Origin of the sequence: Achromobacter ruhlandii, assembly GCF_902859695.1 — a bacterium.
GTDB lineage: Bacteria > Pseudomonadota > Gammaproteobacteria > Burkholderiales > Burkholderiaceae_B > Achromobacter > Achromobacter ruhlandii.
Window position 1 is genome coordinate 1 of record NZ_CADIJL010000018.1, and the last position, 56,895, is coordinate 56,895.

General features: G+C 68.1%; 49 protein-coding genes and 1 tRNA gene (1 of these 50 only partly in view). 23 read left to right on the top strand and 27 right to left on the bottom strand.

The window, feature by feature from the left end; all coding sequences use genetic code 11:
- Positions 1-232: 232 nt before the first annotated feature.
- From rsmD to HV742_RS20235, 4 genes are all read left to right on the top strand, one after another.
- Complete coding sequence (gene rsmD / locus HV742_RS20220) at positions 233-799, top strand: 16S rRNA (guanine(966)-N(2))-methyltransferase RsmD (RefSeq protein WP_049076134.1); 567 nt, start codon at positions 233-235, stop codon at positions 797-799.
- A 58-nt stretch (positions 800-857) separates the two neighbouring features.
- Positions 858-1,361 carry a pantetheine-phosphate adenylyltransferase gene (coaD, locus tag HV742_RS20225; RefSeq protein WP_006385942.1) on the top strand — a complete coding sequence of 168 codons (504 nt, stop codon included), beginning with the start codon at positions 858-860 and terminating at the stop codon, positions 1,359-1,361.
- Positions 1,362-1,536: 175 nt separating this feature from the next.
- Positions 1,537-1,788 (top strand): YfhL family 4Fe-4S dicluster ferredoxin, encoded by a 252-nt coding sequence (locus tag HV742_RS20230; RefSeq protein ID WP_049076136.1) that lies wholly within the window; start codon positions 1,537-1,539, stop codon positions 1,786-1,788.
- Positions 1,785-3,005, top strand: a complete 1,221-nt coding sequence (locus HV742_RS20235) for a benzoate/H(+) symporter BenE family transporter (RefSeq protein ID WP_049076138.1) — start codon at positions 1,785-1,787, stop codon at positions 3,003-3,005. The genes HV742_RS20230 and HV742_RS20235 overlap by 4 nt, the downstream gene beginning before the upstream one ends.
- A 73-nt stretch (positions 3,006-3,078) precedes the next feature.
- Here the strand turns inward: HV742_RS20235 and HV742_RS20240 are convergent, their stop codons facing one another.
- Both HV742_RS20240 and HV742_RS20245 read right to left on the bottom strand, forming a co-directional pair.
- Positions 3,079-3,462: an MOSC N-terminal beta barrel domain-containing protein gene (locus HV742_RS20240; protein WP_049076140.1), complete on the bottom strand. Its 384-nt coding sequence runs from the start codon at positions 3,460-3,462 to the stop codon at positions 3,079-3,081.
- The gene (locus HV742_RS20245) at positions 3,459-5,957 is read right to left on the bottom strand and encodes an AsmA family protein (RefSeq protein WP_049076143.1); all 2,499 of its coding nucleotides are present in this window, start codon (positions 5,955-5,957) and stop codon (positions 3,459-3,461) included. The genes HV742_RS20240 and HV742_RS20245 overlap by 4 nt, the downstream gene beginning before the upstream one ends.
- A gap of 337 nt (positions 5,958-6,294) precedes the next feature.
- Here HV742_RS20245 and HV742_RS20250 point away from each other — a divergent pair, with 337 nt between their 5' ends.
- The 5 genes from HV742_RS20250 (at position 6,295) to HV742_RS20270 (ending at position 13,372) form a co-directional block, all read left to right on the top strand.
- Positions 6,295-7,893, top strand: a complete 1,599-nt coding sequence (locus HV742_RS20250; RefSeq protein WP_063582069.1) for an MDR family MFS transporter — start codon at positions 6,295-6,297, stop codon at positions 7,891-7,893.
- Positions 7,894-7,896: 3 nt separating this feature from the next.
- Entirely contained in the window at positions 7,897-8,343 is a 447-nt protein-coding gene (locus HV742_RS20255) for a MarR family winged helix-turn-helix transcriptional regulator (protein ID WP_054500705.1), read from the top strand.
- 175 nt (positions 8,344-8,518) lie between these two features.
- Positions 8,519-9,016, top strand: a complete 498-nt coding sequence (locus HV742_RS20260) for a DUF2938 domain-containing protein (RefSeq protein ID WP_068950007.1) — start codon at positions 8,519-8,521, stop codon at positions 9,014-9,016.
- 205 nt (positions 9,017-9,221) lie between these two features.
- Positions 9,222-10,874 carry an ABC-F family ATP-binding cassette domain-containing protein gene (locus HV742_RS20265; protein ID WP_175146225.1) on the top strand — a complete coding sequence of 551 codons (1,653 nt, stop codon included), beginning with the start codon at positions 9,222-9,224 and terminating at the stop codon, positions 10,872-10,874.
- A 203-nt stretch (positions 10,875-11,077) separates the two neighbouring features.
- A complete protein-coding gene (locus HV742_RS20270) occupies positions 11,078-13,372 on the top strand; it encodes a TonB-dependent siderophore receptor (protein WP_175146226.1) in 2,295 nt (764 codons plus the stop codon).
- Positions 13,373-13,572: 200 nt separating this feature from the next.
- Here the strand turns inward: HV742_RS20270 and HV742_RS20275 are convergent, their stop codons facing one another.
- From HV742_RS20275 to HV742_RS20330, 12 genes are all read right to left on the bottom strand, one after another.
- Positions 13,573-14,613: a PDDEXK nuclease domain-containing protein gene (locus HV742_RS20275; RefSeq protein ID WP_063569887.1), complete on the bottom strand. Its 1,041-nt coding sequence runs from the start codon at positions 14,611-14,613 to the stop codon at positions 13,573-13,575.
- A complete protein-coding gene (locus tag HV742_RS20280) occupies positions 14,610-14,858 on the bottom strand; it encodes a hypothetical protein (RefSeq protein WP_156524677.1) in 249 nt (82 codons plus the stop codon). Before HV742_RS20280 ends, HV742_RS20275 begins: the two co-directional genes overlap by 4 nt.
- 392 nt (positions 14,859-15,250) lie before the next feature.
- Positions 15,251-16,342, bottom strand: coding sequence for a redox-regulated ATPase YchF (gene ychF / locus HV742_RS20285; RefSeq protein WP_175146227.1), 1,092 nt, complete (start codon positions 16,340-16,342; stop codon positions 15,251-15,253).
- A gap of 95 nt (positions 16,343-16,437) precedes the next feature.
- Positions 16,438-17,217 (bottom strand): CPBP family glutamic-type intramembrane protease, encoded by a 780-nt coding sequence (locus HV742_RS20290; RefSeq protein WP_175146228.1) that lies wholly within the window; start codon positions 17,215-17,217, stop codon positions 16,438-16,440.
- Complete coding sequence (gene pth / locus HV742_RS20295) at positions 17,217-17,813, bottom strand: aminoacyl-tRNA hydrolase (RefSeq protein WP_026384832.1); 597 nt, start codon at positions 17,811-17,813, stop codon at positions 17,217-17,219. The genes HV742_RS20290 and pth overlap by 1 nt, the downstream gene beginning before the upstream one ends.
- Positions 17,814-17,910: 97 nt before the next feature.
- Positions 17,911-18,525 (bottom strand): 50S ribosomal protein L25/general stress protein Ctc, encoded by a 615-nt coding sequence (locus HV742_RS20300; protein ID WP_006385925.1) that lies wholly within the window; start codon positions 18,523-18,525, stop codon positions 17,911-17,913.
- Between the two features lie 129 nt (positions 18,526-18,654).
- Positions 18,655-19,605, bottom strand: a complete 951-nt coding sequence (locus HV742_RS20305; protein ID WP_006227587.1) for a ribose-phosphate pyrophosphokinase — start codon at positions 19,603-19,605, stop codon at positions 18,655-18,657.
- 135 nt (positions 19,606-19,740) lie between these two features.
- Positions 19,741-19,817, bottom strand: a tRNA-Gln gene (locus HV742_RS20310).
- A 1-nt stretch (position 19,818) separates the two neighbouring features.
- Positions 19,819-20,760, bottom strand: coding sequence for a 4-(cytidine 5'-diphospho)-2-C-methyl-D-erythritol kinase (ispE, locus tag HV742_RS20315; RefSeq protein ID WP_049076162.1), 942 nt, complete (start codon positions 20,758-20,760; stop codon positions 19,819-19,821).
- A 191-nt stretch (positions 20,761-20,951) separates the two neighbouring features.
- On the bottom strand, positions 20,952-22,550 hold the full coding sequence (locus HV742_RS20320) for a methyl-accepting chemotaxis protein (protein WP_175146229.1): 1,599 nt from the start codon (positions 22,548-22,550) through the stop codon (positions 20,952-20,954).
- 235 nt (positions 22,551-22,785) lie between these two features.
- Positions 22,786-23,346 (bottom strand): lipoprotein insertase outer membrane protein LolB, encoded by a 561-nt coding sequence (gene lolB, locus HV742_RS20325; protein WP_054415461.1) that lies wholly within the window; start codon positions 23,344-23,346, stop codon positions 22,786-22,788.
- A 29-nt stretch (positions 23,347-23,375) separates the two neighbouring features.
- Positions 23,376-25,262 carry a tetratricopeptide repeat protein gene (locus HV742_RS20330; protein WP_049076167.1) on the bottom strand — a complete coding sequence of 629 codons (1,887 nt, stop codon included), beginning with the start codon at positions 25,260-25,262 and terminating at the stop codon, positions 23,376-23,378.
- Between HV742_RS20330 and mutM the strand changes: the two genes are divergently transcribed.
- From mutM to HV742_RS20350, 4 genes are all read left to right on the top strand, one after another.
- On the top strand, positions 25,261-26,088 hold the full coding sequence (gene mutM / locus HV742_RS20335; protein ID WP_049076170.1) for a bifunctional DNA-formamidopyrimidine glycosylase/DNA-(apurinic or apyrimidinic site) lyase: 828 nt from the start codon (positions 25,261-25,263) through the stop codon (positions 26,086-26,088). The two genes, HV742_RS20330 and mutM, sit on opposite strands and share 2 nt — an antisense overlap.
- A gap of 225 nt (positions 26,089-26,313) precedes the next feature.
- Entirely contained in the window at positions 26,314-27,267 is a 954-nt protein-coding gene (locus HV742_RS20340) for an MBL fold metallo-hydrolase (RefSeq protein ID WP_049076171.1), read from the top strand.
- Positions 27,268-27,396: 129 nt separating this feature from the next.
- The gene (locus HV742_RS20345) at positions 27,397-29,076 is read left to right on the top strand and encodes an FAD-dependent oxidoreductase (protein WP_175146230.1); all 1,680 of its coding nucleotides are present in this window, start codon (positions 27,397-27,399) and stop codon (positions 29,074-29,076) included.
- 17 nt (positions 29,077-29,093) lie between these two features.
- Positions 29,094-29,312 carry a DUF2783 domain-containing protein gene (locus HV742_RS20350; RefSeq protein ID WP_049076175.1) on the top strand — a complete coding sequence of 73 codons (219 nt, stop codon included), beginning with the start codon at positions 29,094-29,096 and terminating at the stop codon, positions 29,310-29,312.
- Here the strand turns inward: HV742_RS20350 and HV742_RS20355 are convergent.
- A complete protein-coding gene (locus HV742_RS20355; RefSeq protein WP_175146231.1) occupies positions 29,278-30,195 on the bottom strand; it encodes a LysR family transcriptional regulator in 918 nt (305 codons plus the stop codon). The two genes, HV742_RS20350 and HV742_RS20355, sit on opposite strands and share 35 nt — an antisense overlap.
- Before the next feature lie 166 nt (positions 30,196-30,361).
- Between HV742_RS20355 and hmgA the strand changes: the two genes are divergently transcribed.
- On the top strand, positions 30,362-31,660 hold the full coding sequence (gene hmgA, locus HV742_RS20360) for a homogentisate 1,2-dioxygenase (protein WP_175146232.1): 1,299 nt from the start codon (positions 30,362-30,364) through the stop codon (positions 31,658-31,660).
- 118 nt (positions 31,661-31,778) lie between these two features.
- On the top strand, positions 31,779-33,098 hold the full coding sequence (fahA, locus tag HV742_RS20365) for a fumarylacetoacetase (RefSeq protein WP_175146233.1): 1,320 nt from the start codon (positions 31,779-31,781) through the stop codon (positions 33,096-33,098).
- A gap of 10 nt (positions 33,099-33,108) precedes the next feature.
- Here fahA and yihG read toward each other — a convergent pair whose 3' ends face one another.
- The 3 genes from yihG to HV742_RS20380 form a co-directional block, all read right to left on the bottom strand.
- Positions 33,109-34,023, bottom strand: coding sequence for a 1-acylglycerol-3-phosphate O-acyltransferase, YihG family (gene yihG, locus HV742_RS20370; RefSeq protein WP_049078106.1), 915 nt, complete (start codon positions 34,021-34,023; stop codon positions 33,109-33,111).
- 179 nt (positions 34,024-34,202) lie between these two features.
- Complete coding sequence (locus HV742_RS20375) at positions 34,203-36,098, bottom strand: LTA synthase family protein (RefSeq protein ID WP_100507542.1); 1,896 nt, start codon at positions 36,096-36,098, stop codon at positions 34,203-34,205.
- A 265-nt stretch (positions 36,099-36,363) separates the two neighbouring features.
- Entirely contained in the window at positions 36,364-37,092 is a 729-nt protein-coding gene (locus tag HV742_RS20380) for a FadR/GntR family transcriptional regulator (RefSeq protein WP_049076182.1), read from the bottom strand.
- 117 nt (positions 37,093-37,209) lie between these two features.
- On the opposite strand from HV742_RS20380, the gene HV742_RS20385 reads away from it, so the two are divergent.
- From HV742_RS20385 to HV742_RS20405, 5 genes are all read left to right on the top strand, one after another.
- Positions 37,210-38,049 carry an NAD-dependent epimerase/dehydratase family protein gene (locus HV742_RS20385; RefSeq protein ID WP_081330257.1) on the top strand — a complete coding sequence of 280 codons (840 nt, stop codon included), beginning with the start codon at positions 37,210-37,212 and terminating at the stop codon, positions 38,047-38,049.
- Positions 38,050-38,067: 18 nt separating this feature from the next.
- Positions 38,068-38,949: an SMP-30/gluconolactonase/LRE family protein gene (locus HV742_RS20390; protein WP_175146234.1), complete on the top strand. Its 882-nt coding sequence runs from the start codon at positions 38,068-38,070 to the stop codon at positions 38,947-38,949.
- A 120-nt stretch (positions 38,950-39,069) separates the two neighbouring features.
- The gene (locus tag HV742_RS20395) at positions 39,070-40,047 is read left to right on the top strand and encodes a TRAP transporter substrate-binding protein (protein WP_175146235.1); all 978 of its coding nucleotides are present in this window, start codon (positions 39,070-39,072) and stop codon (positions 40,045-40,047) included.
- 9 nt (positions 40,048-40,056) lie between these two features.
- A complete protein-coding gene (locus tag HV742_RS20400) occupies positions 40,057-40,620 on the top strand; it encodes a TRAP transporter small permease (RefSeq protein WP_082381515.1) in 564 nt (187 codons plus the stop codon).
- Positions 40,611-41,894: a TRAP transporter large permease gene (locus tag HV742_RS20405; protein WP_049076186.1), complete on the top strand. Its 1,284-nt coding sequence runs from the start codon at positions 40,611-40,613 to the stop codon at positions 41,892-41,894. The genes HV742_RS20400 and HV742_RS20405 overlap by 10 nt, the downstream gene beginning before the upstream one ends.
- On the opposite strand, the gene HV742_RS20410 is transcribed toward HV742_RS20405, so the two are convergent.
- The 5 genes from HV742_RS20410 to HV742_RS20430 all read right to left on the bottom strand — a co-directional run bounded on the left by HV742_RS20410 (position 41,846) and on the right by HV742_RS20430 (position 47,023).
- Positions 41,846-42,640 (bottom strand): phosphatase PAP2 family protein, encoded by a 795-nt coding sequence (locus HV742_RS20410; protein WP_175146236.1) that lies wholly within the window; start codon positions 42,638-42,640, stop codon positions 41,846-41,848. The genes HV742_RS20405 and HV742_RS20410 overlap by 49 nt on opposite strands.
- 170 nt (positions 42,641-42,810) lie before the next feature.
- The gene (locus HV742_RS20415; protein WP_059272577.1) at positions 42,811-44,139 is read right to left on the bottom strand and encodes a sensor histidine kinase; all 1,329 of its coding nucleotides are present in this window, start codon (positions 44,137-44,139) and stop codon (positions 42,811-42,813) included.
- Positions 44,136-44,849 (bottom strand): response regulator transcription factor, encoded by a 714-nt coding sequence (locus tag HV742_RS20420; protein WP_175146237.1) that lies wholly within the window; start codon positions 44,847-44,849, stop codon positions 44,136-44,138. Before HV742_RS20420 ends, HV742_RS20415 begins: the two co-directional genes overlap by 4 nt.
- 42 nt (positions 44,850-44,891) lie before the next feature.
- Positions 44,892-46,307, bottom strand: coding sequence for an FAD-binding oxidoreductase (locus tag HV742_RS20425; protein ID WP_054415012.1), 1,416 nt, complete (start codon positions 46,305-46,307; stop codon positions 44,892-44,894).
- Between the two features lie 86 nt (positions 46,308-46,393).
- A complete protein-coding gene (locus tag HV742_RS20430; protein ID WP_059272579.1) occupies positions 46,394-47,023 on the bottom strand; it encodes a BPTD_3102 family carboxylase-like protein in 630 nt (209 codons plus the stop codon).
- Positions 47,024-47,328: 305 nt separating this feature from the next.
- Between HV742_RS20430 and HV742_RS20435 the strand changes: the two genes are divergently transcribed.
- The 3 genes from HV742_RS20435 (at position 47,329) to HV742_RS20445 (ending at position 52,043) form a co-directional block, all read left to right on the top strand.
- The gene (locus HV742_RS20435) at positions 47,329-48,720 is read left to right on the top strand and encodes a phosphomannomutase/phosphoglucomutase (protein ID WP_054415008.1); all 1,392 of its coding nucleotides are present in this window, start codon (positions 47,329-47,331) and stop codon (positions 48,718-48,720) included.
- A 1-nt stretch (position 48,721) separates the two neighbouring features.
- Positions 48,722-50,287 (top strand): glucose-6-phosphate isomerase, encoded by a 1,566-nt coding sequence (pgi, locus tag HV742_RS20440; RefSeq protein ID WP_175146238.1) that lies wholly within the window; start codon positions 48,722-48,724, stop codon positions 50,285-50,287.
- Positions 50,288-50,363: 76 nt separating this feature from the next.
- Positions 50,364-52,043 carry a gamma-glutamyltransferase family protein gene (locus tag HV742_RS20445; protein WP_254601202.1) on the top strand — a complete coding sequence of 560 codons (1,680 nt, stop codon included), beginning with the start codon at positions 50,364-50,366 and terminating at the stop codon, positions 52,041-52,043.
- A 4-nt stretch (positions 52,044-52,047) separates the two neighbouring features.
- Here the strand turns inward: HV742_RS20445 and HV742_RS20450 are convergent, their stop codons facing one another.
- The 4 genes in view from HV742_RS20450 to asnB are tightly spaced (at most 3 nt apart) and all read right to left on the bottom strand, a layout consistent with a single transcriptional unit that may run on beyond the window.
- Positions 52,048-53,181: a glycosyltransferase family 4 protein gene (locus HV742_RS20450; RefSeq protein ID WP_175146239.1), complete on the bottom strand. Its 1,134-nt coding sequence runs from the start codon at positions 53,179-53,181 to the stop codon at positions 52,048-52,050.
- Entirely contained in the window at positions 53,178-54,335 is a 1,158-nt protein-coding gene (locus HV742_RS20455; protein ID WP_175146240.1) for a glycosyltransferase family 4 protein, read from the bottom strand. The genes HV742_RS20450 and HV742_RS20455 overlap by 4 nt, the downstream gene beginning before the upstream one ends.
- Positions 54,332-55,447 (bottom strand): glycosyltransferase family 4 protein, encoded by a 1,116-nt coding sequence (locus HV742_RS20460; protein WP_175146241.1) that lies wholly within the window; start codon positions 55,445-55,447, stop codon positions 54,332-54,334. Before HV742_RS20460 ends, HV742_RS20455 begins: the two co-directional genes overlap by 4 nt.
- A 3-nt stretch (positions 55,448-55,450) precedes the next feature.
- Positions 55,451-56,895 carry the 3' portion of an asparagine synthase (glutamine-hydrolyzing) gene (asnB, locus tag HV742_RS20465; RefSeq protein ID WP_175146242.1) on the bottom strand. It continues 487 nt past the right edge of the window, so only the last 1,445 of its 1,932 coding nucleotides appear in the window; its start codon lies off the right edge, out of view — the gene reads right to left on this strand; the stop codon is at positions 55,451-55,453.

Genomic DNA, 56,895 nt, shown 5'->3' on the forward strand with positions numbered 1-56,895 from the left:
CGGCACGCTGGCCGACGCCGGCGCGGGCACCTCGGCGGAGGGCACCGGCAGGGTCACCTCGGGCGTCGCGACGGGCGCGAATTCGCGCGCCGGAACGGCGGGTTCGACGGGCTGGGCGGGGACCTCGGCCTCGGCTTGCGGCGCGATCCCGGCGTCCACCTGCTCCGGCGGCGGCGCGGGCTGGGCCGGCGCGGCGGGCGGAGGGGATTTTTTCTTGAAGAAGCGGCTAAACATGGGTAACAAGTATATTCGTATCGTCGGGGGCCAATACCGGCGCACCCCTATCGTCGTGCCCGACGTGGAGACGCTCCGCCCGACGCCCGACCGGGTGCGGGAAACGCTGTTCAACTGGCTCAATCACCTATGGGGCGGCGAATTCGCCGACAAGCAGGTGCTGGATCTGTTCGCCGGCAGCGGCGCCCTGGGGTTCGAGGCGGCCTCGCGCGGCGTGGCGCATGTGCAGATGGTGGAACGCGACAAGACTGCCGCGTCCGCGCTGCGGACACTGCGCGACAAGCTCAAAGCCGACATGATACGCATCCATGTGGGCGATGCGATGCAGGTCGTCGAAAGAATGGATGCGTCCCGCTTTGACCTCATCCTGTTGGATCCGCCCTTCGGCCAGGGCTGGCTGCCGCGCCTGTGGCCGATCCTGCCCGGCATCCTGGCCGAGGGCGGATTGGTCTACGTCGAGGCCGAAAGCCCCATCGAACCGCCCGACGGCTTCGAGATCCTGCGCCAGGACAAGGCAGGCGCGGTCCACTACCATCTGCTGGAATTTGCTGCATTGCGCAAATAGATCAATAATCCGAGCTTCGGAGGATGGTGTACACCACTAATAACGGTACGGAGCTCGCATGATCATCGCTGTTTACCCCGGCACTTTCGACCCGCTGACCAGAGGCCACGAAGACCTGGTCCGCCGCGCCGCCACGCTTTTCGACAAAGTCGTCGTCGGCATCGCGCACAGCCGCAACAAGAAGCCCTTCTTCAGCATCGACGAGCGCGTGGACATCGCGCGCGAAGTGCTGGGGCACTATCCCAACGTGGAAGTGCAGAGCTTCGGAGGCCTGCTCAAGGACTTCGTGCGCGACCAGGGCGGGCGCGTCATCGTGCGCGGCCTGCGCGCCGTGTCCGACTTCGAATACGAATTCCAGATGGCCGGCATGAACCGCCACCTGCTGCCCGACGTCGAAACGCTATTCATGACGCCGTCGGATCAATACCAGTTCATCTCCGGCACCATCGTGCGCGAAATCGCCCAGTTGGGCGGCGACGTCAGCAAGTTCGTGTTCCCCTCGGTGGAACGCTGGCTGCAGGAAAAGGCCAAGGAACGCCGCGAGCAATCCTGGCCGGGCTGAGCGCCCCGGCCCCCGGCTCACCGAACCCTCCCGGAGGGCGCCTTGCGCGCCCTCCCTGCGTTTTGGCGCCCGCGATCGCCAGGATGGGCAGGTCGACGCCAGGGGCATGCCGGGCGCCCGTCGGGCCCGGCAGTACAATTGCATCATCCCTGCCGGATTCCGTAGCCTCCCCATCATGGCCCTGACCATCACCGAAGAATGCATCAATTGCGACGTTTGCGAGCCCCAGTGCCCGAACGACGCGATTTCCATGGGCGAGGAATACTACGTCATCGACCCTGACCGCTGCACGGAATGCGTCGGCCATCACGACGAGCCGCAATGCAAGGTGGTCTGCCCGGTGGAGTGCATCGAGCTGCACCCGCAATGGAATGAAGGCCAGGAACAGCTGATGGCCAAGTACCGCCGCCTGACCGGTGCCGCATGAGCGACACCGCGCAACCCGTCTTCGATCCCCCCGCCACCCGCCCCAACGCCCGCCGCGACCTGTCCGCCTCCGCGATCGCGGCCGGTCTGGTCGCCGTGCTGGTCAGCTTCGGCGGCACCGCCGTGCTGATGGTGCAGGCCGGCCATGCCGCCGGCCTGGACGCCGCCCGCATCGGCTCCTGGATCGGTTCGCTCAGCCTGGTGCTGGGCCTGGGCGGCGCGGCCTACAGCCTGCGCACCGGCCTGCCTATCGTCATGGCCTGGTCCACGCCCGGCGCGGCCCTGCTGGTCACCGCGCTGGCCGGCGTGCCGTTTCCCGAAGCCATCGGCGCCTTCGTGCTGGCCGCCGCGCTGACGCTGGCCTGCGGCCTGTTCGGCTGGATCGATCCCATCCTGCGCCGCATTCCCGGCGAAGTCGCCGCCGCCATGCTGGCGGGCGTGCTGCTCAACTTCGGCATGGGCATCTTCACCAATGTCGGCAAGCAGCCGGCGCTGGTGCTGGCCATGTGCGCCGCCTACCTGGTGTGCCGGCGCTGGGCGCCGCGCTACGCGGTGCTGGTGGTGATGGCCGTGGCGGTCGCCATGGCGGCCGGCCTGGGCCTGATGCGGGTCGACCAGCTCGACTGGCACCTGACCGAGTTCGTCTGGACCACGCCCGTCTTCAGCATGCAGGCCGCGATCAGCCTGGGCGTGCCGCTGTTCGTGGTGGCGATGGCCTCGCAGAACCTGCCCGGCCTGGCCATCCTGCAGGCCGCCGGCTACCGTCCGCCGGCCTCGCGGCTGGTCGCCGCCACCGGCTTGCTCGGCCTGCTGGCCGCCCCGTTCGGCGCCCACAGCGTCACGTTGGGCGCGATCAGTGCGGCCATCTGCACCGGCCCCGAAGCGCACGCCGAACCGTCCAAGCGCTACATCGCCGCGGCCACCTACGGCGTCAGCTATTTCGCGCTGAGCATCGTCGCCGGCGCGGTGGCGGTGTTCTTCCAGGCGCTGCCGGCCGCGCTGCTGGCGGCGCTGGCGGGCCTCGCACTGCTGGGCACCATCATGGGCGGCATGGCCGCCGCCATGGCCAACCCACAGCGGCGCGAAGCCGCGCTCATCACGCTGCTGGCGACGGCGTCGGGCTTCAGTTTCTGGGGGATCGGTTCGGCCTTCTGGGGCCTGGTGGCGGGCCTGCTGGCCCACACCGTGTTCGAATACAAGCGCAGGCCGGCGGCCTGAAGCAGCCGCTTCATGCGTTGCCGGTGACAAGCGCGTCCCGCAGCGGCGCGCCCCTGGATTTCCCGCGCCAGGCTCAGTCCGGCCAGACGGACACAGGCGTGTCCGGATGCACCTTCAGGATGCGGCACGGCACCTGCACGAAATTCGAGATCCAGGCGGCGGCCAGCTCGCCTTCGTCGACCACGTCGATGACCTGCTCGCCGACCTTCATGCTGTAGCGCACGCTGTCGTCGTCCTCGATCACGTCCAGCGGAATATCCATGCGCAGCATGCCCGGCGCGCGCAGCACCAGGTAGCCCAGGCGCAGTTCCACCGCCACGTCGGCCAGCCGCGGGCACAGCTCGCGGTTGAGCCATTGGCCCGAATCGTTGGCCACCAGCCATTGGCGGTGATACGGCGCGGCCTCGGCCTGCGCCGTCACGCCGCACTGGGCGATGGGCTGGAAGGCGGCGCTCATTTGCCCAGCAAGCCCTTCAGGGCCTTGTCCACCGCCGCGCCGCCCTTGCCCTTGCCGGTCACGGCTTCACGCAGCTTGTTTTCCAGGCTGCGCTTGAGGATGCCGGCGACGGCGTCCTTCCACAGCAGCGTGTAGGAAGGCTTGTCGAACGGCCCCTTGACGTGCACCGGGATGGTCACGTCCTTCAGGTCGATCAGTTCCTTGCCTTCGGGATCGGCCGCCGGGTTGACCACGCGGGCGCGCGCCACCAGGTCCAGCTCGCTCCTGACGAAGTCGATGGTGGCCGGCTCGCCCTGCGTCACGCGCAGCAACGGCGACACCACGTTCAGCCGCTTCACGCTGGCCACGCCCTTGGTGAAGGCCAGGTCGGCATCCATTTCCGAGAACGCGGTCTGCTTGCTGGTGTCGGCCGCCACCGTCTCGTCCTGCGACTCCGGCTTGAGCGCGGCCTTCAGTTCGCGCAGCGTCTGCGTCAGGTTGATGCCCTTGACGGCGCCGTCGCGCAACCGCACCTGCAGCGTGCCGCCCAGGCCGCTCTTCATGGCGTAGGAATTGGCGCCGGCGGTCTTCAGGTCCAGCGCCAGGCTGCCGGTGCCGCTCAGCACGTCGCGCTGCGCCAGGTCCATCAGCAGCGGCTCGATGGCGATGCCGGCCAGCGACATCTTGGTGGCCAGCTGGTTGCCCTGCGCCGCGTCCAGCGACAGCGCGCCGGCCAGCTTGCCGCCGTACAGGCCGGCGGTCAGGCTGGAGATGTCGAGCTTGCCGCGATCGAGCTTGAGGGCGGCGGCGACGTCATCGGCCTTCAGGCCGCGCACCACCAGCTTGCCGACCTTGAGCGTGCCGTTCACGCTGGGGCCGACCAGCGCCGACAGGTTGATCGTATCGTCCACGGGCGCGGCCGGAGCGGGCTGCGCCGGCTTGTTCTCGTCCTTCTTGCCGTCGGCGGGCGGTTTGGCGGGCGCGGCGGCGGCCGCCGGCGGCACCAGCTTGTCCAGATCCAGCGTGTCCACGGCCAGCGCGAAATTCACCTGCGGCGCATCGCTCAGCTTGGCGATGTCGGCGGTCAGGTCGAACTTGCCGCCTTCGAGCACGGCGTTGATCTTGCTGCTGGCCGTGTCCTTGAGCAGGTCGACGTTGAGGCTGCCGATCACGGGAATCTGCAGGCTGCCCTTGGGCAGACCCGGATCGGTGATGTTGACATCGCCGCGCAGTCCCGCCAGGCCGCCGCGGCGCTGCAGCAGGTTCAGCGACAGCGGCGAGGCGAAGGTCAGCTTGACCACGCGCTCGCCCTTCTTGGAGGTGCTGTCGAGCTTGGCTTCCTTGATATCGAGTTCGGTGGCGTTGCCGCTGATGCCGTTCAGGCCGAAGCTGGCATCCAGCCCGCTGATGCGCACGCGGCCGGTCAGGGCCTCGCCCGTGGCCTGTGTCGGCGAAATGTTAAGCGCCGGCGCGTCCACGGCGAATTCGAACGGGCCGTCGGCCACGCCGCCCTTGGCGCGCACCGCCAGCTTTTCGATCTGCAACTGGCTCTTGTGCGGGTCGATCGACAGCTTGGGCATGGCCACGCTGGCGTCCACGTTGGTGGCGCGCGCGGCCGGGTCGGTCACGTCGCCCTGGAACACCACTTCCAGGCCAGCCACGTCCAGCGCCGACTTCTGGCCGTTGAACGCCAGGTTGCCGCGCATCGCCAGGCTCTTGGCCTCGGCGCCAGGCAGCTTGCCGTCCATGCGCAGGTCCAGCTTCTGCGCCGCGTAGCGCTTGGCGGAAGGGTCCAGCGTCAGCAGCGCCTGGCCGGTCAGGTTGGCGTCGATGCGCGGGTTGCCGCCTTCCAGGCGCGCCGTCAGGCGCACGTCGAACGGCTGGTTGAACGTGACGCGGCCGGTGTTGGCGTTGATCTTGGTCACGGCCACGGCCATGCCCGACATCTCGTCCTGCAGCAGCACCTCGCCGTCCTTCAGGTCGAGGCCGGCAATGTCGATCTGCATGTTATTGCGCGACGGCGGCAGCGTGCCGCTGGTCAGCGCCTGCGCGGCGGTCTGCGCCGCCCCCGCGAGGGCCTCGGCGGGATTGGCGGGCGTGGCCACCACGGGCGCGGTGCCGCCCACCAGATTGCTGAAGTTGAACTGGCCGTCCTTGCCCCGCACCACGCGCGCCTTGAAGCCGCTGATGGCGACGTGGTCCACCACGAAACTGTTGGACAGCAGCGGCCACACGGCCACCGCCAGGCGAGTGCTTTGGATGGAAGCGAAGGTCTCGGTGCTATTGACCTCGGACAGCGACACGCCCTGCACCGACAGGCCGATGCGCGGGAACAGCGACAGCTCGATCTCGCCGTCGATCGTGAGGGTGCGGTGATAGCGTTCCTGGACCAGCTCTTCGAGCTTGTACTTGTACGCGTTGGGGTCGAACGTCAGCAGAAAGATGGCCAGGCCAACGACGGCCACGACAACCAACACCACCAGGCCTATCAGAATGCGCTTGAACCACGTTTTCATTGCCGCCCCGTCGGTACCTCGACTGGTAATCCTTGAATGCCACCCCCCGCGTCCGGCGCGGGAATGGCGCTATGCCGTCGCGCCCGGCGCGAGGCTTCCTGATTTGTCCGTCTTCGATCGCGTGCCGCCGCGAGCGCCAGGCCGGGAGCCGGGACGCCAAGCGGAAAGGAACTGCCATGGAAAGACCTGCTGAAAGACGCCGGCAACACCAGCGTGCACATACCGCTATCGTAACAAATCGGGCCCACCTGCGCGCCGGGCCCGAAACTGACGGTTTTCTGTCTCGGGGATTGTAGGGCTAGAATGATTGATCCATCAATCATTGATCGATCCAACAATGTCCGCCCCCGCCCCCAGCACCCCTTATTCGCCCGGCCAGGTGCTTCCCTTCCGGCAGACCCTGCTCGCCATGCTGGGCATGTGCTTCGTCATGATGATGGTGGCCATCGACCAGACCGTGGTGGGCACCGCGCTGCCCACCATCGTGGCCGAACTCAAGGGCTTCGAGCTGTACGCGTGGGTGGCGACGTCCTACCTGCTGACCTCGGTCATCACCGTGCCGATCTTCGGCCGGCTGGGCGACTACTATGGCCGCAAGCCCTTCGTGGTGGCGGCGATCGTGCTGTTCACGCTGGCCTCGGTGCTGTGCGGCGCGGCCGACAGCATGTTCACGCTGGTGCTGGCGCGGGCCCTGCAGGGCGTGGGCGGCGGCATGCTGGTGGGCACCGCCTTCGCCTCCATCCCCGACCTGTTTCCGGACCCGCACGTGCGGCTGCGCTGGCAGGTCATGCTCAGTTCGGCCTTCGGCATCGCCAATGCGGTCGGCCCGACGCTGGGCGGCGCGCTGACCGAGCACTACGGCTGGCGCTCGGTGTTCTACGTCAACCTGCCCATCGGCATCCTCGGCCTCTGGTTCGTCGCGCGCTACCTGCCGCACCTGCGCAATCACACCACCGGCAAGGTGCGCCTGGACTGGCAGGGCGCGCTGCTGATCGCCGCCGCGCTGGGCGGCCTGCAACTGCTGGTGGAGCTGCTGCCCAAGGAAGGCCTGAGCGCCACCATCGTGCTGCTGGGCGCCGGCAGCGCCGCCGCCTTCGGCCTGCTGTACTGGTGGGAGCGGCGCTGTCCGCATCCGCTGCTGCCGTTCGACATGTTCCGCAACCGCGGCCTGGCGATGCTGTTCATACTGGCGCTGCTGGTGGGCGTGACCATGTATTCGCTGCTGTTCTATGCACCGCTGCTGCTGCAGGGCGGCTTCGGCCTGTCGCCGCAGGACGCCGGGCTGCTGATCACGCCGATGGTGGTCTTCATCACCGTGGGCAGCATCATCAACGGCCGCATCATCACCCGCATCCGCAACCCCAACCGCATGCTGTACGCGGGCTTCATCCTGATGGCGCTGTCCTGTCTGGGCATCGTCACCACCCACAACTACACCGCGCACGGCCTGATCGCCGCCTATATGCTGATGGCCGGCCTCGGCATGGGCTTCATCATGCCCAACCTGACCGTGTTCGCGCAGCAGACCGCCGGCCGCAGCCACCTGGGCATCGCCACCGCGCTGCTGCAATCGCTGCGCATGATCGGCGGCATGCTCGGCACCGCCGTGGTCGGCACCATGGTCAACCACAGCTATTTCAGCGGCGTCGAATCGACGCTGCGCGGGGCCTCGGCGCGCTGGCTGCCGCAGCTGGACGACCCGCAGATGCTGGTCAACCCCCAGGCCCAGACGCAGTTCCTGGCACAATTGGCGCATCAAGGCCAGGATGGAACGTCGCTGATCGAGATCGCGCGGGTGGCGCTGGTCGGCGCCATCCACGAGGGGCAGCTCATCGCCCTGGCGGTCGCGGTGCTGGCGCTGTGGTGCGTGCGGCGCGTCCCCCTGGTGCAATTGGCGCGCGTCTCCAAGCCGGAGCCCGCCAGCGTCGGAGAGTAGCTTTTGCCCAAACAACAACAGGGCCTGCAGGTCATCCAGCACATGGGCCAGACCTACCGCGTCATGCAGAGCGCCTTCAGCGGCCGGGTCGGCCACGCGCTGCCGCGCTGGCGCATCCTGCTGGCGCTGCATGAATGCGGCCAGTGCTCGCAGAAGCACCTGGCCGAGCGCTGCCGCCTCGATCCCGCCTCGCTCACCCGCCAACTGCAGGCCATGCAGAAGCTCGGCTGGATCGCGCGCGCCGTGGATCCGAACGACAACCGCCTGACCAACGCCCGCCTCACGCCGGCCGGCCAGGCCGTGGTCGACGAGGCCCTGCCCAAGCGGGCGGCCTTCTTCGACGAATCGCTCAAGGGCCTGTCGGCCGCCGACATCGACACGCTGAACCGCGTGCTGAACGTGCTGGAAGAAAACTTCCTGCGCGCGGCGGGTGGCGGCAAGGGCGAATAACGGCGCCGGGGGCCGCCCGTGGCGGCGCTGCAAGCCCACAGGCAAAGGCCTTCCCACCGCCGCCGCTTCGCGTGGGCAATATGCCCATCATCGGTCCGTGACGTTGACACTCGAAAATGTTATTGAATAACATTCAATCAATCCATTGATTGTTATTTCGCTTGCCGGAACCCGCATGCTTCCTGGGCTATTCCTTCGCGCCGTGCTGATCGGCGTCGGCGCCACCCTCGTCATGGACCTGTGGGCCCTGCTGCTCAAGCGCCTGTTCGGCGTGCCATCGCTGGATTACGCCATGGTGGGCCGCTGGCTCGGCCATCTACCACAGGGACGGCTGACCCATCCCGGCATCGCGCGCTCGGCCCCCGTGGCGGGCGAACGCGCCATCGGCTGGATCGCCCACTACGCCATCGGCATCCTGTTCGCGCTCCTGCTGCTGGCGATCTGGGGGCCGGCCTGGGCCGCGCGGCCCACGCTGCCTCCGGCGCTGATCGTCGGCATCGCCACCGTCGCCGCGCCATTCCTGATCCTGCAACCGGGCATGGGCGCCGGCCTCGCGGCGCGCAAGACCCCGAAGCCCGCCGTGGCGCGGCTGCGCAGCCTGATGGCGCATGCGTCGTTCGGCGTGGGCTTGTACTTGGCGGGATGGGCCGTGGCGCTGGCTCTGGAGGCCTGAAACGGCGCACGCCCCCGTCAGCCCGGGCAGCCTTGCCTCGCGCGAATTTTGCCAATTCCGCCGAGGGCTTTTACAGTATCGGCCTGGATCACAGTCATCGAGGTATTCGTCCCATGCGCCATTGATGCCGCCGTCGCAATGACGGCCAGTCTCCACCCGCCCCCGTTCGCAGGGGGAGTTCCTGGCATCCCTGGAAGCATCACGCATGACGACTCCTTATCTCACGCTGGAAGGCGTGTCGTATCTGCTGCCCGACGGCAGCCCCCTCTTTTCCGGACTCGACGAAACCTTCGATACCCGCCCCACCGGCCTGGTCGGGCGCAACGGCGCCGGCAAGACCGTGCTCGCGCGCATCCTGGCGGGGCAATTGTCGCCGTCGAGCGGACGCTGCCTGCGCTCGGGCAGCGTCTTCTACCTGGCCCAGCAGGTCTCTCCGCCGCCCGGCGCCACCGTCGCCAGCCTGGCCGGCGTGCAAGCCACGCTAGAGGCGCTGACGCGCATCGAGGCCGGCAGCAGCGCGCCGGAAGACTTCGAATGCGTCGGCGACCGTTGGGACATCCGCCAACGCCTGCATCACGCGCTGGAACGCGACGGCCTGGGCCATCTCGACGCCGCGACGCCCGCCAGCAGCCTCAGCGGCGGCGAAGCCATGCGCGTCGCGCTGGCCAGCGCCATGCTGTCCGAAGCCGACTTCCTCATCCTGGACGAACCCACCAACCACCTGGACCGCCGCAACCGCGACGCGCTGATCGAACAACTGCGCCATTGGCCGCGCGGCCTGCTGGTCATCAGCCATGACCGGCAACTGCTCGACACCCTGGCGCGCATCGTGGAGTTGTCATCGCTGGGCCTGCGCGGCTACGGCGGCAACTACAGCGCCTATGCCGTCAGCAAGGCGCAGGAACGCGTCAATGCGCTGGAGCAGCTGGAACACCGCAAGCTCGAACGCCGGCGCGAAGCACAGGCGATGCAGGCCCAGCGCGAACGGCAGGAGCGCCGGCAGGCGCGCGGCCAGCGGCACGGCAAGCAGGCCAACCAGGCCAGGATCCTGCTCGACCGGCAAAAGGGCCGCAGCGAGGATTCGGCCGGCAGACTGAAGCAACAACACGCAGCCGCGCACGAACGCTTGGCGCAGTCCGTGCGCGACGCCGCGGCGCAAGTCGAAAAGGACACCGCGATCTCACTGCACGCCTTGCCCGTCGCGCAGCCGGCGCAGCGGCGCGTGGCGCAACTGGACGACGTCACGCTGCCGTTCATCGCGGCGCCCACCCGTCATGTCAGCCTGCTGCTGGGCGGCCTGCAACGCGTGGCGGTCACCGGCCCGAATGGCTGCGGCAAATCGACCTTGCTGAAGGTGCTGGCGGGCCAGCTTGCGCCCCTGTCGGGCGAGAGGACGGCGGCGCCCGAAAGCGTCTATCTCGACCAGCGGCTGGCCGGCCTGGCCTCGGAGCGGCCCGTGCTCGAACAACTGCGAGCCGCCAATCCCGACCTGGACGAAGGCGAACTGCGCACACGCCTGGCCCACCTCGGCCTGGATGCGCGCAAGATCCAGGCGCCCAGCGGCTCGCTCAGCGGCGGCGAACGCCTGAAGGCAGCGCTGGCGTGCGCGCTCTACGCCGATCCGCCGCCGCGCCTGTTGCTGCTGGACGAACCGGGCAATCACCTCGACCTGCCCTCCCTGCTCGCCCTGGAAAGCCTGCTGCGCGGCTATGCGGGCGCGCTGGTCGTGGTGTCGCACGACGAGGCGTTCCTGGACAACCTGGCGCTCACGGACAGGCTTCGGGCCACGCAACAGGGCTGGCTGCTGGAACCCTGGCAGGCATTCACACGCCATGCCGATGCGCCGGCATGGCGATGAAGCCCCGCGCGCCGCGCAATCGCACAGCCGGATCCCGTTAACACGGGTTCGCCCCCCCTTAAACAAGTCTTCTTTTGCCGGCCCATTGCGCATTGCGTGGCCCAACCCGGCCGACTTCCGGCATATTCCCTGGCAGCCATTTAGATAAATAAAAATGCAAATCAATGGCGCTTCTTTTCCAATATGAACAGGGATGGATTGTCATGCACCACCACTCGTCGGGCTCGTCCGTACTGCTTGGCCTGATCACGCTTGCCCTGGCCTCCGCGTCCGCCCCCCTCCAGGCGCGACAGCCGGATGGCGCCGACACCGCATCGCCCGGACCCGCCACGCTGCCGGCCATTGAAGTGAGCGGCCAGGCAGACGAACCCACCGAGGCGACACGCGCCTATACCGTGCCCGCGACCCGCGCCTCCACCGGCCTGACGCTCAGCCCCAGGGAAACGCCCCAGTCCGTGTCGGTGGTGACCCGCCAGCAGATGGACGACCAGGGCATGCAGTCCATCGGCGACGTGCTGGGCAGCACCACGGGCATCACTTTCGTCGAAATGGACAACGGCGGGCGCACCACCTACCGCGCACGCGGATTCAACATCACCAACTACAAGGTCGATGGCCTGTCGGTCATCGGCGGGTCCTCGTTCAACAGCGGCGGCAGCGGCGCGATCAACATGGATCTCTACGACCGCGTCAGCATCGTGCGGGGCGCAAACGGATTGTTGGGCGGCACCGGCGACCCCTCCGCCACCGTCGACCTGGTGCGCAAACGTCCCGGCCGCGAGCTCGGCGCGAGCCTGACCCTGCGCACCGGAAGCTGGAACAAGAAGAATGCCGTCGGCGACATCAACATCCCGCTGGCGGCGGACGGCCGCGTGCGCTCGCGCCTGGTATTCAGCGGCGAGAACTCCGACGTGTTCCGCGACCACTCCAGCATCGAACGGCAGGGGTTCCTGGCCAGCATCGCCATGGATGTGACAGCCCGCACGCAGGTGGGCCTGGGCTTCCAGTACGAACACAGCATCTTCCACGGCGCCTCCTGGGGCGCCAACGTGCCCGCCTGGTTCGCGGACGGATCGCCGACCCATTTCCGCCGCAACGTCAACCTGGCGGCGGACTGGAGCAAGACCGACATGGAAGCGAAGACGCTGTTCGCCTCGCTCGACCATCGCTTCGACAACGACTGGAAGCTGCGCGCCGATTATGCCCACACCTCGCGCGCGGACCTGAACAACAAGGGCGCGGTCAAGGTCAACAACGGCAAGGTCCGCTGGCCCCATTGGAAGCAGGACGGCAGCGGCGCCTACCTCAATGCCATCCACTCGGAAACGGAAGGCGAAACCGACGCGTTCTCGCTGGACCTCTCGGGCCCCCTGGAACTGTTCGGACGCCGGCATGAACTGCTCGTCGGCCTGAACGGCTCGCGCATGGACGAACCGTCCTGGACCTTCAACAGCAGCAACTGCAGCATCGACGGCATCGCCGGCTTCCGGGGCCGCTGCCAATACCGCACCGAGCTGCCCGTCGCGGACTGGCGCGCCTGGCGCGGCGACGAATACGGCAACATCCGCGCGTTCCGCACCGATGCCCGCCGCGTCACCCGGACAACGCTCTATGGCGGCTACGTCGCGGGCCGCTTCGAGCTCGCCGACGACCTGACCCTGATCACCGGACTGCGCCGCAGCGCCTACCAGATCCACAGCGACAACTACAACGCGGCGGGTGTCCGCGGCGCGCGCACCGGCGAAAACGCCGCCCACGCCTGGACGCCCTACTACGGCCTGGTCTACGGGTTGACGCCCAACTACTCGGTCTACGCCAGCTACACCGACGTATTCACGCCGCAGACCAGCAAGAACGAAAGCGGCGACGCCCTCAAGCCCATCACGGGCGCCAGCTACGAGGCCGGCATCAAGGGCGAATGGTTCAATGGCGCGCTCAATGCCGCCGTGTCGGCATTCCGCGGCCTGCAGAAGAATGTCGCCCTGAAAGACGGCGACAGGTTGACGCCCGATGGCGACCAGGCCTACCGGACAGGCACGGGCGTCATCGTCAAGGGCGTCGACGCCGAAATCGCCGGCGCCGTGACGGCCGCCTGGAACGTCTATCTGGGCTACACCTATCTGGACGTCGGCAACAAGGACACCGCCGAGCGCCCCGACCCGCGCCATCTGCTGCGGCTGAACACCACCTACCGGCTGCAGGGAATGCTGCGCGGGCTGACCATCGGCGGCGGCATGACCTGGCAAGGCAAGACGGTGTCCGAGCCCTACCCTGGCCGGCCGGACGGCCGCGGCGGCTTCGACGACTCGCCGATTCCGCTGAAGGGCTATGCGCTGTTCAACGCGATGGCGCGCTACGACATCAACCGCCAACTGTCGGCCATGCTGAACGTCAGCAATCTGTTCGACAAGACGTACTACCGGCAGTATGGGTTCTACAACGGCTTGATCTATGGCGAGCCGCGGCGGGTGACGTTGAGCTTGCAGGCGAAGTTTTGAACACCGCGCTACCCGTGTCGGAGCAATACATACTCCACCATCCGCTCGCGCCGGTCCCATACCGGCGCAGGCGGATTTGCGCACTCGTCTGACTCATATATTTCTAATGCCCGCAGGCATCGACGCCTCGCTCGGCTTGGAAAGACGCGTCTGCCGATGCCTACAAAAGGTCGAGCCTTTCCAGCTATTCGGCGGTGTGCTTATTCATGCTCGCCTCCCAGCTCTCGCTCGATCTGTTCGATGCTAGGCAGGCTGGTTTGCAGCTCTTCAGGCAGGGATTCCAACAGTTTGTACTCGGCAATACCCATGGGTTGTGTTTTGTCACCCAAGGCGTATTCGGCCACCACCTTGTTTTTACTCTTGCACAGCAGCAGGCCAATGGTGGGGTTGTCCTGTTCGTGCTTGACCTGACGATCTACGGTGGTGAGGTAAAAACCCAGTTGCCCCAGATGCTCTGGCCTGAAGGCGCCTCCCTTGAGTTCGATGACGACGTAACAGCGTAGCTTCAGGTGGTAGAACAGCAGGTCGATGAAGAACTCCTCACCCCCCACGTTGAGCAACACTTGCCGCCCAACAAAGGCAAAACCCGCGCCCAGCTCCAGCAGAAACTCGGTAACGTGTTTGACCAGTGCGTTTTCGATTGCCCGTTCCTGCGCTTCCTCGGTCAGGCCGAGAAAGTCAAAACGGTAGGGATCTTTCAACGACTCGCGTGCAAGGTCGGATTGTGGTGCAGGCAAGCGCGTGTCGAAATTGGTGACGGCCTGACCATTGCGTTCCAGCAGCTTGGTTTCAATCTGCATAACCAGCACATTGCGCGACCAACCGTGTTCGATGGCCCGAGCAGCATACCAACGGCGGGCTTCAGGACTGGACAGCTTGTCCAGCAACGCCAGTTGGTGGTACCAGGGCAATTGTGCAAGCACCTCTTGCACAAATGAAGCATCCGGCCAGGCTTGGGCAAAGGCACGCATGTACTTGAGGTTGCGCGGGGAAAACCCTTTCATGTCAGGGAAAGCGGTGCGCAGGTCATGGGCCAGCCGCTCGATCACCTTGGCCCCCCAGCCTTGTTCGGTCTGCCGTTGCAAGATGTCCTGACCGATCTGCCAGTAAAGCAGCACCAACTCGCGATTGACCGCACGCGCCGCCTGCTGTTGAGCCGTGGAAATGCGGACTTTCAGCTCTCCCAGCCAGTGGTCGTAGCCTTCGGGCACGGACATCAAGGAGGCGGGCTTGTCGTTCATGCTGCGTCTCCGCTGGTGGCATTGAGCGCGGTCAGTAGTTCTGGTTTCAGCGCCCGTTGTGCCTCGTCGAGTTGTTGGGTGATCAGCTGGTATTCGGCCATGAGTTCATCCAGACCACCATACTCGACAGCTACTTCATGCGCGTTCTCGCAGGAATAACTCTTGTAAGCTGCCGGATATTCCTCGCATAGCTCGGAAAGATACGAGCCGTTTGCCTGCCGGGGGATAACAAGAGAGCACTGCATTATTGTGATCCGATGATATCTTGACATGAGAATGCATCATTTCAAGACGAACACAATCGGAAGGCAACACCCGTTCGGCAAGTGTCATCTCACCACGCTCAAATGAGGTAATTCTCCGACTCGTTACCCTCATTGGCGGAATCAGTACCTCTATTCGACGGACATCGAATAGGAGGCGGAATTGGGCTATTCACGCCCGCCAGCCCCCCCCTAGAACGCCACGCAGTCAAAGCAGCGCGACGACAGACCATCACCCTTAACTTCAACGCAATCGTCCAGAGTCAGACGAGCGATTGGAACTCGGCAGCCCCCAAGGGTGGGTTGGAAGACCTTTCGCAACCACCACGGGCCGCCGAGCACTCAGGCAATTAACTAAGAATGGCCCGCCCTGATCAGACGTTGAACAAGAAATTCATCACATCGCCATCCTGCACGATGTATTCCTTGCCTTCCGCGCGCATCTTGCCCGCTTCCTTCGCGCCCTGCTCGCCCTTGTAGGCGATGTAGTCTTCATACGCGATGGTCTGCGCGCGGATGAAGCCGCGTTCGAAGTCGGTGTGGATGACGCCCGCGGCCTGGGGCGCGGTGGCGCCGATCGGCACGGTCCAGGCGCGCACTTCCTTGACGCCGGCGGTGAAGTAGGTCTGCAGGCCCAGCAGCTTGAAGGCGGCGCGGATCAGGCGGTTCAGGCCCGGTTCTTCCATGCCCATGTCCGACAGGAAGGCCTGGCGGTCGGCGTCGTCCAGGTCGACGATTTCCGACTCGATGGCGGCGCAGATGGCGACCACCGGCGCGTTGCGGGCGGCGGCGAATTCGGTCAGGCGGTCCAGCAGCGGGTTGTTGGTGAAGCCGTCGTCGGCCACGTTGCCCACGTACATCGCGCGCTTGGCGGTGATGAAGCAGAGCTGGGCGATGTCGGCCTTTTCCTCGGTGGTCAGGTCGAGCGCGCGGATCGGCTTGGCTTCGTTCAGTTGCGCCACGCACTTTTCCAGCACGGCGACGATGCGCTGCGATTCCTTGTCGCCGGAACGGGCGGTCTTCTGGTGGCGCTGCAGGGCCTTTTCGGCGGTCTGCAGGTCGGCCAGCGCCAGTTCGGTTTCGATGACCTCGATGTCGGCGATCGGGTCGACCTTGCCGGCCACGTGGATCACGTTGGGATCCTCGAAGCAGCGCACCACGTTGACGATGGCGTCGGTTTCGCGGATGTGCGAGAGGAACTGGTTGCCCAGGCCTTCGCCCTTGCTGGCGCCCGCCACCAGGCCGGCGATGTCGACGAATTCGACCGTGGCCGACAGGATGCGCTCGGGCTTGACGATCTCGGCCAGCTTCTGCAGACGCGGATCCGGCACCTCGACCACGCCGACGTTCGGCTCGATGGTGCAGAACGGATAGTTCTCGGCGGCGATGCCGGCGCGGGTCAGAGCGTTGAAGAGTGTCGATTTGCCAACGTTGGGCAGGCCGACGATGCCGCATTGCAGAGCCATGGGAATCCTGTGTAAGTACGGTATTGATCGTTAACGTTCTAGTTTACCCCGCCGGGCGGCGCGCCATGATGACCGCGCCCGGGGGGACGGACGGCTCAACTGGCCGCCGTGGGGGCCCAGCGCATCACGGCCCAGATCAGCAAAATGGGGCCGGCGTTGAACATGGCGTGCAGCGCGATCGCCGCGCCGATGCCACGGCGGATGCGGATCCAGCCCAGCACCAGCCCGGTCAGCCACTGCGGCAGCACCAGCAGCGGCAGCAGCCAGTACGGCGTGTGGTTGAAGACGAAGTTGGTCAGATGCACGGCGGCGAAGGTCAGCGCCACCAGGTGGAAGACCCAGCCGAAGTGCTTCAGGTAATGGCGCCGCCAGGCGGTGTTCCAGCCCTTGAGCGGCTCGGGGCGCGGCCGCAACGACCAGCAGGCCAGCAGCACGAAGGCGGCCAGCAGCAGGCCGGTCCAGATGCGCGGCCCGTACAGCACCACCGGCAGCAGCGCCGGGCACAGCCACAGCGCCTGCTTGGGCCGGCGCAGGCCGTAGCGGAACAGCATTTCCTCGACCAGCGGGGCCCAGATCACCGCCGTCAGCCAGGGGATGTTGGCCGGGTCCAGCCGATGCGTGACGCCGCCGACGCCGGCGGCGGCGACCGCCACCGGGCCCAGGGCGAACAGGTTGATCAGCCACAGCACCGCGGCCCACGCCAGCAGGCGCCCGGGGCCCACGCCCGGCCACCAGTCGGACACCCAGCCGATCGCCGGCGTGCGGCCGGGCAGACGCCGCAGCGGACCCGGCCGGCGCACGAAGCGCCAGAAATCCGCCAGCTCGCTGCGGAAGCGCAGCTTGCGCGGTTCGGCGGAAGCCGGAGCGCCGTCCATCAGGCGTCGTTGCCGCTGTGCAGCTGGCGGGTGGCCAGCGCGAAGTCGCCGGCCAGCATGGCGGGAACCACGGCGCGGCAGCGGTCGATGACCGCCTCGATCTCCTTCTGTTCCTCGCGGCGCGGCGGGTGCAGCACGAAGTCCGCCACCTGCTGCGCCAGGCCGAGCGTGCGCGGATGGCCGATGCCGATGCGCAGGCGCCAGAAGTTCGGGCTGCCCAGCGCGGCCTGGATGTCCTTCAGGCCGTTGTGGCCGGCGTGGCCGCCTCCCTGCTTGAGTTTCACCTGGCCCGGCATCAGGTCGAGTTCGTCGTGCAGCACCAGCACCTGCTCCGGCGTCAGCTTGTAGAAGCGCGCCAGCGCCCCGACCGCCTGGCCGGAACGGTTCATGTAGGTGTTGGGCTTGAGCAGCAGCACGTTGTCGGCCCCCAGGCGGGATTTGGCCACCATGCCGAAGAACGACTTCTCCAGCGCGAACGAGGCGCGCAGGTCGTCCGCCAGGTGGTCGGCCAGCCAGAAGCCCGCGTTGTGGCGGGTGGTTTCGTAGTCGGGACCGGGGTTACCCAATCCCACGATGAGGCGTATGGGAATAGACATGATGGGGGGTGTTTAAACCAAAAAACCCTGCGCATGCAAATGCACACGCAGGGTTTCGGGCGCAAGCCGCCGGAAAGCCGAGGCTTTCCGACAGGACTTAGGCGGCGGGAGCGGCCGGAGCGGCGTCGGCGTCGTCGGCGGCAGCGCCACCCTTGACGACAGCGGCGGCCAGCAGCGGGTTCTCTTCACCACCGTGCGGGACGTAGGTCACGCCCATCGGCAGCTTGATGTCGGCCAGGTGGATCGAAGCGCCGGCCAGGATGTCGGCCAGGTTGACTTCGATGAACTGGGGCAGCGCCGACGGCAGGCACGTGATTTCCAGTTCGGTGGCGACGTGGCTGATGATCGCGCCGCTCAGCTTGACGGCCGGCGAGACTTCAGCGTTCACGAAGTGCAGCGGCACCTTGGTGCGCAGCGCCTGGTTGGCGTCGACGCGCTGGAAGTCCACGTGCAGGACTTGCGGCTTGTAGGCGTGCCATTGAACCGAACGCAGCAGGACCTGTTCGTCCTTGGCGCCTTCGAGCTGCATTTGCAGGATCGAAGCGTGGAACTCTTCCTTGCGCAGGGCGTGGTAGATCTCGTTGTGGTCGAGTTCGATGTTCAGCGGGGCAGCCGAACCACCATAGACGATGGCGGGAACGCGGCCCGCGCGGCGCAGGCGGCGGCTCGCACTCGAACCCTGGACGCTACGCGCAGTGGCAGTGAATTTCATGGAAAACTCCAAAAACAAAAAATGGCGAAGCGGACTTCACCGGTTAAAGACACGGCGCACAACAGGTGCGCCGTGTTGCTTGTGTCCTGCCGCGACCAGCAGGACACAAAAAACGGTGGGGGGCTGGCGTCAGTCGACGAACAGCGAGCTGACCGATTCCGCGTTCGAGATACGCAGGATGGTCTCGCCCAGCAGCGCGGCGCACGACAGCTGGCGGATCTTGCCGCTGGCCTGGCCTTGCTCGGAGAGCGGAATGGTGTCGGTGACGACCAGTTCGTCCAGTTCCGACGCCTCGATGCGGTCGATGGCGCCGCCCGACAGCACGGGGTGCGTGCAATAGGCGTAGACGGCGCCGGCGCCGCGGTCCTTCAGGGCCTGGGCCGCCTTGCACAGCGTGCCGGCGGTGTCGACCATGTCGTCCATGATGATGCAGGTGCGGCCGTCGACTTCACCGATGATGTTCATCACTTCCGACACATTGGCGCGCGGACGACGCTTGTCGATGATGGCCAGGTCGGCTTCGAGCTGCTTGGCCAGCGCGCGGGCGCGCACCACGCCGCCGATGTCCGGGGACACGACGACCAGGTTCGAGAAATTGCGGCGCCAGATGTCGCCCAGCAAAATCGGACCGGCGTAGATGTTGTCCACGGGAATGTCGAAGAAGCCCTGGATCTGGTCGGCGTGCAGGTCCATCGTCAGGACGCGGTCGACGCCAGCCACTTGCAGCATGTTGGCCACAACCTTGGCCGAGATCGCGACGCGCGCCGAGCGCGGGCGGCGGTCCTGGCGGGCGTAGCCGAAATACGGAATGGCGGCGGTGATGCGGCCGGCCGAGGCGCGGCGCAGGGCATCGACCATCACCATGATTTCCATCAGGTTGTCATTGGTAGGCGCACAGGTGGGCTGCAGGACGAAGACGTCCTTGCCGCGCACGTTCTCGTTGATCTCGACCATCACCTCGCCGTCCGAGAAGCGACCGACGGTCATCTTGCCCAGGGACATATCGAGGTGGTTGACTACGTCCACGGCCAGCCGAGTGTTGGCCGTGCCCGTGAAGATCATGAAGCTATCGTTTGCCATGATGGATGATGCGATGGTCGTTTCGAGACACTAACGAGGTGATGCGAGAACCTGCTGGAACCGGAAAATAAAAAAGCTGCTGAACCCGGGCCAGTGTCTTACAGGCGTGTTCAACAGCTTTGTTATGTATTCGGTTGGCTGGGGAGGAAGGATTCGAACCTTCGCATGCCGGAATCAAAATCCGGTGCCTTAACCAGCTTGGCGACTCCCCAACTATCTTGCAATCCAATTCCGCAACGGATGTTCAGTCAACCCAGGACATGCCTGCACTAACCGGAACCGTGGATGCGTTGTGCTGTCTGTGTCATCTGCGTTTTTGCAGTTTGCTTCAACAGCGCCGCGCATTGTAGCGGTAATTTCCGTTTTCGCCAAAACGGCCTCCGACAGCTCGGAAAACTCGGCGTACAAACACGCGCCAGATCCCGACATGCGAACTTGGGTTCCCGTGTTTTTCAACACACCCTGCTCTGCAAGCCACCGCGATGCCCTGAGAACCTCAGGATAAAGTCGGTAGACCACCGGCTCCAAATCATTTTTCCCGAAGGAAAATGTAGGCGAAGCAAGAAAGTCCGCTATTGTGATGTAAGAAGAATCTCTTGTCAAATCGGGCGCGGAAAAAATTCCAACGGTCGGCACGCTCGCGTCCGGTTGCGCCACCAGATAGGCGCGCGCCGGCAGGTCCAGCGCCGTCAGTTTTTCGCCCACGCCCTCGGCAAAGGCGGACTGGCCGAACACGAACACCGGCACATCCGCGCCCAGCGGCAACGCCAGTTCCATCAGCTCGCGCCGCGACAGCCCGGTGCCCCACAGGCGGTTCAAGGCGATCAGCACGGTGGCCGCGTCGCTCGAACCGCCACCCAGGCCGCCGCCCTGCGGAATGCGCTTTTCCAGCGCGATCTGCGCGCCCTGGCGCGTGCCGGTGGCCTGTTGCAGCGCGCGGGCGGCGCGCAGGGTGAGATCGTCCGCTTCGGACACGCCGGGCAGTTCCGCGGCGCGGCTGATGACGCCATCGGCGCGCGCCTCGAAATGCAGCGTGTCGCACAGATCGATGAAGCGGAAGGCGGTCTGCAGCAGGTGGTAGCCGTCGGCACGGCGGCCCACCACGTGCAGGAACAGGTTGACCTTGGCGGGTGCGGGTACGTCGTAGAGGGTCACGGCGGATCGGGAAAAAAGACAGACGGGTCGATTTTAGCGATCACCCGGCCCCGCGAGCGCCCGATGCCATGCGGGGCTCCGGCCCCTGGGGACTGGCGACAGGGCGGAGAATCGCCCTGTCGCCAGCCGGGAACGACATCATGCGTCTCGCAGACGGGCCTCGGCCCGCCGACGCCGCCCCCGGCCACGGGTCAGGCGATCTGCGGCGCGACGCGGCCAGCCAGCCGTTCGGCCGGGGCCTCGATCACCTGCCCTTCCGGCAGCTTGAACACTGCCACCGCGCCCGCCAGCTGGCGCGCCTGCTCTTCGAGCGCGCCGGCCGCGGCGGCGGCCTGCTCCACCAGCGCGGCGTTCTGCTGGGTCACGCCATCCATCTGCGTGACGGCGCGGTTGACCTGGTCGATGCCGGTGGCCTGCTCTTCCGACGCGGCGGATATCTCGCCCATCAGGCTGGTCACGCGCTGCACCGAATCGACGATCTCGCGCATGGTGGCGCCGGCGGTTTCGACCTGCTCGGAACCGACGCCGACCTTCTGCGCCGAGTCCTCGATGAGCTGCTTGATTTCCTTGGCGGCGGCGGCGCTGCGCTGGGCCAATGTGCGCACTTCGCTGGCGACCACGGCAAAGCCCTTGCCCTGCTCGCCGGCGCGCGCGGCCTCCACCGCGGCGTTCAGCGCCAGGATGTTGGTCTGGAAAGCGATGCCGTCGATCACGCCGACGATGTCGGAAATGCGCGACGAGCTGCCCTGGATGGCGCGCATGGTCTCGACCACGCTGGAGACGGCCTCGCCGCCGCGCTGCGCCACGGCGGCCGAAGCGGCGACCATGCGGTTGGCTTCGCGCGCGGTGTCGGCGTTCTGCTTCACGGTGGTGGCCAGTTCTTCCATGCTGGCGGCGGTTTCCTCCAGCGAGGCGGCCTGCTCTTCGGTGCGGCTGGACAGGTCGGCATTGCCGGACGAGATTTCGCGCGCGCCGACGTTGATCTCATCGACGCCGCGGCGCACCGTGGACACCGTGCGCACCAGGCTGTCCTGCATCGCGCGCAAGGCGTTGAGCAACGCGCCGATCTCGTTGCGGCCGCGATCGGCCACGCGGCGCGTCAGGTCGCCCTCGGCGATGCGGCGGAAGATCTCGCCGGCTTCCAGCAGCGGCCGCACGATCATGCGGCGGATCAGCACATGCGCGCCCACCGCCATCAACAGGCCCAGCACCAGGATGCCGGCCAGCAGGTACGAGAAGATCATGTGGAACAGCGAGATCTCGTCCATCACCTCCTGGCCGGAGGCCTCGGCGCGCTTCATGAAGGCGTCACGCTCGGACACCAGCAGCTCCTGCACCTGTTGCGTGCCCTGCTTGAAGTAGGCGTCCATGTCGCCGGCCTCCAGCACCTTGCCGACGTTCTGCAGGTTGTTGCTGAGGTTGGTGTAGGCCTCGATCAGGTCCTTGGACACGACCTTCTCGTCGGCCGACAGGCCGCCGGCGAAGCCCTGGAAGGCGCGGTCACCCGCGGCGATGCGCTGGCGCGCCAGGCGCAGCGCGGTGGTGTCGCTGGCATTGCCCTGCGCCACCCGGGTGGCGTAGCGGCTCAGGTCGGTGCGCGCCGCCACCAGCGACAACGCGGCCGTGTTCACGGCACTGACCTGTTGCGAGGAAAGGCGATAGAGCTGGCCGACGTCCTGGCTGGTCTGCCGCAGGGCGACGACACCCATGCCGCCCACCAGCAGCTGGAAAGTGAAAAACAGCGCGATGATCCCCAAGAGCATCGTCGCGATTCGCGTATTCCTGAACATTGGCATTCTCCGTAAAAAAGCGGCGGCGCGATCCGCGGCCACCGACCTTGCATGCCGCGCGCAGGGGTCTTGCACGCGGGGATCGGAGGATTATTCAGGCTAAACAGAATCTATCAATCAGTAACAGCGTCGATTTTGCAACGCTGATTTGCTGATTGAGGCGGAAGGGACGTGCTACCGCCAGACGACACAACGGCCCCGCGGGGCCGTCGTGGATGTCACAAAGCGGTAGCAATCAGGGCTGGTTGACGACCAGGCGCACCATGATGCGGCGGCCCGGCTCCTGGCGCTCCAGCACCAGCATCTGCGGGCCAAGCGTGTCGTAGCGCGACAGCCGCGCGCGCCAGCCGCCCTGCTCGAAGGCCACGGGGCGGCCCAGGTCGTCGTTGGACACGTCGGTGGCCTCGGGCTGGCCCGGCAGCTTGCCGCGCAGCCAGTCGCGCATGCCGGATACCGGCATGCTGCTGCCCAGGGCGTCTTCGGCCAGGGCATCGGGGTTGTCGGCCACCAGGCGGGTGCCGTCGGCCTTGGTCAGGCTGGCCGCGCCGGGCTGGCCTTCGACCCGCGCCTCGGTCGAACCGAGCGGATTGGTCAGGTCGAGCACGTAGCGGCGGCCGTCGTCCGACCAGGAGAATCCGCCTTGCACGGCGCTCTGCTTGCCGTTTTCCTCGTTGACCGTGATGGCGAAGCGCCCGATGCGCGAGAAGGCGTCCGGCGACGTGCCTTCAATCGGCTTGGGCGTGGTGGTGCAGGCCGCCAGCACGAACGCCAGCATGGCCAGCAGCGCCCAGCGCATCCCGCCCAGACTGCCGCGCAACGCTGCCGTCACAGGCTGACCCCCAGGCGCTTGATGACGTCGAGCACGGTCTTGTTCTTGGGATCCTTCTGCACCGCGGCGCGCAGCAGCTCGACCGCCTGGTCGCGCTTGCCCTGGGTCCAGAGCACCTCGGCCAGATGGGCGGCGATGTCGGCCTCGGGCCGCACGCCATAGGCGCGGCGCAGGTAATCGACCGCGGCGACCTGGTCGCCCATGCGGAATTTGACCCAGCCCATGCTGTCCAGGATGAACGGGTCGTTGGGCGACAGTTCCAGCGCCTGGGTGATCAGGTCCAGCGCTTCGGGCAGGCGCTGGTTGTGGTCGGCCAGCGTGTAGCCGAGCGCGTTGTAGGCGTGGGCGTGCTCGGGATCCAGCGCGATGACCTGGCGCAACATGCGTTCGAGGTCGGCCAGGCGGTCCTGGCGCTCGTACAGCATGGCCAGCTCGTACTTGATTTCGACGGTGTCGGGCAGCGCCTGGTCGGCCGCTTCCAGCACCGACACGGCCTGGCCGACGCGGTCGGCGTCGCGCAGGATCTGGGCCTTGGTCAGCACGCCCAGGGTGCGTTCTTCCTCGTCCTGGGGCGCGGCGGCGTCGACCATCTTGATGGCGTCGTCGATGCGGCCGGACTTGGCGCGCAGGGCGGCCTGGCGCATGCGCGCCGAGAAACGCAGCGACGGATCGTCGATGCGGCCCAGTTCCGCGATGGCTTCGTCGTACTGGCCCTGGTCTTCGGCGATGCGCGACAGCAGCACGTGGGCGTCGGCCGCGGCGGCGCCGGCGTCGGTGGCGCCCGGCACGATGGCGCGCTGGCGCTGGTTCTGCACGTCCAGGTACTGCTGCAGCAGCGCCTTGGCCTGCGGCAGCTGGCCGGCCTTGTAGGCCAGCTGGGCCTGCATGAAGAGCAGATCGAAGTCTTCCGGCGAGCGCCGCGACATGGCCTGCAGTTCGGCCAGGGCGCCGTTGTAGTCGCCGGCGTCGGCCATCTGGCCGGCCAGCATCAGGCGCACCTTGCGGGCGTTGGGATTGCGATTGATGTACGCGCGGGCATCGGCCTGCGCGCGCTGCGGGTCGACCTTGGCGCCATATTCCAGGACGCGCTGGGCGGCCGGCTCGGACTTGGGATCGGCGGCCAGGGCGGCGCGGGCCTCCTGCGAAGCGCGCGGGTAGTCGCCGGCGGCCGAGGCCACGTCCGCCAGCGCCAGGTGGGCGGCAGGCAGCTTGCGCACGCTGTCGCTCAGCGCTTCGTCGAGGATGCGCAGCGCCAGGCGGCGATCGTTCAGGCGGCTCAGCACGGCCAGGGCCTGGCCGATGGCGGCCGGCTTGTCGCGCGAGGCGTCGATGCGGTTGCGCAGCGCCTGCGACAGACCCTTGGTCTGGCCGTTGGCGGCGGCCAGCGCCAGTTCGGTGGAGCTGGCTTCCAGGTCGTTGGGCGACAGGCGGGCCCAGACCCGGGCCGCGTCCAGGGCGCCCGGCAGGTTGCCGCCGGCCAGCTGGAATTCCAGGCCGCGGCGCGCCAGGCGGGGATCGCCGGTGTCGCGGGCCAGGCCGACCATGGTGTTGGCGGCGGTGCCGTACATGCCGCGCTGGGCGGCGATTTCCGACGCGAGGACGCGGTAGAAGATGTCGGCGGTCAGGGTCACGTAGGGCAATTGGCCCGGACGCAGACGGATCACCTCGGTTTCAGGCTGGCGGCTCTGCGGCGCCATGCGGGGGCCGGTCGCATCGCGCGTCCGGCTGTCGGCGGCCTGGGCTTGGGGAGCCAGGGCGGAGGCCAACGCAAGCGCCAGCGCGGCAATCCCGATATTCATTTGTTTGAAAGACGACTTCACGCGGCCCGTCCGGTTGGTGGCACAATCTTCGTACACGCAATTGATGATCTTACACTGGCTCATGCCGGAACTGCCTGAAGTTGAAACCACGCGTCGGGGAATCGACGCCGTCATCACCGGCCGCCCCCTCGCGCGGCTGGTCGTCCACGAGTCCCGGATGCGCTGGCCCATCCCGGCCGACCTGCCCGACCTGGTGGGCGGGCGGACCGTGCTGGAATGCGGCCGGCGCGGCAAATACCTGCTGCTGCGCTTTGACCACGGCACCCAGATCGTGCACCTGGGCATGTCCGGGTCGCTGCGCAGCGTGGCCCCGGGTGAATTCCTGCGCAAGCACGACCACGTCGAATGGATCTTCGACCAGGCCGTGTTGCGGCTGCATGACCCGCGCCGCTTCGGCGCCGTGCTGTGGCACCCCGATGCGGACGGACCGGTCGAAAACCACCCCCTGCTGGCCAAGCTCGGCATCGAGCCGTTCGACCCGCGCTTTGACGGCGCCTGGCTGCACCACCACTTCAAGAACCACGGCGCCGCGATCAAGCAGGTGCTGCTGGCCGGCATGGCGGTGGTCGGCGTGGGCAATATCTACGCCTCCGAAAGCCTGTTCCGCGCCCGCATCAATCCCAAGACCCCGGCCAACAAACTGTCGCGCGCCCGCTGCGACCGCCTGGCGGACATGGTGCGCGCCACCCTGGCCGACGCCCTGACCTCCGGCGGCAGCACCCTGCGCGACTACGTCGGCGCCACCGGCGAACCGGGCGCGTATTTCGAGATCCACGCGGCGGTCTACGAGCGCGCCGGCCAGCCCTGCCGGGTCTGCGGCACGCCCATCAAGCGCATCGTCCAGGGCCAGCGGGCCACCTACTACTGCCCGAAGTGCCAGAAGACCTGAGCGCGCGCGCCAGCACACCCAACCCCCTGGGGCCGCCCGCGGCCTGAAAGGTTCCCCTCCGGGCCGCCCTGCGCGGCCCGGCGGCATTTGGACACCCCCGGAAACCCAAGGGAAATCCCTGCCAAAAAGGGTCTATTCGTTTATAGCAAACGTATTGCACAACCACTAACGCCACGCTATAGTCCCTCCACACACCCTATTCCTATAAAAGTGGAAGGAGCCTCCATGAGCAAGCAATTCGCTTCGCACGCCGACCTGGCCGACAAGGTCGTGTCGTTCGAAAAGCTGTCCGACAACGCCTATGCCTATACCGCCGAAGGCGACCCCAACACGGGTGTGATCATCGGCGACGAGGCCGTCATGGTGGTCGATACCCAGGCCACGCCGGTGATGGCGCAGGACGTCATCCGCCGCATCCGCGAAGTCACCGACAAGCCGATCAAGTACATCCTGCTGTCGCACTACCACGCGGTGCGCGTGTTCGGCGCCTCGGCCTACAACGCCCAGGAGATCCTGGCCAGCCGCGACACCTACGACCTGATCGCCGAGCGCGGCGAGCAGGACAAGGCCAGCGAGATCGGCCGCTTCCCGCGCCTGTTCCGCAACGCCGAATCGATTCCCCCCGGCCTGGTCTGGCCCACCATGACCTTCAAGGGCGAGATGACCGTCAACCTGGGCAATCTGGAAGTCAAGCTGCTGCAGGTCGGCCGCGGCCACACCAAGGGCGACACCATCGCCTGGCTGCCCGAGCAGAAGATCCTGTTCGCCGGCGACCTGGTCGAATACCAGTCCACCCCCTACTGCGGCGACGCCTACTTCCGCGACTGGCCCAGCACGCTGGATGCGCTGTCGGGCTTCGAGGCCGAAAAGATGGTGCCCGGCCGCGGCCCCGCGCTCAAGAACGCCACCGAAGTGCGCCAGGGCCTGGCCGGCACGCGCGCCTTCCTGACCGACCTGTACGGCGCGGTCAACCGCGGCGTGGCCGAGGGCAAGGACCTGAAGACGATCTACCGCGAGGTCTACGACTTCATGAAGCCGCGCTACAGCGACTGGGTCATCTTCGACCACTGCATGCCGTTCGACGTATCGCGCGCCTACGACGAGGCCACCGGCCACGTCCATCCGCGCATCTGGACCGACAAGCGCGACCTGGAAATGTGGGCCCAGCTGGAGGGCTGATCCCGCGCGGCCGGTTCGCCGGCCGCGGTTCCACCGATTGAAACGGCGCCGCGCGACCCGCCGGCCAGCGGCCGCGGGCAGCGCGCGGCGCCGCGCATAAAAACAAAATGACCCACACAGGAGACAACCGTGGGAGACATCGACTTTCAGGCGATGGAGTTCGCCTATGAAAAACACGACGACCAGGCCGCCGCGACGCAGGCGCGCCACCCGGTGGTGGTGGTGGGCGCCGGCCCGGTCGGCCTGACCACGGCGCTGGACCTGGCGCGCCAGGGCGTCAGGGTGGTGGTGCTGGATGACGACTACCGCCTGTCCACCGGCTCGCGCGCCATCTGCTTTTCCAAGCGCACCCTGGAAATCTGGGACCGCCTCGGCGTCGGCCAGCGCATGGTCGACAAGGGCGTGTCGTGGAACGTGGGCAAGGTGTTCTTCCGCGACCAGGAAGTGTGGCGCTTCGACCTGCTGCCCGAGCCCGGCCACCGCCGCCCCGCCTTCATCAACCTGCAGCAGTACTACGCCGAAGGCTATCTGTACGAGCAGGCGCGCCAGGAACCGAACATCGACCTGCGCTGGAAGAACAAGGTGGTGGGGCTGGAGCAGACCGGCGACGGCGTGGTGCTGTCGATCGACACCCCCGAGGGCGGCTACGCGCTGCGCGCCGATTGGCTGGTGGCCTGTGACGGCGCCCGCTCGCCGGTGCGCAAGCTGATCGGCCAGGAAAGCCATGGCCGCATCTTCCGCGACCGCTTCCTGATCGCCGACGTCAAGATGAAGGCCGACTTCCCGGCCGAGCGCTGGTTCTGGTTCGACCCGCCCTTCCACCCCAATCAATCGGTGCTGCTGCACATGCAGCCCGACAACGTCTGGCGCATCGACTTCCAGCTGGGCTGGAACGCCGACCCGGTCGAGGCCGTCAAGCCCGAGAACGTGCTGCCGCGCATCCGCGCCCTGCTCGGCCCGGACGCGCAATTCGACCTGGAATGGGTCAGCGTCTACACCTTCGCCTGCGAGCGCATGGACAAGTTCCGCCACGGCCGCGTGGTGTTCGCCGGCGACTCGGCGCACCGCGTCTCGCCGTTCGGCGCGCGCGGCGCCAACAGCGGCGTGCAGGACGCCGAGAACCTGGCCTGGAAACTGCGCCTGGTGCTGGCCGGCCAGGCGCCCGAATCGCTGATCGACAGTTACGCCGCCGAGCGCGAGCACGCCGCCGACGAGAACATCCTGAATTCGTCGCGCGCCACCGACTTCATCACGCCCAAGAGCGACATCAGCCGCAGTTTCCGCAACGCGGTGCTGAACCTGGCCCGCACCCATGCATTCGCGCGTTCGCTGGTCAACAGCGGCCGGCTGTCGCTGCCCGCCACGTACATCGATTCGCCGCTGAACAGCCCCGACAGCGACACCTTCGCCGGCCGCATGCGGCCCGGCGCGGTGGCGCTGGACGCGCCGGTGCGCGGGTCTGGCGACTCGCCCTGGTGGCTGTCGCAGCTGGGAACGGGCTTCACGCTGGCGCTGTTCTGCGGCGACGCCCCGCCCGACGCGCAGACCCTGCAGGCCCTGCGCGCGCTGCGCCTGGCGGCCGTGCCGGTCTCACCCGTGCTGGTGGCCAGCCCGGGTTGCGAGGCCGCCGGCTGGCCGGATGACCTGGCGCGGGTCATCGACGTCGAAGGGCTGCTGGCCCAGCGCTATGACGCGCTGTCCGGCACCGCCTACCTGATCCGCCCCGACCAGCACATCGCCGCGCGCTGGCGCGCCTTCCAGCCCGACGCGGTGGCGTCGGCCGTCAACCGCGCCATTGGCCGCGCCTGAATACGGAGGCCCTTTCCATGCTGATTACCGAAACCAACCTGGCCGCGCCGGACGACTTCTACGAAGCGCTGATCGACGCCCATCGCGACCTGAGTAACGAGCAGAGCCAGGAAATGAACGCGGCGCTGATCCTGCTGCTGGCCAACCACCTGGGCGACATGGCGGTGCTGCGCGAGGCGCTGGCGCAGGCCCGCGCGTCGGTCACGCCGGCGGCGAACCCACCGCAAACGCATTGACGATCAGGGCGCGCAACCACTGGTTGCCGCCATCGCGATCGTAGCGGCGCTGCCAGTACATATTGGTCTGCAGCGCCGGCACCTTCACCGGCGGCGTCATGTAGCGCAGGCCGAATGGCTGCGCGGCGCTCGCCGCCAGTTTTTCGGGCACGGTCGCCAACAGGTCGGTGGCGCTGACGATGTACGGCACGGCCGAGAAATGCGGCACGCTGAAGTGCTCGGCCAGCGCGACGCCGGCCCGCTCCAGCGACTGATTGACCTGCCCATAGGGCGCGGCCCGCGACACGATGAGATGACGCTCGGCGCGAAACGCCTTCAGCCCCATGCCGGGGTGGGCCGTGGGATGCGCCTGGCGAAAGAGCGTGGCGTACCCCTGCCGGAACAACATGCGTTGCAAGGTGCCCGCCCCCATCTCGTCGAAGGCGCCGATGGCCAGGTCGACCCGGCCCGCCTCCATCTCGCGCGGCAGGTCCGGCCCCTGCACCCGCACCGAATCGATGCGCACCTGCGGCGCGACCTGTACGCAGACTTCCATCAGGCGCGGCATGAAATGGATCTCGCCGACATCGGTCATGGCCACGCGGAAACGCCGCGTGCTGGTGGCGGGATCGAACGCCGCCTGGTCCTGCAAGGCCTGCGACAGCAGGGCCAACGCCTCGCTGACCGGGCCGGCCAGCCGCTGCGCGCGCGGCGTCGGCAACATACCCTGCGCGGTGCGCACGAACAGCTCGTCGCCGAACGCCAGCCGCAGCCGGCGCAGGGCGTTGCTCACCGCTGGCTGCGACAGGTCCAGCCGCCGCGCCACGGCGGACAGGTTGCGGTCCTCCAGCAAATGCTGGAACAGGATCAGCAGGTTCAGGTCGACGTCGCGCAAGTCCGCCATCAGGCACCCCTACTATTCACGAAATTTATAGTTGATATTTTTGCATTCCCGTAGCCATAGTGGGGGATTTTTCCGACAATGGCGTATCGGCGCCGGACCATTTCATCCGGCGCGCCACGACCAAGACCGCGCGGCCACGCATCGCGCGCCACCCCAGGAGGATTCCATGGAACTGCACTACCAGACCGGCTTCGGCAACGACTGTGCCACCGAAGCCCTGCCCGGCGCGCTGCCGCTGGGCCGCAATTCGCCCCAGCAATGTCCCTATGGCCTGTACGCCGAGCAGTTGTCCGGCACCGCCTTCACCGCGCCGCGCAGCGAGAACCGCCGCTCCTGGCTCTACCGCATCCGCCCGGGCGCGCAGCACAAGCCGTTCGAGCCGTTTGGCGGCGTCAAGGGCTGGGAAAGCGCGTTCGGTCACGGCCCGGTCACGCCGAATCAGCTGCGCTGGAGCCCCTTGCCCATTCCCACCGCGCCCACCGATTTCATCGAAGGCGTGAAGACCTGGGGCGGCAACGGCGGCCCCGATGAGCAAAGCGGCGTCGGCATCCACCTGTATGCCGCCAACCGCTCGATGCAGGGCCGCTATTTCTACAACGCCGACGGCGAGCTGCTGCTGGTGCCGCAGCAGGGCCGCCTGCGCCTGGCCACCGAGCTGGGCCTGATCGACCTGGAGCCGCTGGAGATCGCCGTGATCCCGCGCGGTGTGCGCTTCCGCGTGCAACTGCTGGACGACAGCGCGCGCGGCTATATGCTGGAGAACTTCGGCGCCGCGCTGCGCCTGCCGGAACTGGGCCCGATCGGCTCGAACTGCCTGGCCAACGCCCGCGACTTCAAGACGCCGGTGGCCTGGTACGAAGACCTGGAAGGCGACTTCGAACTGATCGCCAAGTTCACCGGCGGCTTCTGGCGCGCCGCGATCGGCCATTCGCCGCTGGACGTGGTGGCCTGGCACGGCACGCACGCGCCGTACAAGTACGACCTGCGCCACTTCAACACCATCGGCTCGATCAGCTACGACCATCCGGACCCGTCGATCTTCACGGTGCTGACCGCGCCGTCCGACACCCCGGGCACGGCCAACATGGACTTTGCCATCTTCCCGCCGCGCATCCTGGCGATGGAGAACACCTTCCGTCCGCCCTGGTTCCATCGCAACGTCGCCAGCGAATTCATGGGCCTGATCCAGGGCGTGTACGACGCCAAGGCCGACGGCTTCGCCCCCGGCGGCGCGAGCCTGCACAACTGCATGAGCGGCCACGGCCCCGACGCCGAGACCTTCGAGAAGGCCTCGCGCGCCGACACCAGCACCGCGCACTACATCCGCGACACCATGGCTTTCATGTTCGAGACGCGGCGCGTGATCCGCCCGACGGCGCAAGCCTTGGCCTCGGTAGAATTGCAGGGCGACTATTACCGGTGCTGGCAGGGCCTGCAGAAGCATTTCGATCCCGCCAAGGCGTGACCGTTTTCTCTCCCGTCACGCCCGCCCACGGCGATGCGCGCAAGCGCATCGCCGTTTGGCTTTGGATTTTTCCGGCGCCCGCCGCGCCCTTATAAACACATTGAACGAGACATTCCTCATGACCACCGCCATCAACGAAACCCACGACCCGTCGCTCAAGAGCTGGGTCGCCAGCGCCAACACCGGCGCGTCGGACTTCCCGGTGCAGAACCTGCCCTACGCCGCGTTCCGCCGCAAGGGCTCGCAGGAGTCGTTCCGCCCCGGCGTGGCCATCGGCGACCAGATCGTCGACCTGGCGGCGCTGGCCGCCGCCAAGCCGTTCGAGGGCGCCGCCGCCGAGGCGCTGGCCGCCTGCCAGGGCGACAGCCTGAACGCGCTGATGGCCCTGGGCCAGGCCCACTGGAGCGCGCTGCGCCTGGCGCTGTCGCGCGCGCTGCGCGAAGGCGCCGCGCTGCGCGGCGCGGTCGAGCCGCTGCTGGTGGCCCAGGCCGACGCCGAATACACCACGCCCGCCCGCATCGGCGACTACACCGACTTCTACATCTCGGTGCACCACGCCACCGCCATCGGCAAGCAGTTCCGCCCCGACAATCCCCTGCTGCCGAACTACAAGTGGGTGCCGATCGGCTACCACGGCCGCGCCTCCAGCATCGGCGTGAACCAGAAGTTCCCCCGCCCTGTCGGCCAGACCCGCCCCGCCAACGAAGGCGAGGCGCCGCAATTCGGCCCGTGCGCGCGGCTGGACTACGAACTGGAACTGGGCATCTTCGTCGGCACCGGCAACGCCCAGGGCGACCGCATCAAGCTGGCGGACGCCGATGCGCACGTCTTCGGCCTGTGCATCCTGAACGACTGGTCGGCGCGCGACATCCAGGGCTGGGAATACCAGCCGCTGGGCCCGTTCCTGTCGAAGAACTTCGCCTCGACCATCTCGCCGTGGATCGTCACGCTGGAAGCGCTGGAACCGTTCCGCACGCAATGGAACCGCGGCCCGTCCGAGCCGCAGCCGCTGCCGTACCTGGCCTCCGATGCCAACCGCGCCAAGGGCGCCTACGACGTGCAGATGGAAGTGTTGCTCACGACCGAACAGTCGCGCGCCGCCAAGCAGGCGCCGGCGCGGCTGTCGCGCAGCAACTTCCGCGATGCGTACTGGAACGTGGCGCAGTTGATCACGCACCACACGGTAAACGGCTGCAACCTGCAGCCGGGCGACATGCTCGGCACCGGCACGCTGTCCGGCCCGCAGCCCTCGGAGGCCGGTTCGATGCTGGAACTGAACCACGGCGGCAAGCAGCCGATCGAGCTGCCCTGGGGCGAAAAGCGCACCTTCCTGCAGGATGGCGACCAGGTCATCATGCGCGCCGAGTGCGTCAAGGCCGGCTACCCGCGCATCGGCTTCGGCGAATGCTCGGGCACCGTGCTGCCGGCGCGGGTGTAAGGGCTGTCCGTCAGGATCGGGGCGTGGCGGCCGCATCGGCCATCAACGCCTCGATCTCGGCGTCCTTGGCCTGCCACTGCTGGCCCAGCCAGTGGTGGAATTCGGTGCGGAAGGCCTTATCGCGGCTGTAGTCGGCTTCGCAGAAGGCCGGCGGCACCGGCACCTGGTGCATGCGCACCCGCACCGTGCCCATGCGGCCGCAGGCCATGTCCCAGAAGCTGGGCACGCCCGCCGGATAGGCGATGGTGACATCGATCATCGAGCGAAAGCGCGTGCCCATCGCGTTCAACGACACCGCCAGCCCGCCCGCCTTGGGCTTGAGCAAGTGGCGGTACGGCGAGCCCTGCGCATCGCGCTTGGCCGGGGTGAAGCGCGTGCCCTCGGCGAACACCATCACGCTGGTCGGCACCAGCGAGAACTTCTGGCAGGCGCGCCGCGCGGTTTCCTGGTCCTGGCGCCCCAGGGCGGGATTGCGGCGCAGGTCGGCCTTGCCATGGCGCTTCATGAACGGAAAATCCAGCGCCCACCAGGCCAGCCCGATCACCGGCACGTAGATGAGCTGCTGCTTCAGGAAGAACTTCAGCAACGGGATGCGGCGGTTCAGCGCGCCTTGCAGCACGAAGATATCGACCCAGGACTGGTGATTGCAGTTGACCAGGTACCAATCGGCGTAGCGCAGGCCGGCATGGCCGCGCACGTCCCAGGGCGCGCGCTGGATGCGCGAAAACCAGGCGGTGTTAACGCTGATCCAGGCCGTGGCGATGCCATTGAGGACGGGATCGATGCGGCGCCGCGCCGCGGCAAACGGAAGCGCCAGTTTCAGCAGCGCCAGGGGGAACAGCAGCAGGCACCAGAACAGCGTGCTGACGCCGATCATCACTATGCTGAACACGCCGGTCAGCCAGGCCAGTCGGCCGCGCGGCACCGGCCAGCCGCGCCAGCGCGAGGCCGGCACGGATACGGGCGCGTCGCCTTCATTGGCGGCGGGGGGCCGGCTCGGGCCGGCGAGCGGATCGGGAAAAGTCATGAGCGCGAGTGTGCGAGGACTGGCCGCGAGCCGGTTTGAGCGGGATCAAACCGGCCCCCGGGCCAGACGGGGCGAAGTCAAGGCAGGCGGTATTTTTCTTCGCGGTAGACCCAGCTGGCCCACAAGGCATGCGCCAGCGCTTCCTTGCTCAAGGCCTCGTCCGCCGGTTCGACCGGCTCGTAGGTTTCGTCCTGCCCGACCGGCGCGGCGCGATAACGGAATTCCCGCGGCGCCTTGGACGGTTCCAGCACCAGCAGCTTGTCGCCCTGCAGGTAGCCGAAGTTGTCGGCGTACTGCATCAGCGCGCGGTTGGGATCGCGCTGCGTCAGGTCCGCGCCCAGCATCGGGTTGACATTATCCAGCCCGATCAGGGACAGCAGCGTGGGCGCCATGTCGATCTGGCTGACGATGCGTTCGTCCTGGCGCGGCGCGATGCCCGCGCCCAGGATCAGGGCCGGGATCTGGAAGTGCCGCACCGGCACCGGGATCGAGCCGTAGACGCGGGAATCATGATCGGCGATCACCAGGAACACCGTGTTGTTCCAATACGGCGCCTTGCGCGCCTTGTCGAAGAACTGGCCCAGCGCCCAGTCGGCGTAGCGCACCGTGTTGTCGACGCTGGCCGGATCGCCCACCGGCTGGATGCGGCCCGCCGGATACTCCCACGGCGAATGGTTGCTGACCGAAAACGCCAGCGTGAACACCGGCTTGTCGCCGTCGGCGCGCAGCAGGCGGTCGACCTGGGTGAACATGTCTTCGTCGGACGCGCCCCACGAGCCTTCGAACACCGGGTTCTCGAACTTCGGGCGATCGACCACCTCGTTGAAGCCGTTGCCCAGGAAGAAGGCACGCATGTTGTCGAAGTGCGACTCGCCGCCATAGACGAAGCGCGAATGGTAGCCATGCTTGCCCAGCACCTGCGCCAGCGTGAAGAAGCCGGTCTGCGAGCGCGGCAGCTTCACCACCGCATCGGCCACGCTGGGCAGGAAGCCCGCGGTGACCGCCTCGATGCCGCGCACCGAGCGCGTGCCGGTGGCGTAGGCGCGGTGGAACATCCAGCCTTCCTTGCCAAGGCGGTCGATATTGGGCGTGAGGTCCTTGCCGCCCAGGCTCCCGACGTACTGCGCGCCCAGGCTTTCCTGCAGGATGATCACCAGGTTGAGCGGCTTGTCGCGCCGCACCGTGGCCTTCTGCTCGTGCAGGCTGGGGTAGCGCGGATCCAGCGGCGCGCCCGTCAGGCCCGCCTTGTCGCGCACGATGGCGTTCATTTCGTCCACCGGCATCTTCGGATACATCGCGGCCGAGGAGCGTTCGTCGCGCATGCGGTAGGCGGCATCGAACACGCTATAGAGCGAGTTCAGGGCCAGCGAATTGACCATGGCATCCGAGCTGAACGCGACCTTGGCCGGGTTGATGGGGCGATGCTCCAGCGTGCCGCGCGCGCCCAGCACCACCAGCGCCAAAATCACCAGCGACGCCAGCGGCCGCTTCCACCACGCCAGGAACGGATCGCGCACCCGCGTCGGGAACAACTTGACCGCCAGCCACGCGGCCACCAGCAGCACCACCAGGGCGGCCAGCAGCACGCCCTTGTAGCCCTGCCACAGCATCGAGCCGACTTCCTTCGGGTTGAGCAGGTAGATGAAATACAGGCGGTTCGGGCGCGTGTCGTATTCGGCGATGAACTGCGGCGTGGAGACTTCCAGTAGCACATACAGCATCCACCAGACGCGGAACCACCAGGCGGTGACGCGCGCGGCCCACGGCCGATGTCCCAGCCACGGCGAGAACACGGCCGGCAACGCGATCACCATGGACAGCAGGCAGACGTCGATGCGCAGGCCGCCGAACAGCACCGGCCACAGCCCGCCGGCCGCCTCGACCCGGTCCCACATCCACAACGACAGGCCCAGCCGGCTCAGCGTCAGCAGAACCAGCACGGACACGATGAAACGGAGCGTCAGGCGGCGCATGCGGCAGCCCTCCCCGGACGAATGAAATCCGTTGATGCGCCGCGCTTACCCTGCCCGCGATTACCCAGCCAAACCATGCCTGCCGTCCGGTGATTGAAAACGGCCAAGGTTAACGCGGATTGACGCGCCGCAGCGCCGGCGGCGGCGCGGCACGAGGCCCCAATCAGGCAGATGACAACCTTGTCATGTTGTATGACATCCGATTTCGACGCCAAAGCGCAACGCGAGGCGCCCGGCTACCGCCGCGCGCGCTCGCGAATCGGCGTCATTGCGCGCGGCGCAGGCGTTCGCGGCTGTTGCTCAGGTGGGTGCGCATCGCGGCGCGCGCGCCTTCGGCATCCTGGCGCATGATCGCGCTGTAGATGTCCTCGTGCTCCAGGTTGACGCGGGCCAGGTAGGCGGCGCGGTCTTCGTGGGCGAACTTGGCGGAATTGATGCGGGTGCGGGGAATGATGGCCGACCCCAGGTGCGACATCAGATCGGCGAAATACCGGTTGTCGGTGGACTGCGACACCAGCAGGTGAAACTGGAAATCGGGCGTGATGGTGTCGCCGCCGCTGTCCAGCGCGCTCTTGAAGGCATCCAGCGCCCGGCGCATCTCGGCCAATTGGGTCTCGCTGCGGCGCACGGCGGCCAGGCCGGCGGCCTCGCTTTCCAGGCAGATGCGCAGTTCCAGCAGCACCAGCACGTCGCGCACCGTGGCGATGTCGGCGGGGTCGACGCGGAAATCGCCGCCGCCGCTGGGTTCGAGCGCGTAGGTGCCGACGCCGTGATGGGTTTCGACCAGGCCCGAGGCCTGCAGCCGCGACAGCGCTTCGCGCACCACGGTGCGGCTGACGCCGAACTGCCGCATGATCTCGGATTCGGTGGGCAGCTTGTCGCCGGGGCGGATCTCGCCGCTACGGATGCGTTCGGAGATGTTCTCCACCAGGCCCTGGGCCAGGTTCCGTGGACGACGCTGCGGCAGGACGGGGGTATCGACAGGAGCGTTCATCAGGGATTGTCCCAAAGCGGTTGCGTGGCGCTTGACTGCAAAAATTCGTGATCATTATACTTTGGACTAGTTGTACGATAACGTACCAGGCGAGTCCACCCCACCGAGCGTTGCGCCATGAGCCTAGCTGTCGACCGCATGCCTGTCTCCCCCCGCTGCCATCGTTTGTTATTGACCGGCGCCGCCGGCAACCTGGGCCAGGTACTGCGGCCGCGCCTGAAAGCCTTTGCCGACGTCCTGCGGGTGTCGGACGTCGCGGCCATGGCCCCCGCCGCCGACGGCGAGGAAGTCGTGCCCTGCAACCTGGCCGACCCCGCCGCCGTTTCCGAACTGGTGCGCGGCGTCGACGCCATTGTGCACCTGGGCGGCGTTTCCGTGGAACGTTCCTTCGAAGAGATCCTGCCGGCCAACATCCAGGGGGTCTACCACGTGTATGAAGCCGCGCGCGTCCACGGCGTGCGGCGGGTGGTATTCGCCAGCTCCAACCACGTCATTGGCTTCTACGAGCAGGGCGCGCGCCTGGACGCCGATGTGCCGCTGCGGCCCGACGGCTACTACGGCCTGAGCAAGGCCTATGGCGAAAACCTGTCGCGCTTCTACTACGATCGCTACGGCATCGAGACGGTCTGCCTGCGCATCGGGTCGTCGTTCCCCGAGCCGAAGGACCGCCGCATGATGGTGACCTGGCTCAGCTACGACGACCTGACCGACCTGGTGGTGCGTTCGCTGTTCACGCCCAATGTCGGCCACCTGATCGCCTACGGCGCCTCGGCCAACCGCGACAGCTGGTGGGACAACCATGGCGCCGCCGCGCTCGGCTTTGCGCCCAAGGACTCTTCCGAGATATTCCGCGCGCAGGTCGAGGCGCAGCCGCCGCTGCCGGCCGACGACCCCGCCGCGCGTTACCAGGGCGGCGCCTTCGTCAAGGCCGGACCCTTCCCCTTTCCGCCGCGCTGACACCGGCCCCTTCCCACCATGGCGACCTCTGCCGAACGCATCGGGACCGTGCTCTGCGGCGTGGGCGAGAGCCCCGTGTGGCGCGCCGCCGACCAGGCCTTCCACTGGACTGACATTCCCGGCCGCGCGCTGTGGCGCTGGACGCCCGCCAGCGACCGGCTCGATTACTGGACGCTGCCGCGGATGGCCGGCTGCCTCGCCCCGCGCGGCGACGGCTGGCTGCTGGCGATGGAGGACGGGCTGTACGCCTGCGGGCCGCTACTGGCAGGCCAGCCCTGCCAGCCCGAGCCGCTGGCGCCGGTGCGCCACGGCGCGCCTGGCATGCGCTTCAATGACGGCCGCTGCGATCGCCAGGGCCGCTTCCTGGCTGGCACCATGGTCATGGACATGGGCCTGGCCCGCAACGCCGGCAAACTGTACCGCTACGCCCCCGGCCAACCGCTGGAAGCGATCGTCGACGACCTGATCGTGCCCAATGGCCTGGCCTTCAGCCCAGATGGCCGCACCATGTACCTGTCCGATTCCCATCCGACGCGACAGGTGGTCTGGGCCTTCGACTACGACATCGACGACGGTCTGCCGCGCAACCGCCGCGTCTTCATCCCGAAACTGCCGGCCGGCCGGCCCGACGGCGCCGCGGTCGACGCCGATGGCGGCTACTGGATCTGCGGCAACGAGGCCGGCCGCGTCTACCGCTACACCCCGGACGGCCGCCTCGACCGCAGCCTGGAGGTGCCGGCCGCCCGTGTCGCCATGTGCGCGTTCGGCGGCCCCGGGCTGGACCAGTTGCTGGTGACGTCGATCCGCCCCGCCGATGCCGCGCCCGATTCCATCGCCGGCGCCGTCTTCATCCTGCGCCCCGGCGCGCGGGGCCTGGAGGAAACCGCAAGCGCCGGTTAGCACCCGACCGCGGCGCCCCAGGCGCCCACGCACGAGTAGTGAGCAGGTCCGTACACATCGAAGAGCTTCGGGGCCGCAATGGCCCTCAACGAAACGCCGTACTCCCGACCGGAGGTAGACATGTTGCGCCCGACCCTGACCCGCGCCATCCTGGCCGCGGCCGCTTTGCTGACGCTGGTTCCCGCCACCCATGCCGCCGAGCTGCGCTCCGCGGACATCCATCCCGACGATTACCCCACCGTGCAGGCCGTGCGCCAGTTCGGCGAACTGGTCAAGCAGCGCACCAACGGCCGCATCACCGTCAAGGTGTACGCCGGCGGCGCGCTCGGCAATGAAGACGACTCGATCGAGCAGGTGAAGATGGGCGCGCTGGCCATGGCGCGCGTGTCCAGCGCGGCCATGCACAACATCTGCCAGACCACGCGCGTGCCGTCGCTGCCGTTCCTGTTCCGTTCCAAGGAGCATCTGCACAAGGTGCTCGACAGCGAGATCGGCGAACAGATCCTGAAGTCCTGCGAAGCGGCGGGCTTTGTCGGCCTGGCCTGGTACGACAGCGGCTCGCGCTCGATGTACACGCGCAACAAGCCGATCAAGACGCTGGCCGACGCCAAGGGCCTGAAGATCCGCGTGCAGCAGTCGGATCTGTCGGTGGCGATGGTGGAAGCCATGGGCGGCAACGCCACGCCGATGCCGATGGGCGAGGTCTATACCTCGCTCAAGACCGGACTGGTGGACGCAGCGGAGAACAACTACCCAAGCTACGAAAGCGCGCACCACTACGAGGTCGCCAAATACTATGCGCTGACCGAGCACACCATGACGCCGGAAATGCTGATCTACTCCAAGCGCCAATGGGACAAACTGTCGGCCGACGACCAGAAGATCCTGCGCGAAGCCGCGCGCGAGTCGGTGCCCTACATGCGCAAGCTGTGGGACGAGCGCGAGCAGAAGTCGCGCGCGGTGGTCGAGAAGGCCGGTTCGCAGATCGTCGAGGTCGACAAGGCCTCGTTCCAGGCGGCGATGAAGCCGGTCTACGACCGCTTCGTCACCACGCCCGACATGAAAGACCTGGTCGCCAAGATCCAGGCCGTCCAGTAAGGAATCCGCATGTTGGCTACCTCTACCAATGACCCGGATGTCGCGGCGGGGGGCCGGGCGCATGCCCCGGCTGCCCCGCTGGACGCCTTTTCCCGCGGCTGCGCCCGGCTGGCGCGCCTGTGCATGTGGACCAGCGTGTTCGGGCTGGTCTGCCTGATCGTCGCGGTCACCCTGCAGATCGTCGGCCGCCACGTGCTGAACAGCACGCCCACCTGGGCCGAGAGCCTGGCGCTGCTGCTGGTGCTGTACGTCACCATGCTGGGCGCGGCCGTCGGCGTGCGCGACGCCGGCCACATCGGCTTCGAGTCGCTGGTCGACGCATTGCCGCCGGCCGGCCAGCGGCGCCTGAAGGTCTTCATCCACCTGCTGGTGCTGCTGTTCGGCGCGCTGATGGCGTGGAACTGCGCCCTGCTGGCCGAATCCGTGTGGGCCTACAAGATTCCCAACCTGGGCATCTCCAATGGCTGGAAGTACGTGCCCGCGGCCCTCTCCGGCGTCCTGATCGCGCTGTTCTCGGTCGAGCACGTCATCGCCCTGATGCGCAACCAAAAGGTGGTACCGGCATGGCGCTGACCCTACTCTCCTTCACCTTCATGGGCTTCCTGGTGATCGGCGTGCCGGTGGCGTTCGCCATCGGGCTGTCGTCCATCACCGCGATCATGTACGAGGACCTGCCGCTGGCGGTGGCTTTCCAGCAGATGACCTCGGGCATGAATGCGTTTTCGTTCCTGGCCATCCCGTTCTTCATCTTCACCGGCGAGCTGATGCTGTACGGCGGCATCGCCGACCGCATCGTGGCCTTCGCCAAGTCGCTGGTGGGCCACGTGCGCGGCGGCCTGGGCATGTCCAACGTGGTGGCCTGCACGCTGTTCGGCGGCGTGTCGGGTTCGCCGGTGGCGGACGTGTCGGCGATGGGCTCGGTGATGATCCCGATGATGAAGCGCGAGGGCTATCACGCCGACTACGCGGTCAACGTCACTACCCACGCGGCGCTGGTGGGCGCGCTGATGCCGACCAGCCACAACATCATCATCTACACGCTGGCGGCGGGCGGCAAGGTGTCGATCGCGGCGCTGATCGCGGCCGGGGTGGTGCCAGCGCTGATCCTGACGCTGTGCAACCTGGCGGCGGCCTACTTCGTGGCGCGCAGCCGCGGCTATCCCGCCGGCACCTTCCCCGGCTGGCGCATCGTGGCCCGCTCGCTGGTGGCCGCGACGCCGGGGCTGTTCGTGGTGGTGCTGATCATCGTGGGCATCCTGAGCGGGGTCTTCACCGCCACGGAATCGGCCGCGGTGGCCGTGCTGTACGCGCTGGCGCTGACGATCTTCGTGTATCGCTCGCTGACCTGGGACCAGTTCGTGCGCGCCGCCAGCAAGGCGGTCAAGACGACCGGCGTGGTGCTGCTGCTGATCGGCATCTCGGCCACCTTCGGCTACCTGATCAGCTTCTACGGCGTGGCGGAGAAGACCGGCGAGCTGATGGCGTCGGTGTCCACCAGTCCGTGGGCGATCTTCCTGATGGTCAACGTGATCCTGTTCGTGCTGGGCACGTTCCTGGACATGGCCGCGACCATCCTGATCTGCACCCCGATCTTCCTGCCGATCTGCATGCAGTACGGCATGGGGCCGGTGCAGTTCGGCATGGTGATGCTGCTGAATTGCGCGCTGGGGCTGAACACGCCGCCGGTGGGCACCACGCAGTTCGTGGGCTGCGCCATCGGCGGGGTGTCGGTCGGCACGGTGATGCGGACCATCTGGCCGTTCTACGGCGCGCTGCTGGCGGCGCTGGCCCTGGTCACCTATGTGCCGGCGTTCTCGCTGTGGCTGCCGGGGGTGCTGCTGAATTGAAAGGACGCGGCGGGCGAGGCGCTCGGTGTTTGCGTCCGCCCCCGCGCCAACACCGGCCAGAAGAACAGCGCGGCCAGCAGCCACATGAGCGCGGCGGACCACAGCGTCTGGCTCAGGAAGTGCGCGCCCTGCAGGATGCGCACCACGGAAAACCCGACGCCCGCGGCGATGCCGAGCGCCAATCCCGGCCAACGCCAGTCGGCTCGCCCGGCCGCCCAGCCGGCGAAATACAGGGTCAACATCGAATAGCCGGCGCCGGCATGGCCGCTCGGCAGCGCGCCACCCGCCTTGCCGCGATCCCAGGTCCACCAGCTGAGCGGATACGGGGTATATCCGCCCAGCGTGTCCAGGTCGTAGGGCCGCGGCAGCGTGGTGTGATGCTTGAGCTGGGTGATGGCCAGTTGTCCCACGATACAGGTCAGCGCCACCGCCAGCGCCGCCGCGCGCAAGGGGCGCCAGGCGGGGATGCGGTAGCTGGCGGCCGCCACGGCGACGGCGCCCAGGCCGATGCCGATGGGCAGCGCCAGCACCATGCGATGGCCGACCAGCTCCAGCCAGCGGTTGGTATGCAGCGGGAAATCGTCCAGCGCGGGGTTGAACAGGGCCCGCGCGATGGCGAGGTCCAGCCCGGACGCATTGGCCCACCAGGCCAGGCAGGCCAGGATCAGGGTCACCCCCAGCACATGGGTACACAGGTACGAGACGGGCGTCGGGCGCGCGAGCGCGGACGGTAGGGGCGACGACATGGGGGAGCGGAAGGGACGATGGCGACCGGCCGAAGCGGAAAGCTTAGGTGGCCGATAGTCGAAAATTCGTCAAATCCGGCGGCCGGGGCGGTTACTCCCAGGATGGCCGGCAGGCTGGCGTGGCGGCCAGCCCACACGCGGCGCGGCGTGCCGCCCCGGCGCCCCTGCCATCAGGCCGTCGTTGCGCTGGACTCCAGGCGCAGGGTGAAGCGGGTGCCGCGCCGCGGCCCCTCGCGGGAAGAATCGACCGTCAGCGTCCAGCCCTGCATGTCGCAGACCCGCTTGGCGATGGCCAGTCCCAGGCCACGGGCGGTCTCGTCGCGGCCCGCCGTCCCCGCGTCCCGCAGGCGGCCGCTGTAATAGCGGCGGAACAGGAATGGCAGATCGTCGGCCGCGATGCCCTTGCCGTCGTCGCTCAACTGCAGCGCGCCATCCGTCCCCAGCGAAGCCGTGAGGGTGGCCGGCGCGGCATGCTCGACGGCGTTGCGCACCAGGTTGCGCAGTACGGTCAGCAAGGCGTAGCGATCCAGAACGCGGATGTGATCGGGCGGGATGTGGTTGTCGAAACGCAGTTCGGCCAGGCCGGCCTGCGTCTCGTAGCCGCGCCAGGCATCCAGCATGCACTCGGCCAGGTCGACCGGCTCGGGCGGACGCATCTGGTCGCGGGCCATGGCGCGGGCGCTTTCGAGGCAGACGATGACGTCATCGACGTTATCCATCACCCGCGTCAGCCGTTGGCGCTGGTCGGCCGTCAGGTCTTGCGTCAGCAGCATCAATTCGCTGTCGGAGCGGATCGCGGCCAGCGGCGTGCGCACCTCGTGGCTGAGGTTGCCGGCGAATTCGCGTTCGCGCGCAATGGAGCGATCGACCTGGTTCTGTACCCGGTTGAAGGCTTCGATCAGGCGGCCGGCCTCGTCGTCCCGGGTTACCGCCAGGTCGGGCGCCCCCGGCGCCCAGGTCGACAGGCGGTCGGTCAGTTCCAGCAGCGGCCCCACCGCCACCGCCGCCACCCGCCGCGAAAGGGCGTACGCGCCCACCACGCAGATTGCGCCCACGCCCAGCACGATCAGGCCGAAGTCATGTACCCGCTCTTCGTTGTCGGTGGCGTCGTAGAGCAGATAGACCTTGCCGTTGCCGGTGTCGGCCACCATCACGTGCCAGGTATAGGCGCCCGGCTCGACCAGGTGCAGGCCGTTGTCCAACCCGCGGATCTCTTCCGGCATGCCGATCGGCGCCTGGCCGTCGACGCTGAGCCAGGCGCGCATGGAGCCGCCCAGTTCGCGCGCGCCGCGGCGCGGCAGGAACTGGTCGCTGGTGCGCGCGTGCTGCACCAGGCGATCCATTTCGGTATTGAGGATGTCGTTGACCAGATCGTCTTCCATCTGGTCGAACGTCAGGTAGGCAAGCAGCGCCAGCGCCGTCACGAACAGCGCCACGGTGCCGGTCAGCGCCCACACCACCCGCTGGGTCAGGGTGCCGGCTCCGGCGATGCGGCTCATGCGGCGCCTCCGGTCTGCACCAGGCGCCAGCCCGTTCCGTGCATGGTCTCGATTCCGTCAAAGCCAGCGTCCGCCAGGGCGCGGCGCAGCAGGTGGACCTGGCTGCGCAAGGCGTCGGACGACGGCGGTTCACTCCCCCACAGCAGCGCTTCCAGTTCCTCGCGCGATACCACCCGCCCCGGATCGCGCAGCAGCGCTTCCAGGATGAGCGTGGCCTTGCGCGTCAAGTGCACCGGCTTGCCGCCGATCGAGACGCCGCGGCTGCGGGTGTCGTAGCTCAGGTCGCCGAAGACCCGCACGGTGTCCACGATCGCTCCCTTGGCGCGCTGGATCAGCGCCAGCAGGCGGGCCTCGACCTCGAGCAGGGCGAACGGCTTGGTCAGGTAGTCGTCGGCGCCGTGCGAGAAACCGGCCAGCTTGTCGTCCAGGCTGTCACGGGCGGTCAGGACCAGCACCGGCAGCGGCAGGCGCCGCTCGTTGCGCAGCGCGTGCAGCACGGCGTTGCCATCCATGCCGGGCAGGCCGATATCCAGGATCATGGCATCGAAACGCTGTTCCACGAGCCGCTGGAGCGCCGCGGGACCGCTGTACGCCACGTCCGGCAGGAAGCCTCGCGTTTCCAGGAAGGTATACAGGTTGCCGGCAATGATGTGATCGTCCTCGACGATCAGGATCCGGTGATTCGCACCCGCCGCGGGACTGGCCGCCATTGCATCGTTCCTCATGGAAAGAAAGGTTTCGAGGGATCCCGCTCAGGCCTGCAGCACCTTGCCCGGGTTCATCAGGCCTTGCGGGTCGAGTGCGCGCTTGATGCGCCGCATCAGGGCCAGCTCGACCGGACTCTTGTAGCGCGGCAGCTCGTCACGCTTGAGCTGGCCGACGCCGTGCTCGGCGCTGATGGAACCGGCATGCGCGTGCACGCTGTCATGGACCACGCCGTAGATATCGCTTTGCAGGGCCAGCAGTTCGGCTTCGCTCTGACCAGGCGCATTGGCCACGTTGTAGTGCAGGTTGCCGTCGCCCAGGTGGCCGAAAATCACATGGCGCACGCCGGGAAAGCGCGCCTGCAGCAACGCATTGGTCTGGTGGACGAAACCGGCGATGGCGGAGATCGGGATCGAGACGTCGTGCTTGACCGACTTGCCCAGCTCGGCCTCGGCCAGCGGAATGCTCTCGCGCAGATGCCACAGCGCCTTGCTCTGCGCCACGCTGGCCGCGATGGCCGCATCGTTCACCAGGCCCGCCTCGATGGCCTCGCCCAGCACCGTTTCGAACCGTTCGCGCGCATGCGCCTCGCTTTCGCTGTCGGACAGCTCCAGCAGCGCGAACCAAGGCGACGCCGCCGAGGCCCCCTCGAACGGCAGGCGTTGCTGCGGGAACAACCGCACCACCGCCTGCAGGCAATCGCCGCTCATCAGTTCGAAGCCGGTCAGCGCGGCGCCGAAACCGGCGCGGGCGCGCGACAGCAGCTCGACCGCGTTGTCGATGCTGTCCAGCGTCAACAGCGCCGTGCAGGAGGCCACCGGCCGCGGAAACAGCTTGAGCGTGGCGGCGGTGATGATGCCAAGCGTGCCTTCGCTGCCGATGTAGAGATCGCGCAGGTCATAGCCGGTGTTGTCCTTGCGCAGGCCGCGCAGGCCGTTCCAGATCTCGCCCTCGGCGGTGACCACCTCCAACCCAAGAGCCAGGTCGCGCGTGTTGCCGTAGCGCAGCACCTGGGTACCGCCGGCGTTGGTGGCGAGGTTGCCGCCGATGGTGCAACTGCCCTCGGCCGCCAGGCTCAGCGGAAACAGCCGGCCGGCATCGGCGGCGGCCTGTTGCACCGCCTGCAGGATGCAGCCGGCCTCGACCGTGATGGTGTCGTTGTCGGTGTCCAGCGCCCGCACGCGGTTCAGGCGCGCGGTCGACAACACCACGGCGCTGCCCGAACTGTCGGGCGTGGCGCCGCCGCACAAGCCGGTATTGCCGCCCTGCGGCACCACCGGCACGCCATGGCGCACGCACAGTTTGATGGCGTCGGCCACTTCCTGCGTCGAGCCGGGCCGGATCACCGCCAGCGCCACGCCACGATAACGGCGCCGCCAATCCAGCGCGAAAGGCTCGGCGTCGGCGCCGGCCAGCACATGGGGCTCGCCCAGGAGGGACTGCAATTCGCTCAGCAAAGTCATAGACGCCGCACGGAGAGGATCGCGCCGGGCCGCGCCCGGATGCTGTTCAGGGATGGTGCGGACTATTGTAGAGGCAGGACGGGCGCTCAGCCGACGGCCTGGTCCAGACGGGTGCCGGTCAAGCCCGTGCAATAGGCGCGCGAGGCGATGCGGTTCATCAGGAAAGCCCGGTCGACGCCCGCGGGGCCCGGCATTTCGGACAGGGCGCGATAGGCGCGCCGCAGCGCTTCGCCACGGGTGGCGCCGCACACCAGCAGGTGCGTGCACGGCATGTGGCGGTCGGCGCAACCGTCGATGCGCACTTCCAGCGCATGCGCCGCGACCGGCTCGAAATCGGCCACCGCGGCGCCCGAGCGGGGCTGCGAGTCGGCGCGGATCACGCGGAACACGCCGCTGCGGTCATCGAGCGAAAAGGCGACCGTGCCCATGCCCTGCCAGGCGCGATCCCGCGCCACGCTGGCGGCGATGGCGCGCAGGGCGCTTTCGACCGAAGCGGGCAGGTGCGGCGCCGGGCACTCGGCGATCAGCACGCGGGCGTCGCGCCAGACGCAGCGCTCCCAGGCGCGGCCCGTCGCCAACTCGCCCTGGGGCGAGATGAAAACATGGATGTCGAGCCGGCGTTCCCGCCCGGCCGCCGGCCCGGCGAAGTCCGTGGGCGGCCCGCGCCTGCGCCGGGCGCCGCCTGATGACGTGACTGTGGATACTTTGGCTCCCATTGGGCCCCTCCGGTCTTTCTGCTTGCATGACAAGCGTATCACCTTCGGATGACGAGCAAGTTCCATGCCATTGGCCGCCGTCCCCGGGCAGGCCGGCAGGCTGGCCCGCCGGCGCACCGGAACGAGGCATTCCCGCCCGGCTCCGGGCACCAGGCCGGGGCGGCGGGCATGCCCACGACGGCGCCGTCGCGGGCTCGGCCCATACGGCGCCCCTCATTGGAGGATAATTCGAGTTCGTGCCCCGGTTTGCCGGCCTGTATCGGCCTAGGGGTTTACCAGAACTATCCATAGAACAAGGAACCGTCGTGGCCGACAACGCGCAATTTCCCGCCTCCGTCTTCAAGGCCTATGACATCCGCGGCACCGTCCCGGACCTGATCGACGCGCGCTTTGCCCGCTCGCTGGGCGCGGCGCTGGCGGCGGTCGCGCGCGAGCAGGGCGTGCAGACGCTGGTGGTGGGCCGCGACGGGCGGCTGAGCAGCGAAATGCTGTCCCAGGCGCTGCAGGAAGGCATGCTGGAGGGCGGCGTCGACACCCTGGATATCGGCCAGGTGCCCACGCCGCTGGTGTATTTCGCCGCCCACACCATGCAGACCGGCTCCGGCGTCGCCATCACCGGCAGCCACAATCCGCCCAAGTACAACGGCTTCAAGATGATGATGGGCGGCCGCGCGCTCTATGGCGACGACGTGCAGGCGCTGGCCCGGCGCATGAACGGCCCCACCGATGCGCCCGCCGCCCGCACCGGCGTGCGCCGCGAGCTGGACCTGGTGGCGGCCTACATCGCCCGTATCGCCTCGGGCGTCAAACTGGCCCGTCCCATGAAGATCGCGATCGATTGCGGCAACGGCGTGGCCGGCGCCATCGCGCCGCGGCTGTTCCGCGCCCTGGGTTGCGAGGTCACCGAGCTGTTCTGCGAGGTCGACGGCACCTTCCCCAATCACCATCCCGATCCGGCCGAACCCAAGAACCTGCAGGACCTGATCCATTGCCTGGCCACCACCGACTGCGAGCTTGGCCTGGCCTTCGACGGCGACGGCGATCGCCTCGGCGTGGTGACCAAGTCCGGCCAGATCATCTGGCCCGACCGCCAGCTGGTGCTGTTCGCCCGCGACGTGCTCGAGCGCAATCCTGGCGCCACCATCATCTATGACGTCAAGTGCAGCCGGCACGTGGGCCTGTCGGTCGAGGCCGCGGGCGGCGAAGCGCTGATGTGGAAGACCGGGCATTCGCTGGTCAAGGCCAAGCTGGCCGAAACCGGCGCGCCGCTGGCCGGCGAAATGAGCGGCCACATCTTCTTCAAGGAGCGCTGGTACGGCTTTGACGACGGGCTCTATACCGGCGCCCGCCTGCTGGAGATCGTGTCACGCTACAGCGACGCCGGGGCGCCCCTGGAGGCCCTGCCGCAAGACGTCTCCACGCCCGAGCTGAAGCTGGAAATGGAAGAAGGCCAGCCGTTCTCGCTGGTCCAGGCGCTGCAGGAACAGGGCCAGTTCCCGGGCGCCACTCGGGTCATCACCATCGACGGCGTGCGCGCCGAATACCCGGACGGCTTCGGCCTGGCCCGCCCGTCGAACACCACCCCGGTGGTGGTCCTGCGCTTCGAGGCACAGACCGCTGACGCCCTGGCCCGCATCCAGGGCGACTTCCGGCGCGAACTGGCTAAACTGGCCCCTCACGCTATCCTGCCTTTCTAGATTGCCCATGTCTCTACCCAATAGTCCAGCCTGGCGAGCCTTCGCCGCCGCAGCCGCCTCGGCTCCCCTGCACGGCGAACAACTGCGCCTGGTCAATGCTCCTGGACTACGTCTGGATCTGAGCGCGCAGGCCTATTCCCCGGCGCTGCAAGACGCCGGCGCCGCGCTGCTGGCGCAGCAGGACTTCGCTGCCGCGCGCGCCCGGCTGTTCGACGGCGGCGATGCCAACTGGACCGAGCGACGCCCGGCCTGGCACACCGCGCTGCGCGCGGCCCAGCCGCCCGCCATGGTCGCCGCCGCCGTGCTGGCTGAACGCGAACGCGTACGCCAGTTCGTGCGCCAGGCCGATGCCGCCAACCGCTACAGCTGCGTCCTGCACCTGGGCATAGGCGGCAGCGACTGGGGCCCCCGGCTGGTCACGCGCGCCTTGCGCCATGGCGGCTCGCGCCGGGAGGTACGCTTCGCCTCGAACGTCGATTCGCATTCGGTCGCCGACGCCATGAGCCGGCTGGATCCGCACAACACCCTGGTCATCGTCGCCTCCAAGTCCTTCACCACCACCGAGCCGCTGGCGAACGCCGAAGTCGCCATGAACTGGCTGCGCGAAGCCGGCGTGGCCGACCCGATCAAGCAGGTGGTGGCGATCACCGCCAACGTCGAAGCCGCGCTCAACCTGGGCATTTCGCCCGATCACATCTTCCAGATCTGGGACTGGGTCGGCGGCCGCTATTCGCTCTGGTCGGCCATCGGCCTGCCGGTCGCGCTGGCGCTGGGCAATGACACCTTCGACCAGCTGCTGGCCGGCGCCGCCGCCATGGACGAACATTTCCGCCAGGCGCCGCTGGCCGAGAACGCGCCGCTGCAGCTGGCGCTGGCCGGCGTCGTCAACCGCAGCGTGCTGGGCTTCGACTCGCTGGTCATCTCGCCCTACGATTCGCGCCTTTATCACGTGGTGCCGTGGGCCCAGCAGCTCGAAATGGAATCGCTGGGCAAGGTGGCCACCGCCGACGGCAGCCCGGCGGGCGTGCCGACCGGGCCTGCCGTGTGGGGCATGTCGGGCACCGACTGCCAGCACACCTTCTTCCAGTGGCTGCACCAGGACGCCGCGGGCGCGCCCGTCGACTTCATCCTGTGCGAACAGCCCGACCATGCCTATGCGCGCCACCATGAACTGCTGATCGCCAATTGCCTGGCCCAGCGCGCCGCGCTGCTGCGCGGCAAGTCGTTCGACGAGGCGCTGGCCGAGACGTCGCAGGTCGAATCCGATCCGGCGCGCGCCCGCCTGCTGGCGCAGCACAAGGTCCACCCGGGTGGGCGGCCGTCTTCGCTGATCGTGCTGCCGCGCCTGGAGGCCTACACACTCGGCGCGCTGCTGGCGCTCTACGAGCACAAGGTGTTCACGCAGGGCGTGATCTGGGGCATCAATCCGTTCGACCAATGGGGCGTGGAGTTCGGCAAGGCGCTGGCCAAGAACATCATCCGCGAGCTGGACGCGCCCGCCCAGCAGGCGGCGCCGCAGGATCCCTCCACGCGCTTCTGGATCGACGCCATCGCGCGACGCGACTGAGCGCCCCACGGGGCTGCTATGGACAGGACGCCATGACGGGCGAATAATGGCCCGTCGTCCTTTCCCGGAGCGCCCCATGCCTACGCCAGTTCGCAGCACCGCACGGATCCTGGCCGCCTTGGCGCTATGCGCGGCAACCGTCGCGCAGGCGCAGTCCTCCCCCTCCCCCGGCATGGTCGCCGCGGCCAATCCGTTGGCCGCGGCCGCGGGGCTCGACGCGCTCAAGCGCGGCGGCAGCGTGGTCGACGCCGCCATCGCCGTGCAGATGGTGCTGACCGTGGTCGAGCCGCAATCGTCCGGGTTGGGCGGCGGCACGCTGATGCTGGTGTGGGACCAGGCCAGCGGCACCCTGTCCGCGCTGGACGGCCTGGCGGCGGCGCCCGCGCGCACCACCGCCAGCCTGCGCACCGACATCGACGGCGCCACGCTGCCGCTCAAGGACGTGGCCCGGCTGGGCCGCCCGGTCGGCGTGCCCGGCACCGTGCGCGTGATGGCGCTGGCGCACCAGCGCCAGGGCAAGCTGCCGTGGGCCAGCTTGTTCCAGGCCGGCATCCGCAGCGCCGAAGAAGGCTTCCCGATGTCGCCCTACCTGCACGACAGCCTGCAACGGCTGCCGCAGCTGGCCGAGAACCCCGCGATCCGCCAGGTGTTCTACGACGCGCAGGGCCAGTTGCTGCCGGTGGGCGCCACGGTGCGCAACCCGTTGCTGGCCGACGCCTTGCGCAAGGTCGCGGCCGATCCCGACGCCATCAACCACGGCGCGCTCAGTGCCGACATCCTCGCCGTGATCGGCGCCGGCAAGCATCCCAGCCTGATCCAGGCACAGGACCTGGCCGCCTACCGCCCGGTCGAGCGCACGCCGATCTGTGGCCCGTTCCTGTCCTGGAAGGTCTGCACCTTTCCGCCCCCCAGCTTCGGCGGCGTCTCGGTGCTGCAGCAGTTGGGCATGCTGGCCGCGCGCCGCATCGACACGCTGGCGCCGGGCTCCGCCCAGGCCGATCACCTGTTGATCGACAGCGCCCGCCTCGCCCGCGCCGACCGCCTGGCCTATATCGGCGATCCCGACCAGGTCAAGGCGCCGGTCCGGCAACTCATCGCGCCCGACTACGTGCGCCAGCGCGCCACCCTGCTGTCCGGCAAGGCGGTGACGCAGCCGCGTCCCGGCGTGTTCGCAGGCGTGGCGGCGCCCGGCGGCGCCGAGGCCCCGGGCACCACCGAAACCAGCCAGGTCGCCATCGTCGATGCGCACGGCAACGCCCTGTCCATGACCACCACCATCAACCTGAACTTCGGTTCGTGGCTGATGCCGCACGGCTTCTTCCTGAACAACGCCCTGACCAACTTCTCATCGGCGCACGGCAAGGGTGCGCCCAACGCCATGGCGCCCAACAAGCGGCCGGTCACCTCGATGGCGCCGACCATGGTGTTCGATGGCGATGGCAAGCTGGCGCTGGTCACCGGCTCGGCCGGCGGCGGCTATATCGTCGACTACATCGCCCAGGCCGTGGTGGGCACGCTGGCCTGGGGGCTGCGCCCGGCCGATGCGCTGGCGCTGCCGCACGTCGCCGGCAATACCGGCCGCAGCCAGGTCGAAAAGGGCCGGGTGCCGCCGCAGGCGGCGGCGCAACTGGCCGCGCAGGGCCACAAGGTCGAGCAGGTCGAAATGAAAAGCGGCGCCGCCGCGATCCGCGTGACGCCGCAAGGACTGGACGGCGCCGCCGATCCGCGCCGCGATGGCGCCGCGCTGGGCGGCTGAGGCCTCAGGCGCTGAGCGTGTCGTACAGCTCGACGTGGATGCGGGCGACGCGCTCGATGTTGAATTCGCGTTCGGCCAGGGCGCGGCCGGCCGCGCCCATGGCCTGGCGCAAGGCGCTGTCGCCGGCCAGCCGGGCGATGGCGTCCGCCAGCGCCTGCGGGTCGCGCACCGGCACCAGTAGTCCGGTCTTGTCCGGATCGATCGCATCGCGGCATCCCGGCACGTCGGTGGTGACCACGGCGCGCGCGCAGGCGGCGGCCTCGATCAAGGACTTGGGCAGCCCTTCGCGATAGGACGGCAGCACGGCGATGTGCGAAGCGGCGTACAGCCGCGGCACATCGTTGCGCTCGCCCAATGCCTCGACGCAGCCCTCCGCCTGCCAGGCCTGGACCTCGGCCGGCGTAGCCGAGGCCGGATTGCCGGCATCCACGCCGCCCACCAGCCGCATCGTCACCGGCATGCCGCGTTCGCGCAGCAAGCGCGCGGCCTGCACGAATTCCTGCACCCCCTTGTCGCGCAGCAGGCGCGCCACCATGGTCACCACCACCGGCGGCGCCGGCGGCTCGGGCTGTGCGCGGTATTGGTCCAGATCGACCCCGGCGCCACGGATCAGCACCACCTGTTCGTCGCGCACCGCGCCAAGCGACTGCAGCAGGTCGCGGTCGCTGCGGTTCTGGAAAATGACGCGGCTGTTCCGATGGCCCAATGCGAGCCGGTACAGCCGCGCCACCACCGCCCGCACCAACCGCATCTTCAGCGAATTGGACAGGAACACGAAGCCCAGCCCGGATATCGCCGCCACCATGCCCGGCACCCGCGCCAGCCGCGCGGCAATGCCGCCGTACAGGACCGGCTTGATGGTCACCAGGTGCACCACCTGTGGCCGCAGGCGCCGGAACAGCCGCCACAGCGCCACCAGCGTGCCCAGCTCCTGTAACGGGTGCTTGCCGCTGCGCGTCATCGGAATGACGTGGTGGGTCATGCCCAGCGCCTGGATCTCGGCCACCGCGGGGCCGTCCATCGTCGCCACGTGCACGTCATAGCCGGCGCGCTGCGCGGCCAGCGCCACCGGCACCCGGTGCGACATGAAGAAGGCCGGGTTGTTGACCACGAACAGCAGACGACGGGCGGCACTCATGCCGATGCTCCGGAAAGGCGGCGCCACACCGCGATGTAGTCCCGCACCATGCGGGCCAGGTCGAAATTGGCCAGCACCCGGGCGCGGCCGGCCTCGCCCGCACGCCCCTGCCCGCGCGAGGCCACGTCGCGCAGCGCGGTCTCGATGCCGCGCGCCAGCGCCTCGGGCTGCTCTGGCGGCACCACCACGCCGGTATCGCCGACGATATAGGCGGCGTCGCCCACATCCGTCACCACGCAATAGACGCCGCAGGCCATGGCCTCCGCCACCACATTGGGAAAGCCTTCCGCGCAGCTGGACAGCACATGCAGGTCCAGGCCGTTCATCACGGCCGGCACGTCGTCGCTGGGCCCGGCCAGCACCAGGCGTTCGCGCAGGCCGAGCTTGTCGACCAGCGCCATCAGTTCGGGGTTATCGATCGTCATGCCGCGCCCCACCAGCACGCAGCGCAAGCCGGCGTCGCGTCCGTCGCGCACCAGCGCCGCGACCGCGCGCAGCAGATTGGCGTGGTCTTTCAAGGGATCCCAACGCGCCACGCAGCCGATCACCGGCACATCGCCGTCCAGGCCCCACTGGGCGCGCACCCGCGCGCGGGCGGCCGCATCCGGCGCGTAGCGCGACAGGTCATAGCCATTGGAGATCACCGCCATGCGATCGCGGCGATAGCCCTTGGCGGCGTGGCGCTCGGCCGCGTCCTGTGCGGCGCACACGATCGCGCCCGGCAGCACGCCCGACAGCAGCGCGCAGGCGCGCAGCACCATGCGGGCCGAGCGGCTGCTGCGCTCCAGGTGGGCGCCGGAATTGCGGATGCCCCAGGCCACGGCGCGCACACCCGCCAGGCGGGCCGCCAGGCCCCCGATCAGGTCGGCGTGATACATCCAGGTCTGCACGGCATCGGGCCGGGCGCCGGCGATCAGGCGGCGCAGCGCCATGAAACCGCCCAGCGTGATCCGGCCCCGCGGCATGCCCAGCGCGTGCACCGTGACGCCGGCGGCGCGCAGCCGTTCGCCATAGATGCCGTCGTCGGTCAGCGACACGACGATGTGCTCGACCTCCTGCCCGGGAAACGTGGCCAGCCGCCACAGCACCGATTCCGCGCCGCCCTGGCCCAAGCCGGTGATCACGTGCACGACGCGCAATGCGGCGGCGCTCATCGCCCTTCCCTCACGGCCTCGAACAACTCGTCCCATTCGGTCAGCACGCTGGCCAGCGCATAGCGCTGGCGCACCGCGTCGGCGCCGCGCTCTCCCAGTTGCCGGCGCAATCCCACATCGCCCAGCAGGCGGCGCAGGGCCTCGCGCAGGGCATCGCGGTTGCCAGCGGGCACCAGCAGGGCGTCCTGGCCGTCGCGCGTCATTTCGCGCGGACCGCTGGGGCAGTCGAAGGCGGCGCAGGGCAGGCCCAGCGCCATCGCTTCCAACAGCACATTGGGAAAACCTTCCACCAGCGAGCTGAGCACGAAGGCCTGGCCCCGCGCCAGTTCGTCCCAGGGCGTCTCGGTGCGGCCCGGCAGGCTGACGCGCCCGTCCAGGCCGAGGTTCGCGACCTGGCGCTCCAGCGCGCCGCGCTCGGGGCCCTCGCCCCAGATGCGCAGGTTCCAATCGGGGAATTCAGGCGCCAGCTGCGCGAATACGTCGATCAGCAGGTCGAACTGCTTGTCGGTCACCAGCCGCCCCATCGCCAGCAACGTGCGGGGCGCGTCATCCTCGCGCTGGACGACCCGCGGCGCGTCCAGCAAGGGCGCCGGCAGCGGGTTGGGAATCACGGCCAGGCGCTTGATGCCCGGCACCTGGCGCGAGAACGGGCCGGCCGTGTCGGCCGCCTGCACCGTCACCATGTCGGCGCGCGGATACAGCAGGCGGCGCAGCCGGCGCCAGACCGTGCCGGTGGTGGTTTCGGCGACCGGATTGGTGCGCTCGCAGACGATCAGCGGCACGCGCAGGCCGCGGGTGGCCAGGATGGCGGCCACGTTGACGTTGGTCAGGAACGACACCACCGCGTCCGGCGCCGTGTCGCGGATGTGGCGGCGCAGCGCCAGCAGGCGCCTGAACGCGGCCATCGGGCCGGAGACGCGCGTGCCGGCCAGATCCGCCAGCCAGGCGAGCCTGACCTTGTCCGACAGCGGGTAGAAGCAGGTGCCCTTGGACGAATAGGTCGGCGTCAGGGTGACGTCGTCGCCGCGTTCGGCCCACGCGTTGACCAGCGTGGCGGCCACGCGCTCGGCGCCCCCGGCATGCATGGAACTGACCAGCATCAGTATCTTCATTCGTCAGCGACTCCCAACCGATCCTCCCTGTTCGCCACCGGCGCGGTAGCGGTCCAGCCAGGCCTGCATCATCAGCACGCCCCACAGATGGCTATCCCAATTGCGATGTCCGGACACGTGTTCGCGCCACTTGCGCAGGATGGGTTCGGGCTCGAACCAGCCTTCCTGGCGCAGGCGCGCCGGATCCAGCAGCGCCTCGGCCCAGTCGCGCAGGGGGCCGCGCAGCCAGGCCGCCAGCGGCACGGCAAAGCCGCGCTTGGGCCGATCCACCAGCGCCTGCGGCACGTGGCGGTACAGCACCTGGCGCAACAGCCACTTGCCGGTGGCGCCGCGCACCTTGTACTGGTGCGGCAGGCTCCAGGCGAATTCATAGACGCGGTGATCGATCAGCGGCACGCGGGTCTCCAGGCTCACCGCCATGGCGGCGCGGTCCACCTTCACCAGGATGTCGTCCGGCAGATAGGTCACGGTATCGAGCTTCATCATGGATTCGAAGGTCGAGCCGCGCATCGCCTGCGCGAATTCGGACACCGGCTCCACGCCGCCCTTGACCACGCGCGCCGGGTCCGACCAGTACGACACGAACAGGCGGTAGAAATCGCCGCGCGAATCGGCGCGCAGCAATTCGCCCAGCTTGCCGACCTTGCCGCGCCAGGCGCCGCGCCCCGGCAGGTGGGTCGAGGCGCTGAGCAGCGCGCCGGCCGGCGTGCGCAGCAACGACGGAATGCGCTCGCACTTCTGCCACCAGTTGTTGACGCGGAAATAGCGCGAGTATCCGCCGAACAGTTCGTCGCCGCCGTCGCCGGACAGCGCCACCGTGACGTGCTGGCGCGCCATGCGCGTCACCAGCGAGGTCGGGATCTGCGACGAATCGGCGAACGGTTCGTCGTACATGTCGGCCAGGTTCGGCACCACCGCCAGCGCATCGTCGGCGGTGACGTACAGCTCGGTGTGGTCGGTGCCCAGGTGCATGGCCACCGCCTTGGCGTGCTGCGCCTCGTCGTAGCCCTTCTCATGGAAACCGATGGCGAAGGTGCGCACCGGCTGCGAGCTCTGCGCCTGCATCAGCGAGACGATGGTGGACGAGTCGATGCCGCCCGACAGGAACGCGCCCAGGCTGACGTCGGACAGCATCTGGCCGCCCACGGCCTTGGACAGCACGCCTTCGAGCGCGTCGGTGGCCTGCGCGTCGGACTCGAACGACAGCAGCGATTGCGCCGCGGTATCCGCGGCGTCGCGCGCCGACCAGTACACGCGCGGTTCGGGCATGCGGCGGCTGCGGGTGTCGTCGGCGGTGAATTCGATCCAGGTGCCCGGGGGCAGCTTGGCGATGCCTTCGTAGATGGATTGCGGCGCCGGAATGTAGTTGTGCCGCATGAACGACGCCAACGCATTGCGGTTCAGGTTGCGGCCGAACCCGGGGATCGGCATCAGGCCCTTGAGTTCCG

Excerpts from the sequence above, each read along its gene's own strand:
- HV742_RS20380 (WP_049076182.1), bottom strand. The coding sequence starts at position 37,092 with ATGAACGCTCCTGTCGATACCCCCGTCCTGCCGCAGCGTCGTCCACGG.
- lolB (WP_054415461.1), bottom strand. The coding sequence starts at position 23,346 with ATGCGCTGGGCGCTGCTGGCCATGCTGGCGTTCGTGCTGGCGGCCTGC.
- HV742_RS20245 (WP_049076143.1), bottom strand. The coding sequence starts at position 5,957 with ATGAAAACGTGGTTCAAGCGCATTCTGATAGGCCTGGTGGTGTTGGTT.
- HV742_RS20265 (WP_175146225.1), top strand. The coding sequence starts at position 9,222 with ATGACGACTCCTTATCTCACGCTGGAAGGCGTGTCGTATCTGCTGCCC.
- HV742_RS20460 (WP_175146241.1), bottom strand. The coding sequence starts at position 55,447 with ATGAAGATACTGATGCTGGTCAGTTCCATGCATGCCGGGGGCGCCGAG.
- HV742_RS20290 (WP_175146228.1), bottom strand. The coding sequence starts at position 17,217 with ATGGACGGCGCTCCGGCTTCCGCCGAACCGCGCAAGCTGCGCTTCCGC.
- pth (WP_026384832.1), bottom strand. The coding sequence starts at position 17,813 with ATGTCTATTCCCATACGCCTCATCGTGGGATTGGGTAACCCCGGTCCC.
- hmgA (WP_175146232.1), top strand. The coding sequence starts at position 30,362 with ATGGAACTGCACTACCAGACCGGCTTCGGCAACGACTGTGCCACCGAA.
- fahA (WP_175146233.1), top strand. The coding sequence starts at position 31,779 with ATGACCACCGCCATCAACGAAACCCACGACCCGTCGCTCAAGAGCTGG.
- HV742_RS20235 (WP_049076138.1), top strand. The coding sequence starts at position 1,785 with ATGAGCGACACCGCGCAACCCGTCTTCGATCCCCCCGCCACCCGCCCC.
- HV742_RS20350 (WP_049076175.1), top strand. The coding sequence starts at position 29,094 with ATGCTGATTACCGAAACCAACCTGGCCGCGCCGGACGACTTCTACGAA.
- HV742_RS20250 (WP_063582069.1), top strand. The coding sequence starts at position 6,295 with ATGTCCGCCCCCGCCCCCAGCACCCCTTATTCGCCCGGCCAGGTGCTT.
- coaD (WP_006385942.1), top strand. The coding sequence starts at position 858 with ATGATCATCGCTGTTTACCCCGGCACTTTCGACCCGCTGACCAGAGGC.
- HV742_RS20340 (WP_049076171.1), top strand. The coding sequence starts at position 26,314 with ATGAGCAAGCAATTCGCTTCGCACGCCGACCTGGCCGACAAGGTCGTG.
- HV742_RS20455 (WP_175146240.1), bottom strand. The coding sequence starts at position 54,335 with ATGAGCGCCGCCGCATTGCGCGTCGTGCACGTGATCACCGGCTTGGGC.
- HV742_RS20420 (WP_175146237.1), bottom strand. The coding sequence starts at position 44,849 with ATGGCGGCCAGTCCCGCGGCGGGTGCGAATCACCGGATCCTGATCGTC.
- HV742_RS20280 (WP_156524677.1), bottom strand. The coding sequence starts at position 14,858 with ATGCAGTGCTCTCTTGTTATCCCCCGGCAGGCAAACGGCTCGTATCTT.
- HV742_RS20300 (WP_006385925.1), bottom strand. The coding sequence starts at position 18,525 with ATGAAATTCACTGCCACTGCGCGTAGCGTCCAGGGTTCGAGTGCGAGC.
- HV742_RS20270 (WP_175146226.1), top strand. The coding sequence starts at position 11,078 with ATGCACCACCACTCGTCGGGCTCGTCCGTACTGCTTGGCCTGATCACG.
- HV742_RS20385 (WP_081330257.1), top strand. The coding sequence starts at position 37,210 with ATGAGCCTAGCTGTCGACCGCATGCCTGTCTCCCCCCGCTGCCATCGT.
- HV742_RS20430 (WP_059272579.1), bottom strand. The coding sequence starts at position 47,023 with ATGGGAGCCAAAGTATCCACAGTCACGTCATCAGGCGGCGCCCGGCGC.
- HV742_RS20395 (WP_175146235.1), top strand. The coding sequence starts at position 39,070 with ATGTTGCGCCCGACCCTGACCCGCGCCATCCTGGCCGCGGCCGCTTTG.
- HV742_RS20305 (WP_006227587.1), bottom strand. The coding sequence starts at position 19,605 with ATGGCAAACGATAGCTTCATGATCTTCACGGGCACGGCCAACACTCGG.
- HV742_RS20410 (WP_175146236.1), bottom strand. The coding sequence starts at position 42,640 with ATGTCGTCGCCCCTACCGTCCGCGCTCGCGCGCCCGACGCCCGTCTCG.
- HV742_RS20450 (WP_175146239.1), bottom strand. The coding sequence starts at position 53,181 with ATGAGTGCCGCCCGTCGTCTGCTGTTCGTGGTCAACAACCCGGCCTTC.
- HV742_RS20445 (WP_254601202.1), top strand. The coding sequence starts at position 50,364 with ATGCCTACGCCAGTTCGCAGCACCGCACGGATCCTGGCCGCCTTGGCG.
- mutM (WP_049076170.1), top strand. The coding sequence starts at position 25,261 with ATGCCGGAACTGCCTGAAGTTGAAACCACGCGTCGGGGAATCGACGCC.
- HV742_RS20405 (WP_049076186.1), top strand. The coding sequence starts at position 40,611 with ATGGCGCTGACCCTACTCTCCTTCACCTTCATGGGCTTCCTGGTGATC.
- HV742_RS20415 (WP_059272577.1), bottom strand. The coding sequence starts at position 44,139 with ATGAGCCGCATCGCCGGAGCCGGCACCCTGACCCAGCGGGTGGTGTGG.
- ychF (WP_175146227.1), bottom strand. The coding sequence starts at position 16,342 with ATGGCTCTGCAATGCGGCATCGTCGGCCTGCCCAACGTTGGCAAATCG.
- HV742_RS20230 (WP_049076136.1), top strand. The coding sequence starts at position 1,537 with ATGGCCCTGACCATCACCGAAGAATGCATCAATTGCGACGTTTGCGAG.
- rsmD (WP_049076134.1), top strand. The coding sequence starts at position 233 with ATGGGTAACAAGTATATTCGTATCGTCGGGGGCCAATACCGGCGCACC.
- HV742_RS20330 (WP_049076167.1), bottom strand. The coding sequence starts at position 25,262 with ATGAGCCAGTGTAAGATCATCAATTGCGTGTACGAAGATTGTGCCACC.
- HV742_RS20320 (WP_175146229.1), bottom strand. The coding sequence starts at position 22,550 with ATGTTCAGGAATACGCGAATCGCGACGATGCTCTTGGGGATCATCGCG.
- HV742_RS20275 (WP_063569887.1), bottom strand. The coding sequence starts at position 14,613 with ATGAACGACAAGCCCGCCTCCTTGATGTCCGTGCCCGAAGGCTACGAC.
- HV742_RS20240 (WP_049076140.1), bottom strand. The coding sequence starts at position 3,462 with ATGAGCGCCGCCTTCCAGCCCATCGCCCAGTGCGGCGTGACGGCGCAG.
- HV742_RS20260 (WP_068950007.1), top strand. The coding sequence starts at position 8,519 with ATGCTTCCTGGGCTATTCCTTCGCGCCGTGCTGATCGGCGTCGGCGCC.
- HV742_RS20375 (WP_100507542.1), bottom strand. The coding sequence starts at position 36,098 with ATGCGCCGCCTGACGCTCCGTTTCATCGTGTCCGTGCTGGTTCTGCTG.
- HV742_RS20425 (WP_054415012.1), bottom strand. The coding sequence starts at position 46,307 with ATGACTTTGCTGAGCGAATTGCAGTCCCTCCTGGGCGAGCCCCATGTG.
- HV742_RS20400 (WP_082381515.1), top strand. The coding sequence starts at position 40,057 with ATGTTGGCTACCTCTACCAATGACCCGGATGTCGCGGCGGGGGGCCGG.
- HV742_RS20355 (WP_175146231.1), bottom strand. The coding sequence starts at position 30,195 with ATGGCGGACTTGCGCGACGTCGACCTGAACCTGCTGATCCTGTTCCAG.
- HV742_RS20390 (WP_175146234.1), top strand. The coding sequence starts at position 38,068 with ATGGCGACCTCTGCCGAACGCATCGGGACCGTGCTCTGCGGCGTGGGC.